Genomic DNA, 54969 nt, shown 5'->3' on the forward strand with positions numbered 1-54969 from the left:
CTCCGTTTCTGCTCGGCTTCGACGAGATCGAGCGTGCGCTCGATAAAGTGTCGAAGGCGGCGTCCGACGGCTATCCTCCTTATAATATTGAGAGAATCGCGCGTTCGGGGCCAGCGCCGGAGATGCTGCGCATTACCTTGGCTGTGGCCGGCTTCGGTCAGGATCAGATCGAGGTGACCCAAGAGGAGAACCAACTTCTCATCCGCGGGCGCCAGCAGGAAGACAAGACGCGCTGTTATCTGCATCGGGGCATCGCCGCGCGGCAGTTTCAGCGAAGCTTTCTGCTTGCCGAGGGTATGGAAGTGCTTGGCGCCGAACTTGCCAACGGGCTGTTGTCAATCGATTTGGCGCGACCGCAGCCCGATAGAGTTGTGAAGAGAATCAATGTGTTAGCGCGAGACTAATCGTTCGCGCGGGTTGGCGGGTCCTGTTTGGACCGCTTGATGAGGAGTAAGAACAATGAACAACCAGACCAATGATCGTCCGGCTTTGACGCCCCAGGAATTCGCCCATCTGGGCGGCGGCGCGTTGGCCTATGTCAAGACGATTCGCTCGGAAGACGCGCAGCGTCTGTTTCCGCAGGCGCCCGCTATTCGCCCCGGCCTGGAGCTTTACGCGCTGCTCGGCGCGGATGGAACGCCGATCATGCTGACCGATTCCAAGGACGCGGCGATCGCCAACGCGTGGGAAAACCAGTTGCAGACGGTGAGCCTGCACTGATCGGCCTCTTGCCCTTCTCCCGAGAATCGGGAGAAGGTGGCCCGACAAAGTCGGGTGGGATGAAGGCGGTCCGTCACGGCGCGGATTTGCCCGATTTGCGCGTTTCCCGAAAATTGCCAGCTCTGGACGTCGATCCGGCTTTCCGCGCCGCCTTCGCCTGTTTCTTGGCGGAGGGCCGGCGCGGCGTCGTTTCGCCGCCCTGACGGGACTTGCCATATGCGCGCCTATCTCGATCTTCTGGATGAAGCGCTCAATACCGGCGCCGCGAAGGGCGACCGGACGGGCACGGGCGTCAAATCCTTGTTTGGTCGGCAAATCCGCTTCGACCTCAACGAAGGCTTTCCGCTTGTCACCACCAAGCGGCTGCATCTCAAATCGATCGTCCACGAACTGATCTGGTTCCTGAAGGGCGACACCAATGTCGCCTATCTCCAGGCCAATGGCGTGCGTATCTGGGACGAATGGGCGGACGAAAAGGGCGAGCTTGGCCCGATCTATGGCCAGCAATGGCGCGCCTGGGAGGGTGCGGACGGCCGCGTTCATGATCAGATCGCCTGGCTCCTTAAAGAGATCAAGCGCAATCCCAATTCGCGCCGCCTCATAGTCTCGGCCTGGAACGTGGGCGACATCGACCGGATGAAGCTGGCGCCCTGCCATTGCCTGTTCCAGTTTTACGTCGCTAATGGTCGGCTTTCCTGCCAGCTCTATCAGCGCTCGGCCGATCTCTTTCTCGGCGTGCCGTTCAATATTGCGAGTTATGCGCTGCTGACCCATCTGATCGCGCAAGAGACCGGCCTCGGCGTCGGCGATTTCGTGCATACGCTCGGCGACGCGCATCTCTATCTCAACCATATCGATCAGGCGCGCGAGCAATTGACGCGAACGCCGAAGGCGCTGCCGCGGCTGAAGCTCAACCCTTCAGCGTCCCTGTTCGATGTGAAATACGAGGACATCGCCTTTGAAGGCTATGATGCGTGGCCGGCGATCAAGGCGCCGATAGCGGTATGAGCCGGGCCGCGATCGCCCTTGTCGCTGCCGTTGCGCGCAATGGCGTGATCGGCGCCGACAATCGATTGATCTGGAAACTCTCGACCGACATGAAGCGGTTCCGCGCGCTCACCTGGGGCAAGCCGTTCGTCACAGGCCGCAAGAATTTCGAGTCCATCGGGCGGCTGTTGCCGGGGCGGGAGACGATCATCGTGACGCGCGACGGCGGCTTTGACCTGCCTGGCGCGCGCGTGGCGCATGATATCGAAGCGGCGTTGTCGCTGGCCGAAGAGATCGCTCGCGAGATGAGCGTGGATGAAATTATCATAGCGGGCGGCGGCGAAATTTATCGCCAGACGATCGATCGCGCCGATCGGCTCTTCATCACCGAAGTCGACCTCGCCCCGCAAGGCGACGTGCATTTCCCCACGATTGATCCGGCGCGTTGGCGCGAAGTCAAACGGGAGCGTGGCGCGCGAGGGGAGCGTGATGAGGCTGAGTTCACGTATGTTGATTATGTGAGACGCGAGCCATAGTGCTGGCAACCGCTGCGACGGCGGGGTCGAGGCGGTCCCGCTCTTCTTCACAGGACTTGCCCACAAAGAGGCTTGTTTCTATGTAGCTTATGGACTACAGATTCGTGTGATCGAAATCCGCGAAACAGCGACGTTCTCTGATTGGATGCGCAAGTTGCGCGACTCTGACCCGCGCTCGGATCGCAGCCCGTGTCCGCAGGCTTGCCTTTGGCAATGCAGGCGACTCAAGGCCAGTGGGTGAAGGCGTGTCGGAATTGCGCATTCATCACGGCCCAGGATACCGAGTCTATTTCGTAAGGCGCGGCGAGATGCTGATCATTCTGCTATGCGGCGGCGACAAGAACTCGCAGGTCCGAGATATCGCCGCGGCGAAGCGGTTGGCGACAGAGTTGAAGGAATGAAGATGGTTGTCCGCACCCGCCCTTTTGATCCCGCAGAATACCTCGATGATGACAAGGCCATCGCCGCCTATATGAGCGAAGCTTTGGCGACAGGCGACGTTTCCTTCATCGCCGATGCGCTGGGCATTGTCGCGCGGGCGAAGGGGATGAGCCAGATCGCCAGCGAAACCAATCTTTCGCGCGAGAGTCTCTATCGCGCATTGAGTTCCGAGGGGAATCCGGAATTCGCCACGGTCATCGGCGTTATGAAAGCGCTGGGGCTGCGGTTGACGGCAAGCCCTATAGGCAACGCGAATCCGTGATCGACTCGACGCCGTCACTGAACACTCCGCTCCTAATGACGATCGGACGATTGTAAGTGGCCCTTATTCTTTCTCAACAAACCTCAGTCCCCCGCACAGCGCCGTCGCATGACGCAGCGCCGCCGCGGTCGCGACGATCATCTGCGGCAGCACGAGCCATTCGAGGGTCCAGGCCGCGCCCGAGCGTTCGTTCTCATGCACCAGCGTCTGGTGCTGCGCGCCGAGCAAAGCGGCGTTGAAACGCGCGAGCGTGACGAGGACTTCCGCGCGCACCGGGTTTGATTTATGCGGCATTGCCGAAGAGCCGCCGCCTTCCGCCAGTTTGACCTCGCCGATTTCGTTCTGGGCCATCAACGCGACATCCGCGCCGATCTTGCCGAGCGAACCTGTAACCAGCGACGACCAGGACGCCAATTCGGCGAGCGCGTCGCGCTCGACATGCCAGCACGGCCCCGCGCCAAGCTGCAACAGCCGCGCCAGCTCGGCGGCGATCGCCTCGCCTTTGCCGTCCAGATCGCCGCGCAGGCCCACGGCCCCGCCAAACTGGACGCGCAGCAGCCGCGGCCGCAATTCGCCGAGGCGCGCAATGTGCCGCTCGAGCGGATCGCGCCAGCCGCGCAGCTTGTCGTCGACATGGATCGGCAGCGCGCGTTGCATGCGCGTGCGGCCCATCAGTTTGATCGCACCCTGACTCGTCTCCAGGGCGCGCAACGACGCGACCAGCAAGAGCAACCGCGCTTCCAGCAGCGCCAGCACGGGCTTCAGCCGCAAGATAAGGCTGGTGTCGATGATGTCCTGGCTGGTCGCGCCGCGATGAACATGGGCTTCATGCGGCGCGCCGACTTTGGCGCGCAGCAGTTTGACCAGCATCGGGGCGACCACCCCATCCTGCGCCGCGCCTTTGGCGAGGCTCGCGACATCCGGCGCGAAGGTGTCGCAGACGGCGGCGATATGCGCAGCGGCTTCCATCGGAATGAGGTCGACCGACGCCTGCGCCTTGGCGAGCGCGCCCTCGAAAGCGAGCATCGCGCGAATATCGGCCTCGACGGAAAAATAGCCCGCGACTTCTTCATCGCCGAGCAGGGCCGAAAGCGCCGGGCTATCGAAAGCTGAAACTGTCATGAGGCCTGACGTTAAATGTCGAAGAAAATCGTCTCTTGCTCGCCCTGCAGGTGAATGTCGAAGATGTAGACTGCCCGGCCTCCCTCTTCGCCACGCGCGGCAATCAAGGTTGCGACACGATCGCGATGTTCGACGCGGGCGAGCACTGGACATTCCGTATTGGCCGCCGCCTCGTCGGAAAAATACATCCGCGTATGCAGCCCGACATTGATGCCGCGCGCGACGATCCAGAAGGTGACGTGCGGCGCCATCAGGCGGCCGTCGACAAAGGGAACCCGGCCAGGCTTGATCGTCTCGAAGCGGTATTCGCCGGTGACGCCGTCAGTCGGCTGGCGTCCCCAGCCCGCGAAGGCCGGATCGGCCTTGCCGCGCTTTTCCTGCGGGCTGTTGTGGAGGCCGGCGGAATCGGCCTGCCAGATTTCGACCAGCGCGTCTTTCAGCGGCGCGCCGCCGCCGTCGATGACATGGCCCTTGATGACGATGCGCTCGCCCTTGGCGTCAGGGCCGACAAGCGTTCTACCGAGGTCGCCGCCGTTGCCGTAGATCTCGATGCCGGAATGATTAGGGGTCGCGCCGATATGGATGTAGGGCCCGGCGGTTTGCGAGGGCGATTCCTTCAGGCGGTTGAGGCTTTGGACCATCAGTTCCCCTCCGTCCGGTTCTCGAACAAAGTGGAGCGGCGCCCGCGCAGCACAATGTCGAACTTATAGGCGAGCGCATCCATATGGATCGAATTTTCGCGGTCGAGCGCGGCGACCAAAGTCTCTATCGCGTTCCTGTCGGGAATTCCCATGACGATCGGGCATTGCCAGATCATCGGATCGCCCTCGAAATACATCTGTGTGATCAACCTTTGTGCGAAGGCGTGGCCAAAGATCGAGAAGTGGATATGGGCGGGGCGCCAATCATTGACGCGGTTGGGCCAGGGATAGGGGCCCGGCTTGATGGTGCGCAGGCAATAGCGTCCTTGATCGTCGGTGATCGTGCGCCCGCAGCCGCCAAAATTGGGATCGAGCGCCGCGACGTAAAGCTCCTTCTTGTGACGGTAACGGCCGCCCGCATTGGCCTGCCAGAATTCGAGCAGCGCGCCGGAAACGCCGTGGCCGTTTTCGTCGAGCACGCGGCCATAGACGATGATGCGCGGGCCGACGGGATCGCCCGTCTTGGCCCAATTGCGGATAAGGTCGTTGTCATATTCGCCGAGCACGCCATGCCCAAAAACGGGGCCCGTCATTTCGGAAATCGTGTTTTCGAGCGAGAGCAAAGCGCGTTGGGGCGAACGCAGCACCGAAGTCTTGTAATGCGGCGTGAAGGGCGGCGGATGCCAGCCGCGGTCGCGCTGATAGAATGAACCTTGATCGGTCATTTTCGCTTCGTCTCCGCCTTGCGAGCGCGCCCGCTATTTCTTCGCTTCCCCTGCCATTTCGGCATAGGTCTTCTTGACGATCTTGAACGCTTGGTTGGCGGCCGGCACGCCGGCATAGACCGCGACATGCAGCAGCGCCTCACGGACATCTTCTGGCGTCGCGCCGGTATTGACGGTAGCGCGGGTATGCATCGCCACTTCCTCGTCATGGCCGAGCGCGGCGAGCAGCGCCAGCGTGACGATGGAGCGCTCGCGCTTGGTCAAATGAGGGCGCGACCAGACCGAGCCCCAGGCGCCTTCGGTGATGAACGTCTGGAACGGCTCGTCGAACGGCGTCATCGCCGCGCTGGCGCGGTCCACATGCGCATCGCCCAGCACGGAACGGCGCGTCGCCATTCCCGCTTCGAAGCGCGCATTCTTTTCAGAATCCTTCACGGCGAAACTTCCTTCAAATGCGCCTCGATCAGGCTGCGCAGGACATCCGGCTTTTCGACGCAAGGAATATGGCCCGAGCCGGCGATGATCTCTAATCTCGCCGCGGGGATGAGGCTGGCCAATTCGCGCACCAGTTCGACAGGCGTCGATCCATCCTGGTCGCCGACGACGCAGAGCGTCCGCGCGCGGATCGCTTTGGCGCCCTGCGTCAAATCCGCATCGCGTATCGCGCCGCAAGCGGCCAGGTAACCCTGTTGCGGCGTTCGCGTGAGCATCATCCGCCAGCCCGCCAAGGCATCGGCGCAATTGAGGTGATAATCCTTAGTGAACCAGCGCTGCATCACGCCGTCGGCGATCGATTCAAGGCCGCCTGCCTCGACCGCGGCGATCCGCGTCGCCCACATTTCCAACGTACCAATGCGATGGCCGGTGTCGCAGAGAACCAGCGACGCCACGAGATCAGGGCGCAAACGATAGAGTTCTTGCGCGATCATGCCGCCGATCGACAGGCCGACGATCGTCGCCTGGCGCACATGCAGGCCGTCGAGCAACGCGGCGAGGTCGGTCGCGAAATCGGCGATTGAGGCCTTGCCGGCATGATGTTCGGACAGGCCATGGCCGCGCTTGTCGTGACGAATGATCCGCGCATCTTGCGCCAGCGGTTTGACCACTTCGTCCCAGATGCGAAAATCCGTGCCCAGCGAATTGATGAAAACAATCGGTCGGGCAGCCTTCGGCCCTTCGTCGGAATAGTGAATCACGCCGCCATTCGCGCGCACAAAGGCCATAGCCGCTCCTCCTGGATCGACGCTAATCTCTAGCGAGACGTCGCGATCCATGACAAATAGCCGCAGAAAGGATCAATATCGAAGGTCGTCGGTGGAGATCAAGCCGTAACTGGCGCGTCGGAACGGGCCGGTCTGCCTGTGCCCAGGCCGTGCGGCCGCAGCGTCTCAACTTTCTTCAGTTTTGGCCAATGCGCAATCTGTAGAAGATGTGATGGCCGATGCGGTCGACGCGCTGGAGGGTGTGCGCCCAATAGGGCATCACGTAATTGGCGTGGTAGTTCACCGCGTCTGCGACCTGAGGATTATAAGCAGCGCCGCTGGCGACATCGTTGGCGATGCGGACCGCGACAGCCCAGGGACCCGGCTCTTCGATGCGCAGGGATTTGCCTTCGCAAGCGAAAGAGAACTGGCAGGCGAAGGGGCGGTTGCGATCCTGATAGACGACGCCGCAGATATTGGCGGGAAAAATACCGCTGCGCACGCGGTTGAGCACCACCTGGGCGACCGCTGCCTGCCCGTCCTCGGGTTCGCTGCGCGCCTCGAAATAGATCGCCTCGGCGAGACATTGCATCTGACGCGTCGAATCTTTGGGATCGATGAGCGAGGCGTAATCGGGCTTTCCGCCAGCGGCAGTCTTGGGGGCCACCGTCGTCTCAGGCGCGCCTTTGGCGGCGACGACGATTCGCACGCCGTCGTTTGGCGTCGGGGTCGAGGAGTTCAGCGCGACGTCGAGCGGCAGGCTTGGCGTCGCGCCGTCGTCAAAGCTTTTGCCGACATCGGTCGCATTCGCCGCGGCTTGCGGGACCGCCGCGGCGCTAACCCCCTCATTGGCGGGGGTCGACGGCGGATCTGCGAGCGCATCGTCAGCCGGAATATCGAAATCGGCGCCTTCGGCGCCGGCGGCTCGTCTTATGCCGGGCGTATTGTGATGGTTGAGGCGGGCGTCAAATCCGGGGCGCAATCCGATAAACGGGTCGCCCTTTTGCGAGCGGTCGATTTCGGGAGGATTGCTCCTGGCTTGCTTGAGATCGGTTTTGGGATCGATTTCGTCATCGATCGCGTCCAGATCCTCCGGAGAGCCGAGCGTCAGTCGCGCTTCACGGCCAAGGTTTTCCGCGGCGGTTCTGTCGAAAAGATCGCCAGGCAGGCGGACGGTTGACGAAAGCAGGGCTTCGCGCACTGGCGAAGGGGGAGCGTCCGAGTGGGCCTGCGATGCGGTGCTCACCCCGAGCGATGGGTCCTGACCGGCCTCCGCCGTTATCGAGACCACCAGCCCCAGCGCAAGGCACCAGGGAGCGATCGCCGTGCATGCCCAGCCTAACCGCGAGCGACCCATACTCAACTCACGCGAGATTTGATTGCCATTGCGCATTCACTGTCGGGCCGTCCTGCGACGCGCCTTTTGTCCAGTCCGACAGCCAACGACCGAAACGCCACGACCAATTCGAACGTTTTTATTTATCGTGGCTTAACGTTGCGCCCGGGTTACCGGAGGAGGGCGCGACATGTCCCGGAATGGTTCAAGCCATCGAGGGGCTAATCCCGGACCGCTAGAAGCTGGGCGGGGTGCAGGCCGACACCACCACGAGCTCCGTGTCGCCGATATTGTGGAAGGAATGGGGTTTGCGGCTGTCGAAGGAATAGGCGTCGCCCGGGCCAAGCTGATAACGCCGGCCATCGACTTCCAGCGCGAGAAGTCCTTTGATGACAAGGCCTGCCTCTTCCCCTTGGTGCGAGAGCATTTTCTTGCCCGATTGCGCCCCCGGCCTGTAGCGCTCGTGGAGCATCTGCAACGCATGACCCTGTAAATTCGCGCCGACCTGGCGATAGGAGATCGCGCCGCCGGCGATTTCGGTGAGTTCTCCGGCGCGAAACATCACACGCTCCCGTTCGTCTTCGGCGGAGGCGAAAAAATCGGCGAGACCGGCCCCCAGGGCCGACAAAATCTGTTTGAGGGCGGAAACCGATGGGCTGACGCGATTAGCCTCGATCATCGAGATCGTCGCATTGGACACGTTGGCGCGCCGTCCGACTTCGCGTTGGGACAGGCCCAGCCGCAGCCGCAGTTGACGAAGCCGCTGGCCAATTTCAGAATCGCGATCGGATGTGTTCATGTGTTAAATATTTAGAACACATTGAACAGACGCGCAATTGGACAAACGGCGCCGTCGCTGGCACTGTTCAGAAAACCGATCATTCCTTTGAATTATTGAAACTGGAGACGATCATGTCCAAAGCCGCGGCGCGGGTCGAAGTTCCCAATGATCTCGAAGCCTTCTGGCTGCCCTTCACGCCCAATCGGGCGTTTAAAAAGGCGCCGCGATTGATCTCTCGCTCGAAGGACATGCATTATTATACGCCCGAAGGGCGTGAGATTCTCGACGCCACGGCGGCGCTGTGGTGCTGCAACGCCGGCCATAATCGCCCCCCGATCGTTGAGGCCATTCAGCGGCAGGCTGCAGAACTCGACTTTTCGCCGACGTTCCAGTTCGCCCATCCCAAGGTTTTCGCGCTCGCCGCCCGCCTGACGGCGATGGCGCCGGGCGATCTCGATCACGCGTTTTTCACCAATTCCGGCTCCGAGGCCTGCGACACCGCGCTGAAGATCGCAATCGCCTACCATAATGTGCTCGGCCAGGGGTCGCGCCAGCGGTTGATCGGTCGCGAGCGCGGCTATCACGGCGTCGGCTTTGGCGGTATTTCGGTTGGCGGTATGGTCAACAACCGCAAATTCTTTGGTTCGCTGCTGGCCGGCGTCGATCATCTGCCCGCCACCTACAATCGCGAGCAGCAGGCTTTCACCAAGGGCGAACCGGAATGGGGCGGGCATCTCGCCGACGATCTCGAAAGGATCGTGGCTCTGCATGACGCATCGACCATCGCTTGTGTGATTGTCGAGCCGATGGCGGGCTCGACGGGCGTTCTGCCGCCGCCCAAGGGCTATTTGCAGAAGCTGCGCGCCATCTGCGACAAATACGGCATTCTTCTCGTTTTCGACGAAGTCATCACCGGCTTTGGACGCCTGGGCGCCGCCTTCGCCGCCGAACGATACGGCGTCATTCCCGATATGATCACATTCGCCAAGGGCGTGACTTCGGGAACGGTGCCGATGGGCGGCGTGCTTGTTCGCAAGCACATCTACGACGCGTTCATGAAGGGGCCCGAGCACGCGATCGAGCTGTTCCATGGCTACACCTATTCGGGCCATCCTCTCGCCTGCGCGGCCGCTCTGGCCTCGCTCGACGTCTACCGCGACGAGAAATTGTTCGAGCGCGCCAAGACGCTTGAGCCCAAATGGTATGATGGGCTGATGAGCCTGAAGGGCCTGCCCAATGTGCTCGACATCCGCTGCCTTGGCCTGACCGGAGCGATCGATCTTGCGCCCTCAAGCGGCGGCGCGGGCGCGCGCGGCTATAAGGCGGTTGAGCATTCGTTTCACGAAGCGGGCATCATGATCCGCATTTCGGGCGATACGATCGAACTGACGCCGCCCTTGATCATCAGCGAGGAGCAGATCGGCGAGATCGTCGATAAGGTCGGGCAGACGATCAAGGCTGTCGCGTAAACGACGCGATCGCGACGCCCGTGCGCGCTCTAAACGTGTTGCGCGCGGCAAGCTGACGGCGTGCGGACGAATGCTCTTCATTCGCCTTGAGATGGCCGGGGCAAGCCCGGCCATGACGATGGATTTGAATTGGACGCCGACGGACGAGATGGGTCTTTATCTTTTTCAGCGGTTCATTCTGTTGCTGGCGACCCTGGCCTTCGCCTCGATCGTCGTCTTCGGCGTGCTTGAGATTCTTCCCGGCAACGCCGCGCAGGTGATGCTCGGGGCGAGCGCGACGCCTGAGACCGTGGCCGCGCTCGCGCATAAACTCGGACTCGATCAGGGCGTCATCGTGCGCTACGCCGCCTGGATCGGCGGCGTCTTGCGCGGCGACTTCGGCCTCTCCTACGCCTATGATTCGCCGATAGGGCCGTTGATCGCGGAGCGGCTGGCGGTCAGCGCGCCATTGGCGCTCCTCGCCATGCTGATCACGACCGCCGTCGCCCTCGCCGCCGGCGTCTTCGCCGCGCAGCGGCGCGGCAAAAGCGGCGATGTCGCGGTGATGGCCGCCAGTCAGATCGGTTTGGCTGTGCCTAATTTCTGGTTCGCCATTCTGCTTGTTCTCGTCTTCGCCGTGCATTGGCGTCTCGCGCCTTCGGGCGGCTTTCCCGGCTGGGAAGCGGGGCTTGGCCGCGCGCTCGGCGCGTTGATCTTGCCCGCGCTCGCTTTAGGTCTGGTGCAGGCGGCGGTCCTCACGCGCGTGACGCGCTCAGCGCTGCTTGACGTGCTGAATGAGGATTTCATCCGCACCGCGCGCGCCAAAGGTCTCTCAAGGCGCGCAACTCTCTGGCGCCACGCTTTGCCCAATGCGTTGACGCCGATCCTGACGATTATGGGGCTGCAATTCGCCAATCTCATCGCGGGCGCGATTGTCGTCGAATATGTCTTCACTTTGCCAGGGCTCGGGCGGCTGGTGTTTCAGTCGATCGCCAATCGCGATCTGCTGGTGGTGGAAGATTGCGTGATGCTGCTGGTGGCCATTGTCATCGGCGTGAATTTCTTCGTCGACATCGCCTGCGCGGCGATCGATCCGCGGTTGCGCAGGCGCGCGGCATGAGCGACGATCGCTTTTTCGCGCGCGCGCGGCGTAATGGCGGGTTTGTGCTGGGCGCCATTCTTGTCGCGGCGCTTATCGCCGCCGCCGCTTTGTCGCTCGTCTGGACGCCCTATCCGCCGGCCGCCATCGACGTGCCGCATAAGCTGCTGGAGCCCTCGTTCGCCCATTGGCTCGGCACCGATTCGCTGGGGCACGATGTCGTTTCGCAACTCCTGGCCGGCGCGCGCATATCGATTCTTGTGGGAATCATCGCGGTTGGCATCGGCCTTGTTTTCGGCGTCGCGCTCGGTCTCGTCGCAGCTTCCGTGGGGGGCGTCGTCGAAGACGTCATCATGAATCTTTGCGATTTCACTTTCGCGTTTCCCGCTCTGTTGCTCGCGATCATGCTCACCGCAGTGCTGGGGGCTGGCGTCGTCAACGCCATCCTGGCGATTGGCGTCGCCAACGTTCCGATCTTCGCCAAAGTGACGCGCGCGCTGGGCAATGGCGTCCTAGCTCGCGACTATGCCATGGCCGCCCGGGCGGCCGGAAAAGGTCCGGTCGCCATCGCGCTCGAACATGTGTTGCCCAATGTCGCCCCCGCTCTGATCGTGCAGGCGACCATCCAATTCGCCATCGCTATTCTCGCCGAGGCGGCTTTGTCTTATCTCGGCCTTGGCGCGCAACCGCCGCAGGCCTCCTGGGGACGCATGTTGAGCGACGCGCAGCAGTTCATGTTTTTGGCGCCGCGCCTCGCGGTTTTTCCCGGCGTCGCCATCGCCATGGCGGTGCTGGGTCTCAATCTTTTAGGCGACGGTCTGCGCGATCTGCTTGATCCACGCCTGCGGGCGAGGCGCTGAAAATGCTGCTCGAAGTCGCCGAACTCAGTGTCGACCTGCCGACTTCCGGCGGCGTGCGGCGCATCGTGCGTTCGGCGTCGTTCGCGCTGGATCACGGCCAGACGCTCGGCATTGTAGGCGAATCCGGCTCGGGCAAGACGATGACGGCGCTGGCGCTGATGGGCCTGCTTCCCGATGGCGCGACGACTTCGGGCGCCATTCTCTTCGAAGGGCGCGATCTTTTGAAGCTGAACGAAGCGCAGATGCGGGATTTACGCGGCGACCGCGTCGCGATGATCTTTCAGGAACCGATGACGGCGCTTAATCCGCTCCATTCGATTGGGCGGCAGATCGCCGAGCCGTTGATCCTGCATCGCGGCCTGTCGAACGCCGCGGCGCATGCGGAGGCGGTGAGGCTTCTGGAGCGTGTGGGTCTGCCCGATCCCGTCCGGCGCGCGCGCGCCTATCCGCATCAACTCTCAGGCGGCCAGCGTCAGAGGGCGATGATCGCGATGGCGCTTGGCTGCGCGCCGCGGCTGATTATCGCGGACGAGCCGACCACGGCGCTTGACGTCACCGTGCAGGCGCAGATTCTCGATCTCATCGCCGATCTTGGCGCGCAATCCGATATGGCGTTGATTCTGGTCAGCCACGATCTGGCGGTCATCGCTCAGAATTGCGAGCGCGTCCTGGTGATGTACGGCGGCATGGCGATGGAAAGCGGTCGCACGGACGATGTTCTTGCGCGGCCGGCCCATCCCTATACCAAAGCGTTGCTGCAGGCGCGCCCTCGCGTCGGCGCGCGGCGCGGCGAACGGCTGCAGGCGATCGCCGGCGCTGCGCCGTCGGCCGGCGCCATGCCGAAGGGTTGTCCCTTCGCGGGGCGATGTCCGCTGACCATCGCGGCCTGCGGCGAGGCGCTTCCGGCTCCGGTCATGCTGGGGGGCGACCATATGGCGCGCTGCATCAGGATCGACGCTGCGGAACGCGCGGCATGAGCGAACAACAGGGTGGCGCGCCGCTCCTTGAGATTGCCGACCTCGTCAAGACCTACCGCTTGCCGCGTGAGCGCCTGTTCGGACCAAGGCCGCAATTGCGCGCGGTCGATGGCGTCAGCTTCCGGGTGACCGCGGGGCGATCTTTCGGCATTGTCGGCGAATCCGGTTCTGGAAAATCGACGCTCGCCCGCGCGGCGATCGCGTTGGAATGGCCGACCTCAGGGCAAGCGCGCCTGATGGGTTCGGCGATGAATCTGGCGCCGCGCGCGGCGTTGCGCAAAATGCGCGCGCATATGCAGATGATCTTCCAGGATCCCTATGGCTCGCTCGACCCGCGCCAGACGGTTGCGCGCATTGTCGGCGAGCCGCTTGCCTGTCTCGATGGAATCTCACGCGCCGACGGAGCCGCCCGCATCGCCGAGGCGTTGCAAGCCGTGGGGTTGAGCGCGACCGACGCGCGCAAATATCCGCATGAATTCTCGGGCGGCCAGCGTCAGCGCGTCGCCATCGCGCGCGCGCTGATTACGCGGCCGAGGCTCGTCGTCGCCGATGAGCCCGTGTCCGCGCTCGATGTTTCCATTCAGGCGCAGGTGCTTAACCTGATGACCGATTTGCAGCAGCAATTCGGAATCACCTATCTGCTCATCAGTCATGATCTGGCCGTCGTCGAACACATCTGCGACGAGATCGCTGTGATGTATCGCGGCCGCTTTGTCGAAACAGGGCCGAGCGAAATTTTGCTTGCATCGCCGGCGCACCCTTATACCCGCGCGCTTATCGACGCCGCGCCGAAACTTCAGACGGCGCGGCGCCGCGCGCCCGCGCCGGCGTCCGATTCGCCGGGCCCAAAAACGGGCTGCGCCTATGCCTCGCGCTGCGCCTTCGCCCAATCAAAGTGCCGCGAGGAAGCGCCCGCGCTGCGCCCGCTCGTCGACGGACGCCATGTGGCATGTCATTTTCCGTTGTGAATCAATGGCTTGCTACTCCTTAGCGGGCGGTCTGCAAATAATTCCGCTTCTCCCTCTTGCGGCGTCACGTTGACTACCCGATGTAAATGAGCGTTACATTGCTTTCGCTTCAGGGCGAGGCGTGTTCATTTTACGGAGGCTCTTCATGAGCACGATACAGGGTGCTGTTGGCGGTTCGGGCGGGGCGCAGGACTTTGGTCCGCGCGATTGGGCGGGCGCGTCATGGCGCGGCCGCGGTTGCGGGGCAAGTCGCTGGTCGCTGTTCGAAATCGTCGCGATGGTTCTTGGCTTCATTGTGTTTTGGCCGATCGGATTGGCGATCCTCGGCTTCAAACTGTGGCAGCGCAAAGCCGGTTATTCCGGCGATCTGCAAACCGTCGCCCAGGAAAAATGGCGCGAGGCGCGCAGCGCGATGTCGAGCGGCCCGTGGCAGGGTCGACGTGGTGGTTTCCAAGGCTTCCATTCGTCTTCGACAGGCAATTCCGCGTTTGACGATTGGAAATCGGCGGAGATCGCCAGGCTTGAGGAAGAGCGTCGCAAGCTGCAGGAAGCGCATCGCGAATTCGCAGCTTTCGTCGACAATATCAGGCGGTCGAAGGATCGTGAGGAGTTCGAGCGCTTTATGAACGAGCGTCGCAATCGCCCGGCTGACGGCGCGCCCGGCCAGGGGCCGTCCGCTTAACGCTCGCTCGGTCAACTTTATTTTCCGCACATACGCAACGACCGCAGCGCTCCTCTTGGGCGCTGCGGTTTTTTTTTTGCAAAAGACTGGCGCTACGCGGAATGCGGCCCCGATCCGGCCGGCGAAGTTGGCGTTCGCACAGAATGAAATTCAGCGTCGAATTCTGATTGGCGAAAATCTTTCGCATCGCGCGGCGATTGTCCCGATCTGCCACGCGCCGCGCTTGACGCGCCGCGCTTCTTCGGGTTGCTATAGCTCTGTAAATTCAAGCCGCCGCCGAGCGGCAAGGAGCTGAAATGCATCATACTCTTCGCGTCATCGTCGCCGCGAGCGCTGCTATGCTCGCCTTTGGCGCGCTCGCTGCGCCCAAGGATAGCGTAACGATCGGGATGGTTCTCGAGCCGCCGGGTCTGGATCCAACGGCGGGTGCGGCGGCGGCGATCGGAGAGATCACGCATTACAATATTTTTGAAGGGCTCACGAAGATCAATAGCGATTTCACGGTGACGCCGCTGCTCGCGGAAAGCTGGAGCCTTTCGCCGGATTCGAAGACGCTGACGTTCAAGCTGCGCAAGGATGTTCATTTCCAGGATGGCGAGACCTTCACTTCGAAGGATGTGAAATTCTCGTTCGAACGGGCCGCCGCGGCAGATTCCACCAACAAGGAAAAGGCGTTCTTTGCTTCGATCGAAGCGATTGACGCTTCCGATCCCGCGACTGTGTCGCTGAAGTTCAAACAGCCCAGCTTTGACGCTTTGTATCACTTGGGCATGAATACCGCGGTGATCGTTGATCCTAAGAACGTCGCCGCCAATGCGACCAATCCTGTCGGCACCGGGCCTTACAAGCTTGCCAACTGGTCGAAGGGCTCCTCGATCACGCTGGAGAAATGGGACGGATACCGCGACGCTGCGAAGATCGCGATCAAGAAGGCGACATTCCGCATCATCAGCGATCCCTCTGCGGGCGTTGCGGCGTTGCTTGCCGGAGACGTCGACGCCTTTCCGCGCTTTCAGGGCGTGGACAGCCTTGCGCAATTTCAGAGCGATCCGCGCTTCCAGGTGATGGTCGGCGGCACCGAGGGCAAGACAATCCTTTCGATCAACAATAAGAAGAAACCCCTCGATGATGTGCGGGTTCGTCGCGCCATTGCCTATGCGATCGACCGTAAGGCGATCATTGACGGCGCGATGAGTGGTCTTGGGACGCCAATCGGCAGCCATTTGACGCCGAACGATCCTGGCTATGTCGATCTGACCGGCGAATATCCGCATGACCCAGCCAAGGCCAAGGCTCTGTTGAAAGAGGCGAGCGTCACGACGCCGCTCCAGCTTTCACTCATCCTTCCTCCACCCGCCTATGCGCGCAAGGGCGGCGAGATCATCGCGGCGCAACTGGCGGAAGTCGGCATCGAGGCGAAAATTGAAAATGTCGAATGGGCGCAATGGCTATCTGGCGTCTACAAGGAAAAGAATTTCGACCTGACGATCATCAGTCATGTCGAGCCGCTCGACATCGGCATCTACGCCAATCCCGACTATTATTTTCAATATGACAATAAGGATTTTCGCGACATCATCGCCAAGCTCAACGCCGCGCCGGACCTTGAGACCTACAAGAAGAATATGGCCGACGCTGAACGCAAACTGGCCGACGACAGCGTCAACGCGTTCCTGTTTCAACTGCCGAACCCAACTGTCGCTGATGCGAAGTTGAACGGCTTGTGGAAAGACGCGCCTATCTTCGCCAATGACCTTTCCGCGATGTCCTGGAAATAATCGCCTCGCTATGCCTCGCTATGCCTTGCTGAGACTGGCGAAGCGGTGATGCTCGCGCTTCCTCCCGAACTCTCGGGACAGGCGCGGGCGCGAGCCTTTGCCGTCTTGAATTTGTGATCGCGGCGAGGCCTGGCTTCGCGCAGACTTTGGAAATCATGAAACCACATCAGCTTTCCGCCACGGCGCTTTTGGCCGCCTATCGCGCTCGTGAGTTGTCACCGCTTGAAGCCATGAAAGATGTCCTCGATCGCGTCTCGGCATTCGAGCCGCATATCAGGGCGACCTATCTTCTGAACGCCGAACGCGCGCTGGAAGAGGCGCGGGCGTCGGAGGATCGTTGGATGCGCGCCGCCCCGGTTGGCGCGCTCGACGGCGTGCCGACCACGGTCAAGGACAATATCGCCACCAAGGGCGAGGCGGTCCCGCTCGGGACCGCGGCGAGCGACCTGGTTCTTGCAGCCGAGGATGCTCCGCCAGCGGCCAGATTGCGTGAAGCCGGCGCGATCATCTTCGCCAAGACGACCATGCCTGATTACGGCATGTTGTCGTCCGGCCTGTCGAGCTTCCATGCGCTGGCGCGCAATCCGTGGGATTTGAGTCGCAATCCGGGTGGTTCGTCGGCGGGCGCCGCCGCGGCCGCCGCTGCTGGATATGGACCGCTGCATGTGGGCACCGACATCGGCGGGTCGGTCCGATTGCCCGCCGGCTGGTGCGGCATTTTCGCGCTCAAGCCCAGCGGAGGCCGCATACCGATTGATCCGCCTTATATCGGGCGCGTCGCGGGGCCGATGACCCGCACCGTCGATGACGCGGCGCTGCTCATGGCGGCTCTCGCTCGCCCTGACGCGCGCGATTTCATGAGCCTGCCGCCGCAAGAACTGGATTGGCGCGTCCGGCCGGCGCCCTTGCGAGGCTTGCGGATCGGGCTTTTGCTGGAGGCCGGCTGCGGCGTTCCGCCGACGCCGGAAGTGCGCCGCGCCATCGAGGCTGCGGCGCGCGATTTTGCTCTCGCCGGCGCGATCGTCGAACCTTTGACGCCGTTCCTGAGCCAGGAGATGCTCGACGGACTCGATCGCTTCTGGCGCATGCGCTTGCTGATCGACATTCGTGCGCTGCCGCAGGCCAAGCGAGAGAAAATTCTGCCCTTCATCCGCGCTTGGGCGGAATCGGCCTCTGCGTTTTCGTCAGAGCAAGTGTTTCACGGGTTTAGCCAGGTCATGGCGATGCGAAAGGCGGCCGTGAGCGCGACGGCGCCGTTTGATTTTGTCCTGTCGCCGACGGCGCCGATGACCGCCTATGCCGCTGAACTGCCCTCACCGAGCAACGATCCGCTCAATCCCTTCCCACATATCGGGTTTACCGTCGCCTTCAATATGTCTGAACAGCCGGCGGCTTCGATCAATTGCGGTTATTCGGCCGAAGGCTTGCCGATCGGATTGCAGATCATCGGCCGTCGGTTCGACGATATTGGGGTTTTGTCGGTGTCGCGCGCTTTCGAAGAGATGCGCCGCGCGCAGGCTCACGCATGGCCCGAGCCTCCTGCGCTCTAAGACTTGGCGTCGTTGCGCGAGATGGCGACGACGGCGAACAAATGGGGCGCGTACGCTTCCGGCTCTTAAAATCTAAAGCGCGGCAGCACGGAGCTCCGGGGATCGCCGCGTTAGTTTCCGGGTGAGGAAGGCGCGAACCGGCAGATCATAGACAAGGTCCAAAATCCAGGCGCTGGCGAGCGCGATGAGAATCCAGCCGATCAAATTAGGCCAGAAAGCCAATCTGGGATCCCAGTGGTTCAGCCGACAAAGGACCCAGAGCGCATCGAAGATCGGTTCGTGCGTGATGTAGAGCGCATAGGAGATTGCGCCGAACCAGGCCGCCAGCCGTTGAGCGATCCCATTGAGACGAACCTGTGCGCCGACCCACACGATTCCTGGAAAGAGAATTAGCGCGCTGAACAGGCCGATCGCCTTTCCGTCATCCCGCCAGGCGAAGGCGGCGACCATGACGAATGCTAGGAGCGCAGCGATGGACGAGGGCAGGGTTGGCCGCCGATTGGCCCCAAAAATGCGAAACGCCAAAATGCCGGCGAAGAACGACCAAAACACGCGAACCCATCCGCCCAAATAGGTAGGCCAACTATGGCCCAAATTAAGCGTGCCGTAGAAGCCAGCGATCGCGATTAATCCCAAGGCGGAAACTGCGACAATCGTCGCCAAACGCAGTGTCGTCAAATGCACGTTGGCGAACGCATAAATCGCGTTGACGCCAATCTCAAGCGACAATGACCAGGCGGGAATATTTAGTGGAAACACCCGGGAGCCGAAAACCGAGAGGGCTGGCGGGGTCGGCAGAAATAGAAGCCCGAGAAAATAAGACGTCGTGATCCGTGTCCCTTCCGAAGGTGGTTGACCTAGCAACAGGGCAGCGATGATGACGACGATCGGCAATGTCGTGCCAAGCCAATAAAGCGGATAAAGACGAATCAGACGCCGCTGCATGAATTCCGGGACGGTTTGACCGGCCTGAAGTCGGGCTTCATAGGCGTGAGCAATGACAAATCCGCTTAGAATAAAGAAGAAGTCGACAGCCAAATAAGCGTTAGGGAGTAATTCCCAGCCCAGATTGTCGCTGTAGTGGTAAATGACGACCGAAATCGCGGCGATTCCGCGTAAGCCGTCGAGTGCGGAATAAGCGTGGTCCTTACCCAATGTCGCCATCCCGACGGACGCTGGCGACAGCGCCAGGCGGAATCATCCATTCGGCGCGAGTCCCATCGCGCGATCGCTGTCCGCCCGAGGTCTCGGCGACGTGACGGACCATGGCAAGAAAGTCGCTGGTTGGTGCTGACACGGGGACACGTCCACGACGGTTGGCGACAGTAAGACGCTCGCCCCTTATGTTTCTCGCAGCTTTCGATTAACAACACCTTGCCTGCTTGGCTTGCCTCTGTAGGCAGCGAAGGACGATCTCGGACGGAATCCGTCTTTCGTTCTTAACGGCGATTCCCTCCGGTGCTTCTCATTCCCCGCGTGACGACGCATCGAGCCCCAAGATATAATCGAGCGCGATCTTGCCGGGTCCGAAGGTCATGATCGCCAGCGCCATAGCGGCCCATGGCAGATGGAAATTGGCCCAGCCGTCGGGAACCGTGAGCTGAATGATCGCCGTCATCGCGAGCAGGCCAAACGCCGCATAGCGCGCGCCAAGGCCGAAAACCAACATGACGGGAAAAGTGACTTCAGCGACGCCTGACAATGTCGCCATGAGTTCGGGCGCGGGATAGGGGAGTTCGGCGCCAAAAATGTGCAGCTTGAACTCCTCGGCGAACAATGTTTTCGCCCCGAACGAAAGATTCAAAAAGCCGTCCCACTTGGTCAGGCCCGAGAACCAGAAGGGCACGGCAAGCGCAAATCTCAGTGCGAGCATCGTCAGGGATAGCGGGATGATTCCGAAGATGGCTTCTGTAAACCGCGCAACGGCGCCCGGCGCGCCGCTTTGGGCGGCGACGTTCTGGTTGATACTCATAGCTTTCTCCTTAGATTTGAAACCGCGAGATCGCCCCCGCCTCGATTAGGCCGATCAGATGGCTACCGGGGTCGAAACCCTCAAAATTCATGGCCAAATGGGCTTCGCCGAGCGTCGCGCCGTTTTGCAGCGCGTGGGCGAAGGAATAGCCGCCGAAGGGAAGAATGCGCACCCCGACATCCGCGTCTGGCCGCGAGACGAGAATCTCCTCGCCGCGCCAATCGTCAGGCGGTTTGGCGTCGCCCTCGCCCTGGTGCCCGGCCCAGATCGAGGCCGCCGGATGGCTTGAGCGGAGCAGCCTGGCGGCGGGATGGAACGCGAACCTCAAATCGCCAAGTTTTGCGGGGTCGACGGCCGCCAGCGCCGCCACGGCCAAGGGCTCGGCTTCCGCGGAATGATAGGCCTCAACCCAGGCGTTCTCCAGACGGGCGACATCGGCGAGATAAGGAAGGTCGCGCGCCGGTTCGAACTCTGCGATGAAGCCGGGAAAATTGGCGGCGTAGTGCAGAATCACCGCCGAACGCGGTTTGTTGTGCGCAACGAACGCCCGCGACATCGCGCGAAAGAACGCATCGCCGACCAGGCGCCGCGTCACGGGATAGCGGGCCTCGACGGCGGCGATCAGCGACATCGCGACATTGTTGCGGTAGACCGCGAAACGACGCGCATCTGGCCTGTTCTCGCGCCCGACCGTCTGAGCGGGCGGCGCGCGCGTCGGGTCCGCCAATGCGCGCGCAAAGGCCTCGATCGTCTGGCTAAACGGCATGGCGGCGGGCGCCTTCGTTCATTGTCGAGAGGGCTTGAGCCATTGCCGCCTCGGCGCGGCGCGCCTCGCCCAGCAAAACTGGCCATTCCGGCACGTCATTGTCCCACTCGACCAACGTGGGGATTGGTCCACGCCGCGCAATCATTTCGCGATAGAGATCCCAGACACGATCGCGCACCGGAGAATCATGCGCGTCGATCAACACGAGATGGCCGGAATCATCTCGGGCCTCTGCAAAGCCTGCAAGATGGATTTCGCCCACACGCTGGAGCGGAAACGCGTCGAGATAAGCAAGCGCATCGAAGCCGTGATTGATTGCGGAAACCAAGACATTGCCGACGTCGAGCAGAAGGCCGCAGCCTGTGCGCCTGGCGATCTCCCGGATAAAGTCGGTTTCGGAGATCGTGCTCTCTTTAAAGACCACATAAGTCGAAGGATTCTCGAGCAGCATGGGGCGACCCAATGCCGTCTGCACCTGGTCCACATGCTCGCAGACAGTCGCGAGCGTCTCCTGCGTATAGGGAAGCGGCAGAAGGTCGTTCAGGTAGCCTTCGTCATGGCTCGACCAGGCGAGATGCTCCGAAAAGAGACCCGGCTGATAGCGCCTCGCGAGCGCGGCGAGGCGAGCAAGATGCTCGCGATCGAGCGGCTTTGGCGACCCGATCGAGAGCCCGACGCCATGCAACGAAAGTGGATAAAGCGCGCGAATCGCCTCAAGCCGGCGATGCGGCGGCCCGCCCGCGCCCATATAATTCTCGGCATGGATCTCAAAAAAACCCAATGCCGGCCGGTCGCGGAGGATTTCGTCGATATGTTCCGGCTTTAAGCCGACCCCGCTGCGATTGGGAAGCGCCGCGGCGACGCGTGGGGAGGGGAGGTGGGCGTCGGACATGGATGAATTCCTCGGAGGGTTCGTCGATCCTCACGAGATGACTTCGCGGTCTTCGTCGCCCATGTTACACCCCGGCTAAGAATATGTTCACCCTGCCGACCGCACATGAAGTCAAAAATGCTCCCTCGAATATGTAACATTTGTTTCAGTCGTGCGAATGACGAATGAGCGCTGCTGTGGGCGACGGCCAAATCGATGAAAAATGGGCCGGGATGATGCGCGCCGCCATAGCGGGCGACGAGGCGATCTACCGTCGGTTGCTTGAAGAAATTGCGCGCTCGGTTCGGACGATGGCGCGCGGCGCTTTCTCCCGGGCGCGCGTTGGCGATGCGGATGTCGAGGATGTCGTGCAGGAGACGTTGCTGGCGATTCACCTCAAGCGCAACACCTGGGATGGCGGCCTTCGGCTTGCCCCCTGGGTTGGCGCGATTGCGCGCCATAAAATCATCGACGCCATGCGCCGCCGCGGCGCGCGCCGATTTCAGCCGATCGAGGATTTCGAGATGACGCTCGCCGCTCCCGAGGTCGAAGATCCGCACACGCGCAGCGATGCCGAACGTCTTATAGCGCAACTTGCGCCGCGTCAGCGCGACATTGTCCGCTCAATCTCGCTTGAAGGGCAGTCGATCGCGGCAACGGCCACGCGCTTGTCGATGACCGAGGGTGCGGTTCGCGTCGCCCTGCATCGATCCCTGAAACTGCTGGCCTCTGCATGGAGGAACGCTTCGCAATGAAGACTTCCCAGCTTATCGATGCCCTTGCGGCGGACCCTTCGCGCCCGGGGCTAAACTTGGGCGCCCGATTTTCCTTAGCGCTGGGCGCCGGCGCTCTGGTTAGCGCCTGTCTCTTCGCGATGATCGTTGGGCCGCGTTCGGACATCGCCCATGCGGCGCATACGCTACGGTTCGACCTAAAATTCGTCGATACATTGGCGCTCGCTTTGCCCTCGGCGCTTCTGGCTTGGCGGCTGCTGCGTCCCGACGCGCGTCCGGGGGCCCTCGCCTTAACTTTGCTTGCGCCCTTTCTGCTACTTGGCGCCGCTGTCGTCGTAGAATTGACGCTGGTCCCTGCGGATTTGTGGGGAACGAAGCTGATCGGGTCCAATGCCATGCATTGCCTGACGATCATCCCGCTTCTGTCGATCGCGCCGCTGGCCGCTTTGCTGTTTGTCATGCGCGAGGGGGCGCCGCGCAATCCTGGGATTGCGGGGGCGCTGGCGGGCGCCGCCGCCGCGGGAATCGCAGCGACCCTTTATGCCTCGAATTGCCCGGACGATTCGCCGCTGTTCGTGGCGAGCTGGTATCCGCTCGCGACCCTGATCGTCGCAGCCGTCGGCGCTTTCGCGGGCGATCGGCTCTTGCGCTGGTAGGCGGTTCGGCGCCGCTTAGACGATCCGAACGTTATTTCACAAGAGGCTTCAAAATCGCGTTCAATTCGTCGAGGCTAAGAGCGCCGCCATAGATTTTGCCGTCGATGATGAAAGTCGGCGTGCCCGAGACCTTGAATTTGTCATCCGCCGTCTTGACGATTTGAGCGAATGCATCCGCTTTGGCCTGATCCTTGAGGCAGGCATTCGCTTTATCGTGGCTCATGCCGGTCGGCCGCAAGGCGGCGATCAGGCCGTCCAGCGGATTGCCTCCAAAAGCCCAGGAATCCTGCGAGGCGAATAGAAGCTCGATTGTCGCAAAGGCTTTGTCATCGCCAACGCAACGCGCCAGCATGAAAGCGCCAACGTCGAGATTATTGCGCGAATATTCCCTGAAAATGAACCGCACTTTGCCGGTGTCGACATAGCTCTTCTTGAATTCGGGCCAGATGTCGCGGTCAAAATGCGCGCAATGAGGGCATGTCGCCGAGCCATATTCGATCACCGGCACGCCCGCCGGGTCGCCAATTGATAATTCCGGCAGCGGGCCCGGCTCCAGCGCCTTGGCCATATCGACCGTCGAATCGGGTTTGGGCGCCGTTTGCGCGCGAGCCGCGCTCCATAGGGCGAGTCCGGGCAGTAAGGCCGTCGCGCGCATTAGGTGGCGACGCGACAGGGACGAAGAAATCAACAAAGGCGAAGACAGCAAGGTCACGATCCGTGCGCTCCCAGCGCGTCAAACTGCATGATTGGCCTGAAAAGACATTGGCCTTTTTCGCTGGAAGCGGCAAGGCGAAGGGACGGATGGAAATTTGCCGGCGAATCGGATTGACACCGCGCCTTTTGCGGCCCAGATTCCGCCTCGCTCGAGGGGAGCCCCGATTGGGGGGCTGAGATGGCGGTCAGCCGGACCCTTTGAACCTGATCCGGGTCATGCCGGCGAAGGGACGAGGTTTGGGCCAAAGCGGTTTATTTCTCCGGCCCGACTTCCTCCATAGCGCCGCGATTCGACGGCCCGCGCTACCGGAGGATGGTCATGAACCAACACGCCAAATCGAAGAAATTCCAGCCTGTTCCGCAAAGCGTGACGACGGGGCCCATCGCGGGATCGCATAAAGTTTACGCCGCGCCGAGGTCGCATCCCGACATGCGCGTGCCGCTGCGCGAGATTACATTGAGCGATCCGCTGGAGCCGCCGGTTCGCGTCTATGATCCCTCAGGCCCCTATACCGAATCTGATGCGCGCATCGATCTGGCCGCCGGTCTTCCAGCGGTTCGCGAGACCTGGATCGCCGCGCGCGGCTTCGACGTTGTCAAAGGGCGCGCAGTCAAGCCCGAGGACAATGGCAATGTCTCGACCGATCGGTTGGCGCCGCATTGCCCCGCCACGCGGACCTTACGCGCGGGTCGCCCCGGCCAGATGGTCACGCAATATGAATTCGCCAGGGCGGGTATCATCACGCCGGAAATGGTCTATGTCGCGCATCGCGAAAATGTGGCGCGCGAAAGCGCGGTCGATCATGCGGCGGCCACTCTCGCCGACGGCGACAGCTTTGGCGCCGCCATTCCGGAGTTTGTGACGTCGGAATTTGTGCGTGACGAAGTGGCGCGAGGCCGCGCGATCATTCCCGCCAACATCAACCATCTCGAACTGGAGCCGATGGCGATCGGCCGCAATTTCCTCGTCAAGGTCAACGCCAATATTGGGAATTCCGCCGTCAGTTCCGGGGTGGCCGAGGAAGTCGAAAAACTGGTCTGGTCGATCCGCTGGGGCGCCGATACGGTGATGGACCTCTCGACGGGGCGTAATATCCACAATATTCGTTCGTGGATTTTGCGCAATTCGCCGGTGCCGATCGGCGCCGTGCCGATCTATCAGGCGCTTGAAAAAGTCGACGGCGATCCGCTGAAGCTCGATTGGGAGGTGTTCAAGGATACGCTGATCGAACAGGCGGAGCAGGGCGTCGATTATTTCACCATTCACGCCGGCGTGCGCCTTGCGCATGTGCCGCTGACCGCCAGGCGCGTCACCGGCATCGTCTCGCGTGGCGGGTCGATCATGGCGCGCTGGTGCCTAGCGGGCCATCGCGAAAGCTTCCTCTACGAACGCTTCGACGAAATTTGCGACATCATGCGCAAATACGATGTTTCGTTCTCGCTCGGCGACGGGCTGCGCCCCGGCTCGATCGCCGACGCCAATGATGCGGCGCAATTTGCCGAACTCGAGACGCTCGGCGAACTGACCAAAGTCGCCTGGAATAAGGGTTGCCAGGTTATGATCGAGGGGCCCGGCCATGTGCCGATGCATAAGATCAAGGTCAATATGACCAAGCAACTCGCCGAATGCGGCGAGGCGCCTTTTTATACGCTGGGGCCGCTGACAACCGACATCGCGCCAGGCTACGACCATATCACCTCGGGCATCGGCGCCGCGATGATCGGCTGGTTCGGCACAGCGATGCTCTGCTATGTCACGCCGAAGGAGCATCTCGGCCTGCCGGATCGCGACGATGTGAAGACAGGCGTCATCACCTATCGCATCGCCGCCCATGCCGCCGATCTCGCCAAGGGCCATCCGGCGGCGCAATTGCGCGACGACGCGCTGTCGCGCGCCCGTTTCGATTTTCGGTGGGAGGATCAGTTCAACCTGTCGCTCGATCCCGACACGGCGCGCAAATATCACGATGAGACGCTTCCGAAGGATTCGCACAAGGTCGCGCATTTTTGCTCGATGTGCGGACCAAAATTCTGCTCGATGCAGATCACCAGGGATTTGCGCAAAGAGGCTGAAGCGCTGGCCGGCATGCAAGAGAAGTCGAAAGAGTTTATCGAACAGGGCGGCGCGCTCTACGTGCCTGCCGCGGAATAAAGCGATGCGCGTCACCGTCGTCGGCGCTGGCGTCGTCGGCCTTACTGCGGCGCTCGAACTCTCCGAGCGCGGCGCGGAGGTTGAGATCGTCGAGCGCGCCGCGCATCTTGGCGAGGCTGCGTGCTCCTGGTGCGCGGGCGGCATGCTGGCGCCGTGGTGCGAAGGAGAAAGCGCGCCGGCCGAAGTTGTCGATCTCGGTGCGCAGGCGCTGGATTGGTGGGCGCGGCGCGTTCCCGGCGTTGCGAGTAACGGCACGCTCGTCGTCGCGGCGCCGCGCGATGTCGGCGAAATCGAGCGCTTCGCTGCGCGTACGCTGAATCATGAACGCGTCGACGAGACGCGCATTGGCGCGCTGGAGCCCGACTTGGCCGGGCGCTTCCGCAAGGGGTTATTTTTCGCACGAGAAGGGCATCTCGATCCGCGCATGGCGCTTGGCGCGCTCAGGGATCGTCTCGCCGAGCGAGGCGTCGCGATAAGCTTCGGGGTCGACGGCGCCGCGCCTTCGTTGTTTGCCGGCGCCGTGCTTGATTGTCGAGGATTCGCTGCGCGCGATGCGCTCGAAGAGCTTCGCGGCGTACGGGGCGAAATGCTGATCTTGCGCACCAAGGAAATTTCCTTGGCTCGGCCGATCCGCTTTTTGCATCCGCGCATTCCCCTCTACGTTGTACCGCGCGCCGATGGTCTGTTCATGGTGGGAGCGACGATGATCGAGAGCGCCGAGCGCGGCTCCGTCACCGCGCGTTCGGCGATCGAATTGCTGAGCGCCGCTTATGCGTTGCACCCGGCCTTTGGCGAAGCGGAGATTGTCGAGATGCGCGCCGACGTGCGTCCCGCCTTTCCCGACAATTTGCCGCGCATCGTTCGGCGCGGCGCAACGAACTATCTTAATGGATTTTACCGTCACGGCTTTCTTCTTTCGCCGGCCTTTGCGCAAAAGGCGGCCGCGACGATTCTGCGGGATGTCAGGGATACAAATGAAAATCATCGTCAACGGCGCCGAGCTTGAGCTTGGCGCTACGACGCTCGCCGAGGCGCTTGAAGCGCTCGACTATCGCGACGCCGTCGTTGCGACCGCTTTGAACGGTCATTTCGTCGCGGCGCGGGCGCGCGCGCTGACGCGGCTTTCCGAGGGCGACAAGATCGAGATCGTCGCGCCAAGGCAAGGAGGCTGAACTATGGAGCTTTATGGCGTCGAGATCGCCTCGCGTCTATTGCTGGGGACCGCGCAATATCCGTCGCCAGCGATCCTTGCCGACGCCGTGCGTGCGGCTAGGGTCGATATTGTCACGGTTTCGTTGCGCCGCGAATCAGGCCGCTTGCGCGAAGGCCAGGATTTTTGGTCGCTCATCCGCACGCTTGGCATTCGCGTGCTGCCCAATACCGCCGGCTGCCACTCGGTCAAAGAAGCGGTGACGACGGCGCAAATGGCGCGTGAGATATTCGCCACCAACTGGATCAAGCTTGAAGTGATCGGCGAGGCCGACACGTTGCAGCCGGATGTTTTCGGCCTTGCCGAAGCCGCGAGGATCTTGAGCGACGACGGCTTCGCCGTTTTCCCCTACATGACCGAAGACCTCATCGTCGCCGAGCGGCTGATCGAGGCGGGATGCAGGGTTTTGATGCCGTGGGGGGCGCCGATCGGCTCGGGCAAGGGCCTGAACAACCCCTTCGGCTTGCAGGCTTTGCGCGCCCATTTCCCCGATATTCCGCTTGTCGTCGACGCTGGCATCGGCCTGCCCTCGCACGCCGCCGCCGCGATGGAGCTGGGCTATGATGCGGTGTTGTTGAATACCGCCGTCGCCAAGGCGGGCGACCCCGTCGCGATGGCGCAGGCTTTCGCGGGGGCCGTCGAGGCGGGGCGCGCCGCCTACCTTGCCGGTCCGATGGAGGCGCGCGATATGGCGGCGCCTTCGACGCCGGTACTCGGCAGGCCGGTTCTCGCACGATGACGGCGCGCAGTTTGAGCGATCTCGACCCTTTTTATCCGATCGTCGACAGCGCCGCATGGGTCGAGCGGCTGGTTACGGTCGGCGCAAGACTGATCCAATTGCGCGTCAAGGACCGTGCGGACGCGGATGTGCGGGTGCAAACGCACGCGGCGCTGGCGTATTGCGCACGCCACAGCGCGCAACTCATCGTCAATGATTACTGGGAAATCGCCATCGATGAAGGCGCCGATTTCATTCATCTCGGCCAGGGCGATCTCGATGGCGCCGATATGAAGCGCATTCGCGCGCTGGGCTTGCGCGTTGGAATCAGCACGCACGATCACGTTGAGCTCGATCGCGCTTTGTCGTTCGATCCAGATTATGTGGCGTTGGGGCCGATCTATCCCACCATTCTTAAGGCTATGCCCTTTGCGCCGCAGGGGTTGGCGCGCATCGGCGAATGGAAACGGCTTGTCGGCAAGCGGCCGTTGGTCGCCATTGGCGGCATCAGTCTGGAGCGGGCGCCCTTATGCCTAGCCGCGGGGGCCGATAGCGCGGCTGTCGTGACCGACATCACGCTGAACGCGGATCCCGACGGGCGCGCCAAGGCGTGGCTGGCGGCGACGCGGAGAGCGGCTTGAAGCGCAAGACGCCTGTCGCCCTGACGATCGCCGGTTCCGATTCCGGCGCTGGCGCAGGCATTCAGGCAGATCTGAAGACTTTCGCCGCGCTCGGCGTCTATGGGACCAGCGCATTGACGGCTGTGACGGCGCAGAACACGCTCGGCGTGCGTGCCGTCTTCACCCTTCCCGCCACGATTGTTGCAGCGCAAATCGACGCGGTCTCAAGAGATTTCGACGTCGCCGCGGTCAAGATCGGCATGCTTTCCAGTCTGGAAATTGTCGAGGCCGTGGCGGCGGCGCTTGCTGGCTTTTCACCCCGCTTTGTCGTGTTCGATCCTGTGATGATCGCCTCTTCCGGTGATCCGCTGATTGCGCCCGCTGCGGTAGCGGCGATGAAATCGTACCTCTTCTCACACGTCGATTGTCTCACGCCCAATCTGTCGGAAGCCGCGGCGTTTCTTGGCGAGGCGCCCGCGCGCGACGAGGAGGAGGTGACCCGACAAGGGCGCGCCCTGCTCGAACTCGGCCCCCGCGCCGTTCTGATGAAGGGCGGGCATCTCGAATCGCCAGAAGCGGTCGATATTCTTATCACGGAGACGCGCGCGCGCCGCTACGCGGGACCGCGCGTCGCTTCGCGCAACCTGCACGGAACAGGATGCACGCTTTCGGCGGCGATATCGGCCTATGTCGTTAGGGGCCGCGAGCTTGAAGAGGCCGTGACGAGCGCCAAGGCCTTTGTTGAAAAAGCCATCATCGCTGGGCGCAATATCGAATTGGGCGAAGGGCCGGGGCCGTTGATGCACTTGCCGCTGAAGACTTAGGCGGACGTCGGAAAGCGCTCGATATGCACTTCGCCGCGACGGCCAAAATATTGCACATGCCGGCCGGCGATCCATACGAAATAGCCGACGCAACCGGCTGCCATGGTGCGTTGCATGAATTCCGGATATTTGACCGCGCCGCTTTGCGCCCCCCGAACAGCTTCGCTGACGTCGTCCGCATTGAAAGCTTCGGCGACGGACATTTCCGGCGACGTGAATTTGACCGCATAGGTTTCGCCCGACGGCAGATAATAAATGTTCTCGCAGCGACGGTAATCCGCCAGATATGTCTCGACGCCCACTTGCATCAGCTTGCCGACAACTTCGCCGAAGCTGATTGTTCCCTGATGCGAGCGTTTGACGCATTCTTCAATGACGGTTCTGGCTTCTGCGCTCATGCTCATTGGACTTTCCTTTCTGTGTCGCTCAGTCAATCGGGACGGCTTTCAGTTGATGAAGGCGGACGACCTCTTTCATTGCGCTAACGAGTTGGTCACGCACGGGTTTCGACAGATGGCCGAAGAACTCTTCGTCGTTCTGGTCCGCCAACCGGGCGAGGGCCGGGACAAGCGTCTGGCCGGCAATTGTCAGTTCGATCACGTGGTTGCGGCGGTCGGCCTCGGTGATCGAGCGGATGAGCAGCTCCTTGCGCTCCAGGCGGGCGACCAGTTTCGATATTGCCCCCTTCGTCATTCCTATCTTCTGTCCAAGTTCGGTCGGCGATGTGGGCCCCAGCCGGTGCATCTCGCGCATGACGACCCATTCCGAAACGGTGACGTCGGCGGCTTCCATTTTTCTCTGGAAGGCTTGCGCAACATGATTGGACACAAATCGCAGCCAGTAACCGAGATGAGATTCGAGCTCGCTTACGGATTTCCCGCTTGAAGCGTGGGATCCGCGGCGGTTTGGGTGATCGGGTCGGGCGTTCATGAGAGTTCCTGCTGGCGTTCCGATTGAGACATGGATCGCGCACGTTTCGACCTATAGTTTCCTAGGAAACTTTTGTCAAGAGCTTATTGCCTAAAAATGAACCCCGTTGGGGGTCTCGAGCGAGCCCAACGCCAATTCCCGCGTTTGCATCGTCATCGACGACTCCCATCGCAAACGCGCCAGCAGATTCCTCGAACATCATCGTGGAAACCTGACGCTCCACCGATGCTTTGCCGCTTTGCTTTTGCTAGGGTCGCCGCCATGATCAGCGAAGCGGACGTGAGAGAGCCGGAAGAAAGCCAAGTCAATGGTCCCGCCGCGTCCTACGCCAAGGAGCCTGCACGCCTCACGCCCATGATGGCGCAATATCTGGCGATCAAGGCCGCCAATCCCGATTGCCTGCTTTTCTATCGAATGGGCGATTTTTACGAATTGTTCTTCCGGGACGCTGAAATTGCGAGCCGGGCGCTGGGCATTGTGTTGACCAAGCGAGGCAAGCACGAAGGCGAAGATATCCGCATGTGCGGCGTGCCGGTCGAGCGCGCCGACGATTATCTGCAAAGGCTGATAGGCCAGGGTCATCGCGTCGCGGTTTGCGAACAGCTTGAGGATCCGGCCGAGGCGAAAAAACGCGGCGCCAAATCCGTCGTTCGCCGCGATGTCGTGCGTCTGGTGACGCCTGGAACGATCACCGAGGATCGGCTACTGGAGCCCGGCCGCGCCAATATTCTCGTGGCGGTTCAGCGCGTGAAGACAGGCGAGACGCGCGCGCTGTTCGGCCTTGCGGCGCTGGATATTTCGACCGGCGCCTTCTCGTTGAGCGAGACCGATGAAGTAGGTCTGGCCGTCGAAATCGCCCGTATCGAACCGAGCGAAATATTGGCGCCGCAGGCCCTGTTCGACGATCCCGCGATCGCTCGCCTTTTTTCCGAAACGCGCGCCGCCGTTACGCCCATCGGGCGCGACATGACCGACGGCGTTCTCGCGGAACGACGCATTTGCGATTTCTACGGGGTTGAGACGCTCGATGGGTTCGGCGCCTTTACGCGCGCGGAAATTGGCGCGGCGGCGATCGCGCTCGGCTATATCCAGCGCACCCAGATCGACGCGCGCCCGGCTCTGTCGCCGCCCTCGCGCCGTGTTCGCGGCTCCAGTCTTGAAATCGACGCCTCGACGCGAGCCAATCTCGAATTGACGCGCACGCTTTCGGGCGAACGGGCGGGATCGCTGCTTGCGGCGATCGACCTGACCCTGACCTCCGCCGGCGCTCGTCAACTCGCCGAAAGATTGGCGAGCCCGTTGACGCGGCAAGCCGACATCGTTCAGCGCCTCGATTCGGTCGCCTATTTCGTGGGGGAGGGGCGCCTGCGCGCCGATTTGCGCGCGATTTTGAGCGCGGCCCCCGACTTCATCCGCGCGCTGTCGCGCCTGAGTCTCGATCGTGGCGGCCCGCGCGATTTGGCGGCGATGCGCGATGGACTGAATGTCGCTGGGCTGGTGGGGCGCAAACTGGCCGAGCAGTCGACCCCAAGCGCCGGTCTGGCCGAGGCCTGCGCTCAGCTTGTTCAGGCCGATGGCGCGCTAGAGGGCGAGCTTGCGGCGACGCTGAACGACGAATTGCCGTTGAACAAACGTGATGGCGGCTTCGTGCGCCCTGGCGCTTTGGCGCCGCTTGATGAGGCGCGTGCGCTTCGGGACGAGAGCCGGCGCGTCATCGCCGAACTGCAAGGCAAATATTGCGAGCTTGCCGAAACGCGGCAGCTCAAGATCAAGCACAACAATTTCTTGGGATTCTATATCGAAACACAGCAGGCGCAGGGCGAGCGGCTGTTGCGCCCACCCCATTCCGCGACGTTCATCCATCGGCAGACCATGGCGGGTGCCATGCGCTTTTCGACGAACGAACTCGCCGAACTTGAGGCGAAAATCGCCTCGGCCGCCGATCGCGCCCTCGCGCTGGAGCTTGCCGCGTTCGACAGGTTGCGGCTGGCGTGCCTTGCTCAAATGGAGGCGATCCGGGGGCTGGGCCTGGCGCTTGCGGAGATCGACGTCGCCTGCGCACTCGCCGAACTCGCGGTCAGCCGCGACTGGACACGTCCGATCGTTGATGATTCGCTGCGCTTTATCATCGAAGGAGGGCGCCATCCTGTGGTCGAGGCGGCGCTTCACGCGCGCGGCGAGCCTTTTGTGGCCAACGATGCCGATCTTTCCGGCGAGATCGCCGATGGCGGGCGCATCGCGCTGATCACCGGCCCCAATATGGCGGGCAAGTCGACCTATTTGCGGCAAAACGCGCTGATCGCGACGCTGGCGCAAATGGGCTCTTTCGTGCCGGCGCGGCGCGCCCATATCGGCATTGTCGATCGGCTTTTTTCGCGCGTTGGGGCGGCCGACGATCTGGCGCGCGGCCGTTCGACCTTCATGGTCGAAATGGTCGAGACGGCGGCGATCCTCAACCAGGCCAGCGTTCGTTCGCTCGTCATCCTCGATGAAATAGGGCGGGGCACCGCCACTTTCGACGGCTTATCGATCGCCTTCGCGACCATTGAGCACCTTAATGCGGTCAATCGTTCGCGAACGCTGTTCGCCACGCATTTTCACGAATTGACCCGATTGTCCAAAACACTGCCGCGCTTGTTCAATCTCACCATGCGCGTGACCGAGTGGAACAATAATCTCGTGTTTTTGCATGAAGTGACGCCGGGCTCGGCCGATCGCTCCTACGGCATCCAGGTCGCCAAATTGGCTGGCCTGCCGCCGAGCGTAATCGATCGGGCGCGCGTGATCCTGGCGGAGCTTGAAGCGACCAATCGTTCCGGCGCTGCCTTGCGCAGCATCGACGAATTGCCGCTGTTCGCGGTCGCGCCGAAGCCGGCGCCGCCCAGGAATGACAGGGATGAATTGCGGGAGAAGCTCGCCGCGATCGATCCGGACGATCTTTCGCCGAGGGACGCCCAGGCGGCGCTCTACGCCCTCAAGAAACTGGCGACGGAGAAATAAGCGATGATGGCGCAAAAGATTTATCTCGCGACGGCGGCGGCAGCTTTTCTTTATGTCATCTCGCCCGGGCCGGCTTTTCTCGCGCTATTCACGCTGGCGGCGTCAAAAGGGCGCAAGGCGGGCGCGTGGTTCATCAGCGGCCATCTGGTCGGCGACGTCTCCTGGGGGGCGCTTGCTTTCGCGGCGATCATCGGTGTCAACCGGATCGGACCCGTGCTGTTTGAATTGCTTGGCGCCGCCTGCGGATTCTATCTGATCTATCTCGGCGTCAAAGCGGTGGTGACGAAAAAAGACGCCCCACCGCAAACCATCGGCGCTCGCCGCCCGCTGATCGCCGGCATGGTGTTCGGGTTGACCAACCCCAAAGCCTATCCCGTCGCGGTGGCGATGTTCACGGCGATCGCCGCGCCATTCGCGGGCCAACTGACCTTCGCCGACGCGCCGCAATTGATGCTGGCCGCTTTCGTCGGGTTCCTGATGGCGGATATGACGCTGATATTCGCCGCCGGCCTACCGGGAGTGCGGCGCTTCTTCCTGCGCCACGGTGTCGCCGTGACGCGCGTCGTGGGCGTATTATTCATTGCCTTTGGCGCAAAGTCGGTCTTCGACGCGGCGAGTGGCGCGCTACGGCGGGCGGGGTGAGCCGCTGACTTGCCGCTTGATCGCCCGCGTCTGAAAGTCGCTCAAATCGAGCCTGGCGGAATAAAGGCGCAATAGAGAAAGATGCTGTCAAAGACGTTCGACGAGGCGCCGCCGAGCCGATCATTGTCGGTCGCTGAGCGATAGCATAAATGCGCGCGATGAGAATCGTCGCTCGGCGGATCGCCAGGTATAGGCAAGAACGTGATGCGATCTTCGGGGATTGCGATCCATTGACGCTCGCGCGTCAGGAACTCGAACTGGCCGCCGTGTTCACGAAAAGATGTCGCGGCGCAATCATCGCCGCCGCAGCAGAGCTGGCCGTTCCTGCCGTGCACGTCGGTATAAATATCATGGGCGCTGACTGCGGAGAACGACGCGGCGACGACGGCGCCGCCAAGGGCTGCGTGCAAAAGAACATTCATCATGTCAACCGCTCCTGTTGGCGGCCGATCAATCGAGACATTCGTCGATGGCGATCAGGCCGCATGCCGATCACCCCCCTTAAACTTGTGATTTCCTCCCAAACGTTCCATCCGCCCTGGCCGCTTGACAGTCGGCGCGGCTCGATGATCGTTGTACGCGCAATGGCTAAATATACGCGCATGCCGCTCACACAACTCGCTGCTATTCATGCGGCAGCGAGGAAGCCGGCTCTGGGCGTGTCCTCCGGCCGCGACGAAAGCGCTAATAGCGTCGTGGCGGCTATCCGGCGAATCAATGCAAGAGGCGTGCCGAATCCCTCCATGCAATCGCTTGCGGCGCTCTTCGTCAAGATGGCCTGTGGATAGTCCGAACTCCGGCGGCTTGCGCCGAGTCGAACAGGTCGAGGATGACCGATAAAATCCTCGGCCGCGGTTCCATTTGCCCTCGCCAGCCCCTCATCTTATCCTCTTTCCCAGGAGGACTCACCTTTGAACATCGCAGCCGAGACGCTCGCCGCCACCCATCTGCGCCGCCGCGCTGACCATCTTTCACCAGCGGCGGTTGAAGCACTGAACGCCGCCTTGGCCGCGCGTTTTGGCAATCGCCTCGTCACCTCGGAGGCGGTGCGCGTCCAGCACGGCCATACGCTGACCTGGGTCGCCAATGCGCCGCCCGACGCCGTGATTTTCGCAGAGAACACACAGGACGTCGTCGACGCCGTGCGCATTTGCGCCGAGCACGATGCGCCGATTATCCCCTTTGGGGCCGGCACTTCGCTAGAGGGGCATGTCAACGCGCTCCACGGCGGCGTGTCGATCGACATGTCGCGCATGGATCGCCTTCTCGCCGTTCACGCTGAAGACCTTGATTGCGTCGTCGAGCCGGGCCTGCATCGCATCGCGTTGAACGAACAGTTACGCGATACGGGCTTGTTCTTCCCGATCGACCCTGGCGCCGACGCTTCGATCGGCGGGATGACGGCGACGCGCGCCTCCGGTACGAATGCTGTGCGCTATGGCACGATGAAAGATAATGTCCTCTCGCTGGTCGCCGTGACCGCGGATGGCTCTATCGTGCGCACGGCGAGCCGGGCGAAAAAATCCTCGGCTGGCTATGATTTGACTCGCCTGTTCGTGGGCTCCGAGGGGACATTGGGAATCATTACCGAAATCACCTTGCGGCTGCACGGCATCCCCGAGGCGATATCGGCCGGTCATTGCCCATTCAAGGACGTTCGCTCCGCCTGCGACGCCGTCATCGCGACGATCCAGTCAGGCCTACCGGTCGCGCGCATTGAATTGCTCGACGCAATGCAGGTGAAGGCTTGCAACAATTATTCCAAACTTTCACTTCCCGAAACGCCGATGCTGTTTGTTGAATTTCACGGCACATCGGCAGGCGTCGCCGAACAGTCGCAACGTTTCGGCGATATCGCCGCTGAGTTTGGCGGCGGCCCTTTCGTGTGGGCGACGCGGCCCGAAGAACGCAGCCGCCTTTGGCAGGCGCGTCATGACGTCTATTGGGCGTCATTCACCCTGCGGCCGGGCGCGCGGCTTTTTGCGACCGACGTCTGCGTGCCGATCTCGCGGCTCGCCGATTGCGTTGAAGCGACGCAACGGGATATTGCCGAGACAGGTTTGGTGGCGCCGATTGTCGGACATGTCGGCGACGGCAATTTCCATGTGAGTCCCCTTGTCGACATGGATGATCCCGCCGATGTCGCACGTGCGGAGGCGTTTTCATCGCGCTTGGTGCGCCGGGCGCTGGCGATGGACGGAACCTGCACCGGGGAGCATGGCGTCGGCCAAAAGAAAATCCCCTATGTCGAAGAGGAATATCCTGCCGCGACGCTTGATCTGATGCGGCGCATCAAACAAGCCTTCGATCCTGCCAATCTCCTCAACCCAGGCAAAATACTGCGGCAATAGGCCTATTGGGCGGGCCGGGACGGCGTCGATTTCCCGCGCGGTCTTGCATCGTCACTTTCGCGCCATGAATTGGGATATTGTTCCTCCCTCCAATCCGGCCTCACACCAGGAACTGACGGTCAATCTTGCGCACCGGCCTTACCGTTATCGCTCTTCTCCTGATTTCGGCGCTGACCGCGGCGTTGATCGGGCCCTATTACGTCGATTGGAGCAAGCAGCGCGTTGCGGTCGAGGCGCAATTGTCCCGCATCCTGAGCGAGCGCGTTCAGGTGAAGGGCGCGATCGATCTCAAGCTTCTTCCCAGCCCCTACGTCACTTTGAATCAAGTCGAAGTCACGGATCCTAAAACTGGCGGCGTCCTGTTTTCTTGCGACGAGATGGAACTGGCGCTCGGTCTGACGTCTCTTGTGCGAGGCCAATTCCGGTTCACGCGGGCTTCCTTTGAACGTCCAATCCTCGATCTCGTTCAGGGTCCGGACGGAGGAATCGCACTGCCAAAACTAGATATGGCGTCACGCTCCGATTCGATCGCTTTCGACAAGGTCGTCGTTCGCAACGCCAGCGTGAGAATAATGCGAGCCGATGGCCTCGCGGAATTCACCGTTGCCGGAATTAGTCTTGATGCGGAGGCCGGTTCCTTGCTTGGACCTTTCAAAGGCTCGGGCGAAGCTCCCGGTCCCGGCGGCGCAAAACTCGCGTTCAATTTTGCGACGGGCGCCGTTGAAGGCGACAATTTGCGATTCAAGGCGGCAATCGACGCCAGAGGCGGGTTGCCGCGAAGCGAGTTCGACGGCGCCCTGGCTTTGACCGACGCGACGGCGACAGCGGGCGTGGCGGTCGTCGGTTATTCCGGCGCTGCAACCTTTTCGGGACTGATCAAGGGGGCCGACGCGCCGACGCCCTGGCGTGCTTCTGGCGCCCTGAAAGCCGACCTGCGCAGGGCCTCGCTAGACAATCTTGATGTCCGGCTTGGGCAGGAGGATCGTGCGCTCGCGGCAAATGGTTCGGCGCAGATGGAGTTTGGCGCGCCGCCCCGTGCGAGCATTGTCCTTGCGGCCAAACAGCTCAATTTCGATACGTTGCTGCGAGGGGAAGGCGAGGACTCCGCGTCGCCAGCAAAAGCTTATGGCGCGTTGAGCGCCGCTTTGGCAGGGCTTGGGATCGAGAGCGCTCCGCCTGTCGCCCTGTCCGTCGAACTTGAAACGCCGGCGGCGATACTCGGCGGCGATACGATTGCCGACGTTACGTTCTCCGTAAATGTTGATCCAAGCGCGCCGACCGGCGTGAAGCTTGAGGCGAGCCCGCCAGGACGCAGCCATATCCTGGCGTCAGGGGTTGTCGATGCCGGTCCTGCTCCAGGCTTCAAAGGCCGGATGGACGCCAGGATCGGCGACATTCAACGCCTGCGCGACTGGCTCACGCTTGGCGCCCCCGATTTGAGCGCGCGCCTCGCCGCTGTTAGCGAGGTATTGCCTTATCGGTCAGCCTCGGCGATCGGCGATGTGGATTTGTCGGCGACAGGTTTTGTCGCGCGAAATTTGAGTCTTGCGCTTGAGCGTTCGACCTTCACCGGAACCTTGGCTTTGACGCGCGCCGTCGGTGTCGAGCGTGGGCGCATGTTTATGGATATGCAAACGGATTCGCTTGACATCGATGCGCTTCCTAACGTCAGCGCGAGTACGAATTTTCTCAGCGATATCGATCTTTCCCTGGCCCTCGACGCGCATGCGATTCGCATCGCCCGATTGGGAGAAGCGCGGGTCGAAGGAGGATCGCTGACGCTCAAACTAACCAAACAGGGCGACGATGTTCGGCTGGATCATTTGTCGATTGCTGATCTTGGCGGAGCGTCGGTGGAGGCGAACGGCGCCAGCGATGGGAAAGGTCGCTGGCTTAGCGCCAAAATCGACGCCGCGCGATTGCGCGATTTCGCACTGCTGATCCGCCGCGTGGCGCCGGGGCCGATCAGCGACATGCTCGTCGATCGTTCAGGAGCGCTTTCGCCCGCAAAACTGACTTTCAACGCGCAATCGTCGGCGCCGAGCAAGGGCGTGGCTGACGCGACGGATACGCTGACGATGCAGGGTACGGCGGGGGTGACGCGCGTTGACGCCAAATTCGACCGCGCCGCTGGGGACGCCAATACGCTGAGCGCGACTGTATCGCTCGATGCGCCTGACGCTGCTCCATTGCTGCGACAGATCGGATTGCCGGCCTTGTCGCTTGCAGGGCAAGGGCGCGGACATATCGGCGCCTCGGCGCACGGCCGTTGGAGCGACGGCCTGGAGGGGGACATATCCGCTTCGTTCGCTGGCGCTGATCTCGCCTGGCGGGGGCGGCTGTCGTACAAAGCATCGGATGTTGACGGCGCACTGGTTAGGGGTTTGGCCAGCGTCAAGGCGGCTAACTCGATGCCGCTCCTGGCGGTGCTTGGCATAGCGTCGCCGGATTCGACTGTCGCCATTCCGACCGATCTTTTGGCTGATATCGCCTGGCGCGACAAACGACTCAGTTTTTCACAACTGCAGGGCACAATCGGGCATACGCGTTTTTCTGGAGATTTGACCTATTGGCCAGCGTCGGTGCAGCCAGGCCCCACGATTCCAGCGGATCCGGATGTAGCGCTCGCTCAGGCGGTAGCTGGTGAAAATTCCGCCGCGCCCGCAGCGCAACTCACGGGTGCTTTGCAGGCGGACCGATTGTCGCTCTCCGCCTTGATTGGCTTGGCGCTTGGCGCGCCACAGTCGGCCAAGGCCGGAGCGTTCTGGTCGGACGCTAAGTTTTCCGCGGGACTCGTCAATCCGCCATCCGCCGATATCGCTCTCAAAGTCGCCGCGCTTGACGTCACTGATAGCCTTCTCGCCCACGACGCCGGCATGCAGCTAAAACTTGGGCGGGGCCTAGTCAGCCTCGATGATTTGTCGATGAATGTGGCCGGAGGCGCCCTCGCCGGACGGGCGACAATTCGACGAGACGGGCCGAATGCGTCGGTGTCCGGGCAAGTCTCAACCGAGCCTATCGCCCTCGATCGGCCGAACTTCGCGGGTCAGGTGTCGGGCTCGATGGACTTCGCTAGTACAGGACAAAGCGCCAGCGCGTTGGTTGCTGGGCTCGCCGGAGCCGGCCAAATAAAGCTGCAAGGCGCGCGAATACCGCATCTCGATCAGAGCGCGATTGGTCGGATTGTCGAAAAAGCGCAATCGTCCGACTATGCGATCGATCCACCTAATATTAATCGCGCTTTCGAACTGGAGTTCAACAAGCAAGCCTTGCGCGTTGGCGACGCCAATGCGTCTTTATCCCTTACAGCGGGAATAATCCGCTTTGGTCCATTTGAAGTGAGGGATTCCAGGGACGAGGCGGCGCTGCAGGCGAATTTTGATCTTCGATCGTTCATCCTGGAGATTTACGCCGCATTCGCTGAATTGCAAACGCCGAAATACTGGAGTGGGGCGCCACCAGCGATCAATGTTGTGTTGAGAGGGCCGATCGATGCCTTGGTTCGCGAGGTCGATTCCGGCCTCTTCGTGGCCGGCCTCGCGGCTCAGTCCATCGCGCGGGAGACCAACAGAATCGCGGCTCTGGAATCGGACATACGTGAGCGCGCCTTCTTCAATCGACGGCTGAAAGCCAGCCAATCCATGCGCCGGCGCGAGTTGGAATTGGAGGCCTATTCGATTGAGCAAGCGCGGCTCAAGTCGGAAGACAATCGTGCGCGCGTGGAGGCCGAAACTGTAAAAGCCGATGAGGAAAGGCGCAGGGCGGCTGCTGCTGAGCAGCTATCAACGCCTGCGCCGGCGCCAAATAATCCCACGCAATCGTCGACGAATCCCATGCCGCCCCTGCCGCGGCCGCCCAGCGCGCTGCAGCAATCTGATCCGACCGCATCTGGGCTCTATTGAATCACGCTTTCGAACACGAAGACGCGGATCGCCGATGATAGATTCGCGGGTCCACGATTGGCGTCGATCTCGGCGACGAGCGCATTGATCGATTGAGCGCGCCTTTTGGCTAAAGCCTTGAGTTCACGCCAGAACGTTTCTTCCAGCGAAATGCTCGTGCGGTGCCCGGCAATCACGAGGGATCGCTTGACCACGCCGGCATCCGGACGGATCGATCCGCCGCCAATAGATTCAGGCGAGTCACTCGGCATCGCCCGGGTCCGGCCGCCGATGAGCTTCGAGACGCCTGTCCGCCAGGACGCGTTCGGTTTGGGCTTTGCTTCTCACACTTTTCGAGACGCCAAATGCGACGCGGTTGGCCGCCGCTTTGATTTCAGCTTCGGCGCCTAACTGACGCTTACGAATTCTGCGGAGATTGACGATCTCGCCCATGCTCGCGCCCGTCCGTCATTACTTCTTGCGAAACGCGTCGATCGAAACAACCTTGGCCGCTTCTGACTTTTCGGTCGTTTTGGCGGCGGCGGGACTTGGCGACGAGTCCGAAGGTTTGGCGGGCGCGAGCGCTTTTGCCATCGGCGTCGGACTCAGGTTGCGTTTGGAAGGCGGTCCCGCCTCGCTCTCGCCTTTGCCCGCCGAATTTGGGATTGTCTCAGGAGTTGGGGCCCCAGCCTCCGCAACTTCGGGCACCATGAATTTGAAACCGAATGTCGGCACCGAGGGATCGCTGAAACCCGTTATCGCGGCAAATGGAATAGCAAGCCGTTCGGGCTTTCGCGAAAAAGACAAACTGACTTCAAAACCTTCGCCATTGACCGATAGATCCCAAAACTCGTGCTGGAGAATGATCGTCATCTCATCGGGGTATTTCTGGCGCATGGCCGCGGGAATAGTCACTCCCGGCGCGCGCGTCTTGAAAGAAATATAGAAATGATGATCGCCGGGCAGGCCGTTGCGGGCCGCATCGCCGAGCACCTTGCGAACCACTGAGCGCAAGGCCTCTTGAACCAGAAGATCGTATCGAATGTGATCGGTAGGCATTGTAAAACTGCGCTCGCGCTTCTCCTTCAAGAATTAGCGGAGTGAGGCGGCCAATGCAATTGCGGGCTTGGAGAGTCGAAGACCTCAGAAAAGTGGAGGCTTCTGTTGCCAGGCGCCTCCGGACCCCGCCTAAAGGTGCGAACCCTCAGGACTTGATTTCCAGTACCAGCACCGCATTACGCGGCGAGGGCCACCGGGGCATAGTTGTCATTAGCAACTATAGGTTTGACCCGATAACGGCGGTATCATGCCGGGCAAAAGATCACCCTTTACATCCCTCGTCGAACCTATTTCGCCCCCGCCAAAGCCCGCTTTCCGCAGCGGGTTTTGGTGGAGGCGCCGGGTACCGCCCCCGGGTCCGAAAGACTTATTCCGATGCCCATTTATCGCCATAGCCGTCTTGCGACGGCAGAGCCAACATAGGCGCTGCATCCCTCGTTGGGAAGGGCCAATTGGGAATTGTCTTAAGGTTTTGGGCTGCTTAGCCCGCGCCGGCCTTAACGAGCTTATAAACGATAGCGTCGACCAGCGCCTGGAACGATGCGTCGATGATGTTGCCAGAGACGCCGACGGTCGACCAGCGCGCGCCCGACGAATCGCCAAATTCGATCAAAACACGGGTGACCGCGTCGGTGCCTCCCTGAAAGACCCTCACGCGATAGTCGAGCAATTCGAGATCTTCGATATGGCGCTGATAGGCGCCGAGATCCTTGCGCAGGGCAAGATCGAGCGCATTGACAGGACCATTGCCTTCGGCGGCGGAAATTAGCGTTTCTCCGTGAATTTTGATCTTCACCACGGCCTGGGAGGCGGAGACGAGCGCGCCGCTGGCGTTGAACTTGCGCTCGACATTGACGCTAAAGCCCTCGACCTCAAAGAAAGCCGGCGTCTCGCCAAGCGCGCGCCGCGCGAGCAATTCGAAAGAAGCGTCGGCGCCTTCATAGGCATAGCCTTCCGCCTCCTTGGCTTTCACTTGGTCGAGCAGGAAGGACAGCCTGGGGTCGTTGGCGCGCACTTCGACGCCAAGACGCGTGAGCTGGGCGACGAGATTGGATTTACCCGCCTGGTCCGAAACCAGAATGGCGCGTGTGTTGCCGACGCTTTCGGGCGGCACATGCTCATAAGTGCGGGGGTCTTTGGCCAGTGCGGACGCGTGAATACCGGCCTTCGTCGCAAAAGCCGAGGCGCCGACATAGGGCGCGTGGCGATCGGGCGCCCGATTGAGCAGCTCGTCGAACGTATGCGATATTTTCGAAATGTCGCTTAGCGCCTCAGGCGTGACGCCGGTCTCGAAGCGCGCGTTCAATTCGGGCTTCAGGAGTAGCGTTGGGATCAGCGATATCAGGTTCGCATTGCCGCAGCGCTCGCCGAGCCCATTCAAGGCGCCTTGAATCTGACGGACGCCCGCGCGCACAGCCGCCAATGAATTGGCGACGGCGTTTTCGGTGTCGTTGTGAGCATGAATCCCCAGATGGTCGCCAGGAATGACGCGGATGACTTCGCCCACGATACGCTCGACTTCATCAGGCAGCGTGCCGCCATTGGTGTCGCACAGCACCACCCACCGTGCGCCGGCCTCGTATGCCGTGCGGGCGCAGCTCAAGGCGTACTGGGGATTGGCCTTGTAGCCGTCGAAAAAATGTTCGCAATCGAGCATCGCCTCGCGGCCCGCTTTGACCGCCGCCCTCACACTGAGTTCGATGCTCTCCAGATTCTCGTCAAGCGTACAACCCAATGCGACATGAACATGATAGTCCCAGGATTTGGCGACGAAGACGATCGCGTCGGCGTCGGCGGCAAGCAGAGCCGCGACGCCTGGATCATTCTCCGCCGATCGTCCCGGGCGTTTGGTCATGCCAAAAGCCGCAAAGCGCGCATTGGTTGTGGGCTTGCGCTCAAAGAATTTTGTGTCAACTGGATTGGCGCCGGGATAGCCGCCTTCGACATAGTCGACACCCAGGCGATCCAGCAGAGCGGCAATCTGGCGCTTGTCTTCGAGAGAAAAATCAACGCCCGTCGTCTGCGCGCCATCGCGCAGGGTCGTGTCGAAAAGGTAAAGGCGTTCGCGCGTCATTGGATTGAACCGCTAGTGAAGCTTGGATGTCGGGGGGCGGGCGGGGTCAGCCGCGACCAATGGCTTGAGCATCGTCGTGTTGGCGAGCCATTCGTCGTCCAGCTGGATCAAATTGCGCCGCTGCGCGACAAAGCCCTGGTTTTCGAAGCTTGCTTTGGCGGTGTCGCTGACTTCGCTGGTCAGTTGCTTGGCGCCGCGCCCCTTCGCGAGCCGCGTCAAGGCGTCGATCAGAAGGGCGCCGACGCCGCGCCGCGCGAATTCGGGATCGACGTAGAGCATGTCGATGACATCAGCGCCTTTCAGGCTGCCAAAACCGATCGGCTCGCCCGAGATCGTCGCAACCAGAGTGAGGGATTTTGCGAGGCGCGCGCCAAAGGCCGCGACATCATCCGCCGTCGCAGCCCAGGCTCTGCGCTGTTCGTCGCCGTAATCGTCGCTCGTCAACGCCTCGATGCTGGCGCGAAAAATCGCTGCGCAGCGGGCGGCATCGGAAGGCAGATACGGGCGCAGGGCGGGAGTCGTGCTCATCGCTTGAACTCCCATGTCGTGCCGTCCTTGGATTCTTTAAGGACGACGCCGAGATCGGCGAGCTGATCGCGAATCTTGTCGGCTTCGGCGAAGTTCTTTGCCGCACGAGCGGCTTGTCGACTTGCGATCAACTCGTCGACGCGCTTCTGAGTCGACGAATCTTCAAAATGCGTTCCGTCCGCTTTCTCGGTGGCGACAGCTTTATCCGATGCCCTGATGCCGTCCATGACGCTCTCATAGAGCCTCCGAGTTAGGCTGGTCGGATTGCAGCTGAAGCCCAGAAAGGTCAGGGAAGCGCTAAGAGCTGCTCTGTCTCCCGTTTTTGCAAGCTCATGCACCCTGACGAGAGCGCCGTGCGTATTGAGATCGTCAAACAGCGCTTCCAGGATCCCCCGGTCGATCGTTCCGTGGGAAGATGCTTCGGTGGCGATGAGACCGTACCATTCACGGAGGTCTTTGAGCGCTCGCTCTAGCTCTTTCACGGTCCAGTCGATCGGCTGGCGATAGTGCGTGCGCAGCATTGCGAGCCGCAACACATCGCCCGGCCACGTGCTGTCTCCGAACTTCCCGGTCTCCAAAAGGTCGCGAATGGTGACGAAATTGCCGAGGCTTTTCGACATCTTCTCGCCTTCGACCTGCAGGAAGCCGTTATGCATCCAGACATTGGCCATACGCGTCGTATTGAAGGCGCAGCAGGACTGAGCGATCTCATTTTCGTGGTGAGGGAATACGAGATCGATGCCGCCGCCGTGGATATCAAAAATATTCTTGGTCGGATCGTCGCAGGCCAGCCCGCCGCCAAACGGCGTGAGCAGCTTGGCCATGGACATGGCGGAGCACTCGATATGCCAGCCCGGCCGTCCAAGAGGGACGATGCCGCAGGGGCTCGGCCAGCCGGGTTCATTCGGCTTCGACGGCTTCCACAGCACGAAATCCATCGGATCGCGCTTGTAGGGCGCGACATCGACGCGCGCGCCGGCGATCATCTCGTCGAGTGAGCGTCGCGCCAGCGACCCGTAGCGAGGCGCGCCGGGATAATTGTCCATCGCGACGGGGGAAAACAGCACATTGTCTTCGGCGACATAAGCGAGGCCGCGCGCCACGAGCCGCTCGATGATCGCGACCATTTCGACAATGTGGTTGGTCGCACGAGGCTCTTGATCCGGCGGCAAGCAGCCTAGCGCGGCGACATCTTCATGGAATTGCCGCTCCGTCGCTTCCGTGACCTTACCGATCGCGTCATTCAGCGGAAGGTCGGGAAAGTCGCGTGCGGCGCGAGCGTTGATCTTGTCGTCGACGTCCGTGATGTTGCGGGCATAGACGACATGGTCAGCCCCGTATCGATGCCGCAGCAGTCGATAGAGAACGTCGAACACGATGACCGGGCGCGCATTGCCGATATGGGCGTAATCATAGACCGTCGGACCGCAGACATAGAGGCGCACGTTTCCGGGGTCGATGGGTTCGAAAACCTCTTTCGACCGGGTCAGCGTATTGTAGAGCTTCAGTGGTCTCGACATTTCATCTTCACCAGCCGCGCGAATGCGGATTCAGACCGGCTGGATCGTCGCTTTTCATGACTTCAATTGGAAAAGACGCGCGCCAGCCAGCAATAGTGCTAGCTGCAAATAATAATGATCCGGCAAAGGCGGAATTGGCGCGTCATGCCGCCACCTTTCCCGCGGGCCGCGGCGGAAGTCAAGCCGAAATGGTCTTGAAGGGGCGCGACCTGCCCGTTAACCCCGCATTCATAGCGTGGCTTCAGGATTGCCGATGGAGGCGGTTCCGCTTCGTCGAGATCATGAAATCCAGAGTCTGACATGCGTCGTTTCAAGCTGTGGCCGGCAATTCTCCCGTTTTTTATCGCCTTGGCGCTCTGCGCCGGCTCGGTGGGTCAGGGGCAGGCCGCCGAAGGAAACACCTTCATCATAGCCGCCGCGGAAGGCTACGGCGTCGAGGATTGCCTGGCGGAGGGTGGGGAATGCGGACACGTCGTCGCTGACGCCTGGTGCGAGGCGCATGGCCACGGGGCCGCGATTTCGTTCGGGCTCGCTGAGGACGTCACCAACGCCATTCCGGCCAGCGCGGCCAGCAAATCAGGCGCCCCCTACATCGTTCGGTGCGGCGAATAAGGCCAACCCAATCGGTCAGCGCAGGAAATCGCCGCACTTCTGGATATCACCGCTTGCGACGCCCCAAGGTTGAATTGGAACGCTCGAGGTCGAATTCTTCGGTGATCCGTCGACCAATTTGTCAGTATAGACCATATAAATCAATATGTTGCGCTTGGCGTCGCACCCCCGTACGATCTGCATCTTCTTGAAAAACAGCGACCGGCGCTCGCGGAAGACCACATCGCCCTGCTCGAACTTCTCCTTGATCTTGATGGGACCGTATTGCCGGCACGCCAAGGAAATGTCCGAGGTCTGTTCCGCCAATCCAAAGGCGCCCGCAAGGCCGCCTTTCTCAGGCGCGGTGTAATGACAGGCGACGCCGTCGATTGCCGGATCGTCGACGCCGTAGACCGCAAGCTTGTCGTTCGGGGTCAACAATTTGAATGTCGTGGATTTCCGGAAGATGAGATCGGGCTCATCGGACTCTGCCCTCGCGGGGACCGCGACCATTAGCGACGCAACAAATCCGAGACAAACAAAGACGGTTCCATATCTCATCGCGCCGCTCCAACCCCTCACAGGCGCGACAAGATTCACGCCAGACTCGCCAACAAATCGCGTCCCTACATAGGGAACTTGACTGACGGCGCAATACCGCTCGGTGGCGGACCTGGCGGGTGTCTCCATAGCGGTGCGACCGAATAGCCGCCGCGCCGGTTGATAGCCTGCCCATCCTCGCCTAAGAAGCCGCACTAGAGAGTGCTGAGGCGCCATGGGGTCCGGGCCGCATGAATGTTTTGATTATTGGCTCGGGTGGAAGAGAGCATGCCCTGGCCATCGCTCTTGCCAAATCACGCTCATTGACGCGGCTGTTCATCACCCCCGGCAATCCGGGGACAGCGACCGTTGCGGAAGCTATTGTGCTTGATGTCGCCGACCACAGCGCAGTGGTGAGCCTGTGTCAGTTATTGTCCATCGGCCTCGTCGTCGTCGGCCCAGAAGCGCCGCTGGTGGCCGGAATCGCCGACGATCTTTCCGCTGCCGGGATCGCCTGTTTCGGCCCGGGCCGCGCCGCGGCGCAGCTTGAGGGGTCGAAGGGCTTCACCAAGGATTTTTGTCGCGATTTTGGCATTCCAACCGCCGCCTATGGTCGTTTCGACAGGATGGATGCGGCGCTATCTTTCGTGCGCGCGAAAGGCGCCCCGATCGTCGTGAAAGCCGATGGTTTGGCGGCGGGCAAAGGCGTGGTCGTCGCCACCACGCTGGCGGAAGCCGAAGCGGCCGTCCGTTCGATGTTTGATGGCGGTTTTGGCGCCGCCGGCGCTGAAGTCGTCATTGAGGAATTTCTTGAAGGCGAGGAAGTGTCTTTCTTTGCGCTCAGCGATGGCGAGCGGGCGGTCGCCTTTTCCTCCGCCCAGGACCACAAGCGCGTGGGAGATGGAGACACGGGCCCTAACACCGGCGGCATGGGCGCCTATTCGCCGGCGGCGATCATGACGCAAGACATGAGCGCACGCGTCATGCGCGAAATTATCGCGCCGACAATCGCCGGCATGCGCAAGCGCGGCATGCCTTTTCGTGGCGTCCTGTTCGCAGGGCTGATGATCGGCGCGGATGGGCCAAAGCTGATCGAATATAATGTTCGCTTTGGCGATCCAGAGGCGGAGGTCGTGCTGACGCGGCTGGAGAGTGACCTTCTCGACCTGTTGTTTGGGTGCGCGCGAGGGTGCCTACCGGAAGGGACGCCGCAATTCTCAAACGAAGCGGCGCTGACCGTCGTGCTCGCTGCGCGCGGCTATCCCGGCGCTGTGATCAAGGGCTCTGAAATTCGGGGAATCGAAGTGGCCGCCAGGCTTCCTGGTGTAACGGTTCATTATGCAGGCGCTCGTCGGGATGGCGTACGCCTTCTCGCCGATGGCGGCCGCGTCCTCGCTGTCACTGCCACGGGCAAGAGCGTCGCACAGGCGCAGTCGCGCGCTTATGCCGCAGTCGATGCGATCGACTGGCCAGGGGGGGTCTGCCGTCGCGATATTGGCTGGCGGGCCGTGGCGCGCGAACGTGCGCATAGCCTTCCGAGGGTTTGAGTGGAGCCAGCGCGCCAAAACGCAGACGAATCCTCTTCGCCTTCTATCGCCATAGCGCTCGGCGGAGGCGGGGCGCGCGGTATTGCGCATATCGCGATACTCGAAGCTCTCGACGAATTGGGCGTGAAGCCGCGGGCGATGTCAGGCACGTCGATCGGCGCGATCCTCGGCGCCGCTTACGCTGCGGGAATCGAAGCCAAACACTTGCGCGCTCATACGCTCGCCATAATGCGCAAGCGTTCGGAGGTAATGGGGAAACTGCTGAAAGCGCGCGTCGGCCGCTTCACCGATATCGTCCTGCGTGGATTCGCTAATCCTGTTCTGCTCGACGCCGAGCTTTTCCTCGATCTGTTCTGGCCCGATGCAATGCCGGAGCGCTTTGAGGATCTGGCGATCCCGCTTCAGGTCGTCACGACGGACTTCTATGATCGTTGCGAGGCGGTCTTTTCGACAGGCCTTCTGTCGCCAGCGGTCGCCGGATCGATGGCCATTCCGGGTCTGATCAAGCCCGTGGAAATGGACGGGCGTGTGCTTATTGACGGCGGCGCCGTCAATCCTTTGCCCTATGACCTTCTCTTTGAGGCGGCTGATATCGTCATCGCGATTGACGTCACTTTCGGAGGTCCGCGCCAACGACGAAATCCTGCCCCCTTTGAGGCAATGTTTGGCGCGGCGCAGATCATGCAGGGCGCCATAACGTCGGAAAAATTAAAACTACGCGCGCCCGATATTTTAATGAGGCCGATGGTCGAGCAATTCCGCGTGCTTGATTTCTTCCGGGCGGCCCAGATATTGCGTGCGGCGGAATCGGCCAAGGAAGACATCAAGCGAAAGCTCGCCGCCCTGCTTGACCCCTGACGAGCTATATGAACTTCGCGCCCGGCGAGATCTGCGCGCCGCGCTGAAATTCTTGGCCGGACATCGCAGCTCTGCCAGCGCGCTGCGCCTCAAGAATTCGTATCGCGCCGCCGCCGCCGCAGGCGACCGTCGGCGCCTCGTCGATCACCGTCCCCGCGGGGCCGGCGCCCTCGACCGCGGCTGCACGAAGAAACTTCACACGTTCCGCGCCCCGGCCGAGATCGATCTCGGAATAGGCGCCGGGGCTTGGAGAGAGCCCGCGGATATGATCGCGTATAGCTGCCGCACTCCAACGCCAGTCGATGCGCGTCTCGCTCTTGTCAATCTTGCGCGCGTAGGTCGCCCCGTCGGCGCTCTGGTTGTGAAAGGCAAGGCTTCCCTCAGCCAGTGCCGGCAAAGCGCGGGCCATCAGCGCCGCGCCACTATGGGCGAGCGCCTGTGCGATTTCGCCGGCCGTAGCGCCCCGATCGATGGCGATACGCTCTTCGAGGGCGACGGGACCCGTGTCCAGCCCTTCTTCCATACGCATCACGCTTACGCCGGTCTCGACGTCGCCGGCCATGATGGCGCGCTGAATGGGCGCTGCGCCGCGCCACCGCGGCAGCAGGGAGGCATGCAAATTCAGACAGCCGAACGCGGGCGCGGCGAGGACGGCGCCGGGAAGGATCAGGCCATAAGCGACCACCACCGCGACATCGGCGCCACGCGCCCGGAATCCATCTTGCGCCTGTGGATCTTTCAAGGTCGCGGGGGTCAGCACGGGTATCGAGAAGCGCTCGGCGACTTCGTGGACCGGCGTCTTCGTCGGCGCCAAGCCGCGGCGGCCCGCGGGCTTTGGCGCGCGGGTATAGACGGCGACGACATTGTGCCCCTGCCGGATGATCTCGAGAAGCGTCGGCGTCGCGAAATCGGGGGTGCCCATGAAGACGATGCGCATGATGAAAGGGCGATAGCATCGGCCCGGTCGAGCGTCAAAACACGCGTGCTTGCGACCGCTATGGCGTTTTGCCATGAACTGGGTTCAAGTTCGCTTTCCGAATCCCTCACCCCAGCGGCTCGATGATCGATCCGAACAATCCCTCCTTCTCGCCAGACGGAAATCACCGGTTCATTCTGCGCGTTTACTATGAGGACACCGATTTCTCGGGGCGCGTCTACCATGCGTCCTATCTGCGCTTCCTCGAGCGCGGACGAACGGAATGGCTGCGCAGCCAAGGGTTTGAACAGCGCGAACTTGCAGCGGGCGCCGCCATTGTTTTTGCCGTGCGCCGCCTTGAGATCGACTATCTCAGGCCGGCTTTGATGGATGAGTTGCTGACGATTGAAACAAGGATTGACGCGGTTGGCGGCGCCTCGATCGATTTCGCGCAAGCGGTTTTTCGCGGCGATGAGAAACTCGTCAAAGCCTTTGTCTGCGTCGCGGCGCTGTCTAGCGGTCGTCCTGTGCGCCTCCCCAGAGACATGAGAGAGCGGTTTTCCGCGCCGAGGTGACGGCGACGAGAGAAGTGTGCGCACTCACATCCCACGCTTCTCCAGCGCACGATCAAATCGCGCAGCGAGCGCTTCGATCCGCTCGCCGATGTGATCTTCGACGTCTCTCAGATCTCCTCTGCTCGGCAGGCCGCCTAGCGTTTCCCGTAACCGATAGTGGTCGTGATTCATCTGCGCCAAGGTTTCAGTCAGCCTGATAAAAGATGCGCTGTTAGCTTCTTTGTCAGCTTCGAAATCCGCACGCTGGCGGTCGATCGAGAGCGACATGCGTTCCAGACGGGTCATCAGACGCCAGATAAAGGCGACGACGCTCACGGTTAATGTTGCGAGTCCGGTAAAAGCCCATTCGACGAATCCCCAAGGGGGCTTGCTCACATCAGGCAGATCCATGCGACGTCTCCGGATTGTCTCAACGTTCCGTTTTCCTGCGTATGGAATCATTGGCGACTGGCGCGACGCTCGCAACGCTCCGCAGTTCGGCCTGAACCGAACTGATCGCCTGCAATGTCTCGGCGATAAGTCCGATATCCCCGGCGACGCCGGAACCTGCGGCCGCGGCGGCGCATATGCGGTCGGCCGCGTGCGTCATAACGACAAGCCAACGCGCGCTGCCGGCGCGATCGGCGAGCGCATCGAGGAGCGGATCGGTGGCCTTGCAAAGCCTGCCGAGATCAACGGCAACGCCATCGATGTCCGTTATGACGACGCCCGCGCCGGCTATCCAGGGCGCGAGATGAGCGCCGGCGAGAAAGGTGGCGAACGCCGCCGGCAAGACGATGAACGGAGCGGCCATGGTCACCCGCCTGCCGGAAGGGAGGCCGCCGCCGTCGGCGCGCTCACGCCGCCCGCTGTCGCCGCTTTGATGGCCGCCACCGCGCCGATAATCTGGACCGAGGCGGCGACCGGGTCCGCCGTGGCGGGGTTTTGACAGAGCGGCGAACCGGCTAGAGCCGCGGCGCCATTCGCTGTCTTGGCGATCGTTGACGCCGCGCCGCCGCCGGCCAGTCCGGACGCGGAATAGGCGCTCGCCAGTGTGGCGATCTGTCCGACAATCTGGCAGGCGCTGGGCAAGTCGGCGATGGCGAGTTGCGCGCCCGCGTCGATTTTGGCGGCGACGGCGACGAGCCTGGAATTGCCGGTGGAGCCGATGACGTTCTGGACCGCTGCGCAGCCGTCGAGCGCGAGCGCGCCGAGAGCCGCGGATGCGAAAAGAAGAGTTTTCATGGGATATCCTCTCAAAAAAAAGCCGGCGGCCTTTTCGGGCGCCGGCGCGGATGGTTTGGCTCTTTCGCCAGAATTATCTGGCGAGGTATTGGTTGTAGGCTTCGGTCAGTAGCTGCGCGGCGAGCTGGGCGGCCGGAGCGTAAATTCCAAGTTGCGACCAGTCGTAATGTCCGAGCGTGGCGACGATCGCCGTCGCCGCCGCGGTGGCGAGGCCGACGCCAAGGTGTCGCCAGAAATCTTTTGTCATCGCATTCCTCATTGATGCGCCCTCCGGAGCTTGCGGGAATCCACGCGCGCGCCGGCGGACGCGAAAGCGCCCGCGCGCGAAGATCAAGGGTTCAGGGATTATTCGAAATCGCCGACCGACCAGACCGCGCCAAAGACGAGGCTGATGACGAGCCAGAGATGACCGCCGAAAAGCCAGGCAATGCCGCCGAAGGCCGCCGAAACAACGAAGGCTTTGGCGGCGCGCAAGGCGTTAGGCGTGCGCTGACGCCGGCGGCGCCGCTGCGGGATCGTGCTGGCCCCATTCGGGCAGGAAGCCACGCGCGAAGGCCTCTTGCACGCGCTTGACGAAGCCGGCCCAGACGGCGCCGTCCGTTGTCGGATCGCTGTGGCCGCCGCCTGCCGCGCCAAGATCATAATGGCTGCAGAATCCCGAGCCCTCGCCATGCCGCGCCCAGACAGCTGAGATTTGATATTTGTGCAGCAGCCATGCGACGATATTGGCGGCGGCGCTCCACTCGGCCTCGCCATAGCCGGCCTTGGCGAAGCCCGCCATTTCGAGCCCTATCGAGCGCGAATTATAATCGCAGGCGTGCCAGGCCTTTTTGGCGAAAGGGACCATCTGCGTCGCCTGCGAGCCGTCCTCCTTGAGGACGATATGGGCGCTGACTTGGGAGTGCCGGTTGGCGAACCAACTGACGGCGCTCTCCGCCCCGCCTTCCGTATCGTGAATCACGATAAGGTCGATGCGGCTTCCCGCGCGTTCGGAAAAATTAGGCGACGGAATTTGCCTCAAAGGCGGGAGGAAAGGGGGAGACCAGTTGGGCATGCGGGTTTCTCCTTCGGTTTGGGTGGTTCTTAGTTTTGCGCCCCGGCGTGCTTGTTTTCGCCGGCGCCGACTGGGCGCAGCGTCGAGATTGAACTGACGGGGAGAGGCTGCGGCTGGTCCGCCCCTGAAAAATGGTCCCCCCTAAGGTACGGCTTTAGAGCCGATGGAGGACATTGGAACGACCAGGAAGCGACGCACAGCGGACAAGATTGTCGCGAAGCTTCGATAGGTCGACGTGCTGGCATCGCAGTATTGGTCGCTTGCGGAGGCGGTGCGAATGATAGGCGTGACGGAAGTCGCCTATTGCCGGGGGCCGACCGAATATGGTGGACTAAAGGTGCAGGCTGGACCACCTAGACATGATTTTTACACTGGCGTGCCGCTCTCGACGTTCGGCCTTCTCCAAGGAGGGCGCTACTTTATCCTCCCGTCGCTCGCGAGTAGATGTCTGCAATGAAGCTATTGCACGGCCTAATCAAACGGAAGGGCGACCGCTTGGAAAAAAAACGCAGAACGCTTAGTGCCATAGGCACCGTGTCGCTGGTCCTCTCTATGCTCGATCAGTTTCCGTCGTTGCGAAATGTCTGTTCCGAATGCAGTCCGAGAGTCCCGACAAATCTTATGCAAGAGGAATGAAATCAATATGCGGTTAGGAATGACGCTGATTGTCCGTGACGAGGCGGACCTCGTTGCGGAAAACATCAAATTTCACGCGCGGATGGGAGTTGATGCCTTTGCGATTTATGATAACGGCTCCAAGGACGAAACACTGGAGCTTCTGCAAGGCCTCCGCACAACCTACGATCTTGCATTATTTGACGATCCCGGTCCGTTCGACAAAGAGCGGCGGTCGATGGTCCTGGCGCGGCATTTGCGCGAGCGCCAAGGTGCGGACTGGCTTATCTCCAACGACGCCGATGAGTTTTGGCTGCCGAAAAGCGGCAACTTGAAGTCCCTGATGGGTTCCGAAACTTCAGTTCTAGTTGCGCGTCGTTATAACTTCCTGCCGCGGACAATCGACGTTGCCGCATGCGATTACAAATTCCATCACAACATCATGCTGGTTGAAAAACCTTATGGCCCGCAGCCACCCGCGCCGGATCCCAGCGATCCGTTGCTATACCCGATAATGCTCCGTGCCATTCCAGGAAAAGTCGCGTGCGCCCTGGAAGGGTTGGAACATATCCATAAGGGAAACCACAGCGTGGACCACGCGAAAGGCCCGGCGCTGGGCACGGACGACGCCATTGTTTTCCATTATCACATTCGCAGTTATGAATATTTCGAATCAAAGATCCGCAATCACGGCGAAAACCTTGATGGCGTCACCGGCGGAACGTCCTGGCATCTTCGCCGCTGGCACGCAATCTATCTTGCAGGAAATTTGCGGAAAGAATACGAATCGCTGCTGCTAGATGAGCAACAAACGCAATCCTTATTAGCGGATGGCGTGATCCGAGAAGAACGAGTTCTCGCCAATTTCTTCGCTGCCGCTGAACCATCGGCGTGACGCGCAACAATAAAATGGCGAAAGCGCTTTCTAACAAAAAAAACAAGCCCGATGAAAGAAAGAGCAGCTTCGCAGTTGCTCTGGCCCCTCTTCGGGCTAAGGCCAACACTTTTGTGAAAGCATTCGCTGATTGCGTGCATGCGGGTGGCCTGGAAGTATACGACTATACGTATGAGACAGAATTGCCGAAAAACATAAATTGCATCATTTTTCATTGGCCGAATGAGTTTTTTGTTGGCCAATCCGAGCAAAGAAATCAAGAGCTAAGGCACCTCCTGTCAATATGGCAAGAAGCACAGAAGCAGTATGGCTTACGTCTAATATGGGTGGCGCACAACGTGCACCCTCATGACCGTAATGATTTTTGTCTTGAACTGAGAACAGACTTTATAAACGCCCTTGATGGCATTATTTATTTGTCCGCGCGTTCGCGTGATATCATCCATGAAGCCTATGCTCCGGATGTAACGCGTGAGTTGGTCACCGTGCATGGTCACTACCGCGATAATAGTTCAACGCGGCCTCAACCTCTGCCGCCGATCGATGCGGTGGTACGGCTTTGCTATTTCGGGCGCATCCGCCCTTACAAGAATCTCGACACACTTATTGATTGCATGAGTACGCTGACAAGGTCACAAGCATTACTGAGCATTACAGGCTTCAGGCTCGATCAGGCCTACGCCTCCCGACTTGAGGATTTGGCGCAGGGGCGTTCTGATATCCAGCTAGATTTGCGCTCTCACTTCGTGCCAGAGGAGGATCTGGAGGCGGTTATCGACCAAAGTCATGGGATCATCTTACCGTATCGCGATATACT

Annotated in this window: 60 protein-coding genes, 1 other RNA gene, 1 pseudogene and 1 riboswitch (2 of these 63 cut by a window edge); of the genes and pseudogenes, 33 read left to right on the forward strand and 29 right to left on the reverse strand. The window is 61.5% G+C overall.

Annotation, left to right across the window (positions count from 1 at the left end):
- The 6 genes and pseudogenes from GSQ90_RS14105 to GSQ90_RS14130 all read left to right on the forward strand — a co-directional run.
- Window positions 1-404, forward strand: partial view of an Hsp20 family protein gene (locus GSQ90_RS14105; RefSeq protein ID WP_158815459.1) — the 3' portion only. The gene continues 25 nt to the left of window position 1, outside the view; only the last 404 of its 429 coding nucleotides appear in the window; its start codon lies beyond the left edge, outside the window; its stop codon occupies window positions 402-404.
- A gap of 55 nt (window positions 405-459) precedes the next feature.
- The gene (locus tag GSQ90_RS14110) at window positions 460-720 is read left to right on the forward strand and encodes a DUF1150 domain-containing protein (RefSeq protein ID WP_158815460.1); all 261 of its coding nucleotides are present in this window, start codon (window positions 460-462) and stop codon (window positions 718-720) included.
- Window positions 721-936: 216 nt separating this feature from the next.
- Window positions 937-1728, forward strand: coding sequence for a thymidylate synthase (locus GSQ90_RS14115; protein WP_158815461.1), 792 nt, complete (start codon window positions 937-939; stop codon window positions 1726-1728).
- Window positions 1725-2243: a dihydrofolate reductase gene (locus GSQ90_RS14120; protein WP_158815462.1), complete on the forward strand. Its 519-nt coding sequence runs from the start codon at window positions 1725-1727 to the stop codon at window positions 2241-2243. Before GSQ90_RS14115 ends, GSQ90_RS14120 begins: the two co-directional genes overlap by 4 nt.
- 106 nt (window positions 2244-2349) lie before the next feature.
- Window positions 2350-2644 (forward strand): annotated as a pseudogene (locus GSQ90_RS14125) (type II toxin-antitoxin system RelE/ParE family toxin).
- A gap of 2 nt (window positions 2645-2646) precedes the next feature.
- Window positions 2647-2946 (forward strand): addiction module antidote protein, encoded by a 300-nt coding sequence (locus GSQ90_RS14130; RefSeq protein ID WP_158815541.1) that lies wholly within the window; start codon window positions 2647-2649, stop codon window positions 2944-2946.
- Window positions 2947-3009: 63 nt separating this feature from the next.
- Here GSQ90_RS14130 and GSQ90_RS14135 read toward each other — a convergent pair whose 3' ends face one another.
- The 7 genes from GSQ90_RS14135 to GSQ90_RS14165 form a co-directional block, all read right to left on the reverse strand.
- Window positions 3010-4068, reverse strand: a complete 1059-nt coding sequence (locus GSQ90_RS14135; protein ID WP_158815463.1) for a 3-carboxy-cis,cis-muconate cycloisomerase — start codon at window positions 4066-4068, stop codon at window positions 3010-3012.
- A gap of 11 nt (window positions 4069-4079) precedes the next feature.
- Entirely contained in the window at window positions 4080-4709 is a 630-nt protein-coding gene (pcaG, locus tag GSQ90_RS14140) for a protocatechuate 3,4-dioxygenase subunit alpha (RefSeq protein ID WP_158815464.1), read from the reverse strand.
- Window positions 4709-5434 (reverse strand): protocatechuate 3,4-dioxygenase subunit beta, encoded by a 726-nt coding sequence (gene pcaH, locus GSQ90_RS14145; protein WP_158815465.1) that lies wholly within the window; start codon window positions 5432-5434, stop codon window positions 4709-4711. The genes pcaG and pcaH overlap by 1 nt, the downstream gene beginning before the upstream one ends.
- Window positions 5435-5467: 33 nt before the next feature.
- Entirely contained in the window at window positions 5468-5830 is a 363-nt protein-coding gene (gene pcaC, locus GSQ90_RS14150; RefSeq protein WP_246731606.1) for a 4-carboxymuconolactone decarboxylase, read from the reverse strand.
- A 35-nt stretch (window positions 5831-5865) separates the two neighbouring features.
- Window positions 5866-6657: a 3-oxoadipate enol-lactonase gene (gene pcaD, locus GSQ90_RS14155; RefSeq protein WP_158815467.1), complete on the reverse strand. Its 792-nt coding sequence runs from the start codon at window positions 6655-6657 to the stop codon at window positions 5866-5868.
- Between the two features lie 175 nt (window positions 6658-6832).
- A complete protein-coding gene (locus GSQ90_RS14160) occupies window positions 6833-7993 on the reverse strand; it encodes a cell wall hydrolase (RefSeq protein ID WP_158815468.1) in 1161 nt (386 codons plus the stop codon).
- Between the two features lie 214 nt (window positions 7994-8207).
- Entirely contained in the window at window positions 8208-8771 is a 564-nt protein-coding gene (locus GSQ90_RS14165) for a cupin domain-containing protein (RefSeq protein WP_158815469.1), read from the reverse strand.
- 113 nt (window positions 8772-8884) lie between these two features.
- On the opposite strand from GSQ90_RS14165, the gene GSQ90_RS14170 reads away from it, so the two are divergent.
- The 8 genes from GSQ90_RS14170 (at window position 8885) to GSQ90_RS14205 (ending at window position 18115) form a co-directional block, all read left to right on the forward strand.
- Entirely contained in the window at window positions 8885-10222 is a 1338-nt protein-coding gene (locus tag GSQ90_RS14170) for an aspartate aminotransferase family protein (protein ID WP_158815470.1), read from the forward strand.
- A 148-nt stretch (window positions 10223-10370) separates the two neighbouring features.
- The gene (locus tag GSQ90_RS14175; protein WP_158815542.1) at window positions 10371-11321 is read left to right on the forward strand and encodes an ABC transporter permease; all 951 of its coding nucleotides are present in this window, start codon (window positions 10371-10373) and stop codon (window positions 11319-11321) included.
- Window positions 11318-12160 carry an ABC transporter permease gene (locus GSQ90_RS14180; RefSeq protein WP_158815471.1) on the forward strand — a complete coding sequence of 281 codons (843 nt, stop codon included), beginning with the start codon at window positions 11318-11320 and terminating at the stop codon, window positions 12158-12160. Before GSQ90_RS14175 ends, GSQ90_RS14180 begins: the two co-directional genes overlap by 4 nt.
- 2 nt (window positions 12161-12162) lie before the next feature.
- Window positions 12163-13137 carry an ABC transporter ATP-binding protein gene (locus GSQ90_RS14185; RefSeq protein WP_158815472.1) on the forward strand — a complete coding sequence of 325 codons (975 nt, stop codon included), beginning with the start codon at window positions 12163-12165 and terminating at the stop codon, window positions 13135-13137.
- Entirely contained in the window at window positions 13134-14105 is a 972-nt protein-coding gene (locus GSQ90_RS14190) for an ABC transporter ATP-binding protein (protein ID WP_158815473.1), read from the forward strand. Before GSQ90_RS14185 ends, GSQ90_RS14190 begins: the two co-directional genes overlap by 4 nt.
- A gap of 145 nt (window positions 14106-14250) precedes the next feature.
- Window positions 14251-14787, forward strand: coding sequence for a DUF2852 domain-containing protein (locus GSQ90_RS14195; protein ID WP_158815474.1), 537 nt, complete (start codon window positions 14251-14253; stop codon window positions 14785-14787).
- 296 nt (window positions 14788-15083) lie between these two features.
- Window positions 15084-16565, forward strand: a complete 1482-nt coding sequence (locus tag GSQ90_RS14200) for an ABC transporter substrate-binding protein (protein ID WP_158815475.1) — start codon at window positions 15084-15086, stop codon at window positions 16563-16565.
- 155 nt (window positions 16566-16720) lie between these two features.
- Complete coding sequence (locus GSQ90_RS14205) at window positions 16721-18115, forward strand: amidase (protein WP_210254899.1); 1395 nt, start codon at window positions 16721-16723, stop codon at window positions 18113-18115.
- Window positions 18116-18187: 72 nt separating this feature from the next.
- Here GSQ90_RS14205 and GSQ90_RS14210 read toward each other — a convergent pair whose 3' ends face one another.
- From GSQ90_RS14210 to GSQ90_RS14225, 4 genes are all read right to left on the reverse strand, one after another.
- Window positions 18188-19270: an acyltransferase gene (locus GSQ90_RS14210; RefSeq protein WP_158815476.1), complete on the reverse strand. Its 1083-nt coding sequence runs from the start codon at window positions 19268-19270 to the stop codon at window positions 18188-18190.
- Window positions 19271-19580: 310 nt separating this feature from the next.
- Window positions 19581-20087, reverse strand: a complete 507-nt coding sequence (locus tag GSQ90_RS14215) for a DoxX family protein (RefSeq protein ID WP_158815477.1) — start codon at window positions 20085-20087, stop codon at window positions 19581-19583.
- A gap of 10 nt (window positions 20088-20097) precedes the next feature.
- Window positions 20098-20853 carry a DUF2063 domain-containing protein gene (locus GSQ90_RS14220; protein WP_158815478.1) on the reverse strand — a complete coding sequence of 252 codons (756 nt, stop codon included), beginning with the start codon at window positions 20851-20853 and terminating at the stop codon, window positions 20098-20100.
- The gene (locus tag GSQ90_RS14225; protein WP_158815479.1) at window positions 20843-21745 is read right to left on the reverse strand and encodes a DUF692 domain-containing protein; all 903 of its coding nucleotides are present in this window, start codon (window positions 21743-21745) and stop codon (window positions 20843-20845) included. Before GSQ90_RS14225 ends, GSQ90_RS14220 begins: the two co-directional genes overlap by 11 nt.
- Window positions 21746-21909: 164 nt before the next feature.
- Here GSQ90_RS14225 and GSQ90_RS14230 point away from each other — a divergent pair, with 164 nt between their 5' ends.
- A complete protein-coding gene (locus GSQ90_RS14230; protein ID WP_158815480.1) occupies window positions 21910-22479 on the forward strand; it encodes a sigma-70 family RNA polymerase sigma factor in 570 nt (189 codons plus the stop codon).
- Window positions 22476-23114 (forward strand): NrsF family protein, encoded by a 639-nt coding sequence (locus tag GSQ90_RS14235; protein WP_158815481.1) that lies wholly within the window; start codon window positions 22476-22478, stop codon window positions 23112-23114. Before GSQ90_RS14230 ends, GSQ90_RS14235 begins: the two co-directional genes overlap by 4 nt.
- Window positions 23115-23145: 31 nt before the next feature.
- On the opposite strand, the gene GSQ90_RS14240 is transcribed toward GSQ90_RS14235, so the two are convergent.
- Window positions 23146-23826 (reverse strand): DsbA family protein, encoded by a 681-nt coding sequence (locus GSQ90_RS14240; protein WP_158815482.1) that lies wholly within the window; start codon window positions 23824-23826, stop codon window positions 23146-23148.
- Window positions 23827-23970: 144 nt separating this feature from the next.
- Window positions 23971-24076, forward strand: a riboswitch (TPP riboswitch).
- A 71-nt stretch (window positions 24077-24147) separates the two neighbouring features.
- Here GSQ90_RS14240 and thiC point away from each other — a divergent pair.
- From thiC to thiD, 6 genes are read left to right on the forward strand one after another with little or no spacing between them, the layout of a single operon-like run.
- Entirely contained in the window at window positions 24148-25980 is a 1833-nt protein-coding gene (gene thiC / locus GSQ90_RS14245; protein WP_158815483.1) for a phosphomethylpyrimidine synthase ThiC, read from the forward strand.
- A 4-nt stretch (window positions 25981-25984) separates the two neighbouring features.
- Window positions 25985-26986: an FAD-dependent oxidoreductase gene (locus GSQ90_RS14250; protein ID WP_158815484.1), complete on the forward strand. Its 1002-nt coding sequence runs from the start codon at window positions 25985-25987 to the stop codon at window positions 26984-26986.
- Complete coding sequence (gene thiS, locus GSQ90_RS14255) at window positions 26955-27152, forward strand: sulfur carrier protein ThiS (RefSeq protein WP_158815485.1); 198 nt, start codon at window positions 26955-26957, stop codon at window positions 27150-27152. The genes GSQ90_RS14250 and thiS overlap by 32 nt, the downstream gene beginning before the upstream one ends.
- A 3-nt stretch (window positions 27153-27155) precedes the next feature.
- A complete protein-coding gene (locus GSQ90_RS14260; protein WP_158815486.1) occupies window positions 27156-27929 on the forward strand; it encodes a thiazole synthase in 774 nt (257 codons plus the stop codon).
- An 11-nt stretch (window positions 27930-27940) separates the two neighbouring features.
- Window positions 27941-28549, forward strand: coding sequence for a thiamine phosphate synthase (locus GSQ90_RS14265; protein ID WP_158815487.1), 609 nt, complete (start codon window positions 27941-27943; stop codon window positions 28547-28549).
- Window positions 28546-29352 carry a bifunctional hydroxymethylpyrimidine kinase/phosphomethylpyrimidine kinase gene (gene thiD, locus GSQ90_RS14270; RefSeq protein WP_158815488.1) on the forward strand — a complete coding sequence of 269 codons (807 nt, stop codon included), beginning with the start codon at window positions 28546-28548 and terminating at the stop codon, window positions 29350-29352. Before GSQ90_RS14265 ends, thiD begins: the two co-directional genes overlap by 4 nt.
- Here thiD and GSQ90_RS14275 read toward each other — a convergent pair.
- Window positions 29349-29756 carry a DUF1398 family protein gene (locus GSQ90_RS14275; RefSeq protein ID WP_210254900.1) on the reverse strand — a complete coding sequence of 136 codons (408 nt, stop codon included), beginning with the start codon at window positions 29754-29756 and terminating at the stop codon, window positions 29349-29351. The two genes, thiD and GSQ90_RS14275, sit on opposite strands and share 4 nt — an antisense overlap.
- A 22-nt stretch (window positions 29757-29778) precedes the next feature.
- Window positions 29779-30282 (reverse strand): MarR family winged helix-turn-helix transcriptional regulator, encoded by a 504-nt coding sequence (locus tag GSQ90_RS14280; protein WP_158815489.1) that lies wholly within the window; start codon window positions 30280-30282, stop codon window positions 29779-29781.
- Window positions 30283-30543: 261 nt separating this feature from the next.
- Between GSQ90_RS14280 and mutS the strand changes: the two genes are divergently transcribed.
- The 5 genes from mutS to GSQ90_RS14305 all read left to right on the forward strand — a co-directional run bounded on the left by mutS (window position 30544) and on the right by GSQ90_RS14305 (window position 40177).
- Window positions 30544-33282: a DNA mismatch repair protein MutS gene (mutS, locus tag GSQ90_RS14285; protein ID WP_371418370.1), complete on the forward strand. Its 2739-nt coding sequence runs from the start codon at window positions 30544-30546 to the stop codon at window positions 33280-33282.
- Window positions 33283-33285: 3 nt separating this feature from the next.
- Window positions 33286-33924, forward strand: a complete 639-nt coding sequence (locus GSQ90_RS14290; protein ID WP_246731600.1) for a LysE family translocator — start codon at window positions 33286-33288, stop codon at window positions 33922-33924.
- 149 nt (window positions 33925-34073) lie between these two features.
- A complete protein-coding gene (locus tag GSQ90_RS14295) occupies window positions 34074-34712 on the forward strand; it encodes a hypothetical protein (RefSeq protein WP_158815490.1) in 639 nt (212 codons plus the stop codon).
- A gap of 159 nt (window positions 34713-34871) precedes the next feature.
- Window positions 34872-36275 (forward strand): FAD-binding oxidoreductase, encoded by a 1404-nt coding sequence (locus GSQ90_RS14300; protein ID WP_158815547.1) that lies wholly within the window; start codon window positions 34872-34874, stop codon window positions 36273-36275.
- Window positions 36276-36400: 125 nt separating this feature from the next.
- Window positions 36401-40177 (forward strand): AsmA-like C-terminal region-containing protein, encoded by a 3777-nt coding sequence (locus GSQ90_RS14305; protein WP_158815491.1) that lies wholly within the window; start codon window positions 36401-36403, stop codon window positions 40175-40177.
- Here GSQ90_RS14305 and GSQ90_RS14310 read toward each other — a convergent pair.
- From GSQ90_RS14310 to cysS, 7 genes are all read right to left on the reverse strand, one after another.
- On the reverse strand, window positions 40171-40371 hold the full coding sequence (locus GSQ90_RS14310; RefSeq protein WP_371418371.1) for a ribbon-helix-helix domain-containing protein: 201 nt from the start codon (window positions 40369-40371) through the stop codon (window positions 40171-40173). The genes GSQ90_RS14305 and GSQ90_RS14310 overlap by 7 nt on opposite strands.
- A gap of 46 nt (window positions 40372-40417) precedes the next feature.
- Window positions 40418-40609, reverse strand: coding sequence for a DUF4169 family protein (locus GSQ90_RS14315; protein WP_158815493.1), 192 nt, complete (start codon window positions 40607-40609; stop codon window positions 40418-40420).
- A gap of 18 nt (window positions 40610-40627) precedes the next feature.
- Complete coding sequence (locus GSQ90_RS14320; protein ID WP_158815494.1) at window positions 40628-41215, reverse strand: SspB family protein; 588 nt, start codon at window positions 41213-41215, stop codon at window positions 40628-40630.
- Window positions 41216-41306: 91 nt separating this feature from the next.
- Window positions 41307-41664: a transfer-messenger RNA gene (ssrA, locus tag GSQ90_RS14325) on the reverse strand.
- A 32-nt stretch (window positions 41665-41696) separates the two neighbouring features.
- The gene (gene cimA, locus GSQ90_RS14330; RefSeq protein ID WP_158815495.1) at window positions 41697-43289 is read right to left on the reverse strand and encodes a citramalate synthase; all 1593 of its coding nucleotides are present in this window, start codon (window positions 43287-43289) and stop codon (window positions 41697-41699) included.
- Window positions 43290-43301: 12 nt separating this feature from the next.
- Window positions 43302-43817, reverse strand: coding sequence for a GNAT family N-acetyltransferase (locus GSQ90_RS14335; RefSeq protein ID WP_371418372.1), 516 nt, complete (start codon window positions 43815-43817; stop codon window positions 43302-43304).
- The gene (gene cysS, locus GSQ90_RS14340; RefSeq protein WP_158815497.1) at window positions 43814-45337 is read right to left on the reverse strand and encodes a cysteine--tRNA ligase; all 1524 of its coding nucleotides are present in this window, start codon (window positions 45335-45337) and stop codon (window positions 43814-43816) included. The genes GSQ90_RS14335 and cysS overlap by 4 nt, the downstream gene beginning before the upstream one ends.
- A 300-nt stretch (window positions 45338-45637) precedes the next feature.
- Here cysS and GSQ90_RS14345 point away from each other — a divergent pair, with 300 nt between their 5' ends.
- Window positions 45638-45949 (forward strand): hypothetical protein, encoded by a 312-nt coding sequence (locus GSQ90_RS14345; protein WP_158815498.1) that lies wholly within the window; start codon window positions 45638-45640, stop codon window positions 45947-45949.
- A 15-nt stretch (window positions 45950-45964) separates the two neighbouring features.
- Here the strand turns inward: GSQ90_RS14345 and GSQ90_RS14350 are convergent, their stop codons facing one another.
- A complete protein-coding gene (locus GSQ90_RS14350; RefSeq protein WP_246731608.1) occupies window positions 45965-46441 on the reverse strand; it encodes a CreA family protein in 477 nt (158 codons plus the stop codon).
- A 278-nt stretch (window positions 46442-46719) separates the two neighbouring features.
- Between GSQ90_RS14350 and purD the strand changes: the two genes are divergently transcribed.
- Complete coding sequence (gene purD, locus GSQ90_RS14355) at window positions 46720-48015, forward strand: phosphoribosylamine--glycine ligase (protein ID WP_158815500.1); 1296 nt, start codon at window positions 46720-46722, stop codon at window positions 48013-48015.
- Window positions 48016-48873 carry a patatin-like phospholipase family protein gene (locus GSQ90_RS14360; protein ID WP_158815501.1) on the forward strand — a complete coding sequence of 286 codons (858 nt, stop codon included), beginning with the start codon at window positions 48016-48018 and terminating at the stop codon, window positions 48871-48873.
- A 4-nt stretch (window positions 48874-48877) separates the two neighbouring features.
- Here GSQ90_RS14360 and fmt read toward each other — a convergent pair whose 3' ends face one another.
- Window positions 48878-49810: a methionyl-tRNA formyltransferase gene (fmt, locus tag GSQ90_RS14365; protein ID WP_158815502.1), complete on the reverse strand. Its 933-nt coding sequence runs from the start codon at window positions 49808-49810 to the stop codon at window positions 48878-48880.
- A 122-nt stretch (window positions 49811-49932) separates the two neighbouring features.
- Between fmt and ybgC the strand changes: the two genes are divergently transcribed.
- A complete protein-coding gene (gene ybgC / locus GSQ90_RS14370; RefSeq protein WP_158815503.1) occupies window positions 49933-50364 on the forward strand; it encodes a tol-pal system-associated acyl-CoA thioesterase in 432 nt (143 codons plus the stop codon).
- Between the two features lie 24 nt (window positions 50365-50388).
- On the opposite strand, the gene GSQ90_RS14375 is transcribed toward ybgC, so the two are convergent.
- The 6 genes from GSQ90_RS14375 to GSQ90_RS14395 all read right to left on the reverse strand — a co-directional run bounded on the left by GSQ90_RS14375 (window position 50389) and on the right by GSQ90_RS14395 (window position 52642).
- The gene (locus tag GSQ90_RS14375; protein ID WP_158815504.1) at window positions 50389-50754 is read right to left on the reverse strand and encodes a hypothetical protein; all 366 of its coding nucleotides are present in this window, start codon (window positions 50752-50754) and stop codon (window positions 50389-50391) included.
- A gap of 19 nt (window positions 50755-50773) precedes the next feature.
- Window positions 50774-51157 (reverse strand): hypothetical protein, encoded by a 384-nt coding sequence (locus GSQ90_RS14380; protein ID WP_158815505.1) that lies wholly within the window; start codon window positions 51155-51157, stop codon window positions 50774-50776.
- Between the two features lie 2 nt (window positions 51158-51159).
- The gene (locus tag GSQ90_RS14385) at window positions 51160-51588 is read right to left on the reverse strand and encodes a hypothetical protein (protein WP_158815506.1); all 429 of its coding nucleotides are present in this window, start codon (window positions 51586-51588) and stop codon (window positions 51160-51162) included.
- A 73-nt stretch (window positions 51589-51661) separates the two neighbouring features.
- Window positions 51662-51835, reverse strand: coding sequence for a hypothetical protein (locus tag GSQ90_RS14390; RefSeq protein ID WP_158815507.1), 174 nt, complete (start codon window positions 51833-51835; stop codon window positions 51662-51664).
- 98 nt (window positions 51836-51933) lie between these two features.
- Window positions 51934-52062: a hypothetical protein gene (locus tag GSQ90_RS32685; RefSeq protein WP_256366605.1), complete on the reverse strand. Its 129-nt coding sequence runs from the start codon at window positions 52060-52062 to the stop codon at window positions 51934-51936.
- A 4-nt stretch (window positions 52063-52066) separates the two neighbouring features.
- Entirely contained in the window at window positions 52067-52642 is a 576-nt protein-coding gene (locus GSQ90_RS14395) for an N-acetylmuramoyl-L-alanine amidase (protein ID WP_158815508.1), read from the reverse strand.
- Window positions 52643-53297: 655 nt separating this feature from the next.
- Here GSQ90_RS14395 and GSQ90_RS14400 point away from each other — a divergent pair.
- Window positions 53298-54152 carry a glycosyltransferase family 2 protein gene (locus tag GSQ90_RS14400; protein ID WP_158815509.1) on the forward strand — a complete coding sequence of 285 codons (855 nt, stop codon included), beginning with the start codon at window positions 53298-53300 and terminating at the stop codon, window positions 54150-54152.
- Window positions 54149-54969: the 5' portion of a hypothetical protein gene (locus tag GSQ90_RS14405; RefSeq protein ID WP_158815510.1), read on the forward strand. It continues 268 nt past the right edge of the window; only the first 821 of its 1089 coding nucleotides appear in the window; its start codon is at window positions 54149-54151; its stop codon lies off the right edge, out of view. The genes GSQ90_RS14400 and GSQ90_RS14405 overlap by 4 nt, the downstream gene beginning before the upstream one ends.

It is taken from the genome of Methylocapsa sp. S129, from assembly GCF_009765995.1.
In the GTDB taxonomy this organism is placed as follows: Bacteria; Pseudomonadota; Alphaproteobacteria; order Rhizobiales; family Beijerinckiaceae; genus Roseiarcus.

Bases quoted from the DNA above. Each gene is read 5' to 3' on its own strand.
- GSQ90_RS14110 (WP_158815460.1), top strand. From the start codon at position 460: ATGAACAACCAGACCAATGATCGTCCGGCTTTGACGCCCCAGGAATTC.
- GSQ90_RS14115 (WP_158815461.1), top strand. From the start codon at position 937: ATGCGCGCCTATCTCGATCTTCTGGATGAAGCGCTCAATACCGGCGCC.
- GSQ90_RS14120 (WP_158815462.1), top strand. From the start codon at position 1,725: ATGAGCCGGGCCGCGATCGCCCTTGTCGCTGCCGTTGCGCGCAATGGC.
- GSQ90_RS14130 (WP_158815541.1), top strand. From the start codon at position 2,647: ATGGTTGTCCGCACCCGCCCTTTTGATCCCGCAGAATACCTCGATGAT.
- GSQ90_RS14135 (WP_158815463.1), bottom strand. From the start codon at position 4,068: ATGACAGTTTCAGCTTTCGATAGCCCGGCGCTTTCGGCCCTGCTCGGC.
- pcaG (WP_158815464.1), bottom strand. From the start codon at position 4,709: ATGGTCCAAAGCCTCAACCGCCTGAAGGAATCGCCCTCGCAAACCGCC.
- pcaH (WP_158815465.1), bottom strand. From the start codon at position 5,434: ATGACCGATCAAGGTTCATTCTATCAGCGCGACCGCGGCTGGCATCCG.
- pcaC (WP_246731606.1), bottom strand. From the start codon at position 5,830: ATGGCGACGCGCCGTTCCGTGCTGGGCGATGCGCATGTGGACCGCGCC.
- pcaD (WP_158815467.1), bottom strand. From the start codon at position 6,657: ATGGCCTTTGTGCGCGCGAATGGCGGCGTGATTCACTATTCCGACGAA.
- GSQ90_RS14160 (WP_158815468.1), bottom strand. From the start codon at position 7,993: ATGGGTCGCTCGCGGTTAGGCTGGGCATGCACGGCGATCGCTCCCTGG.
- GSQ90_RS14165 (WP_158815469.1), bottom strand. From the start codon at position 8,771: ATGAACACATCCGATCGCGATTCTGAAATTGGCCAGCGGCTTCGTCAA.
- GSQ90_RS14170 (WP_158815470.1), top strand. From the start codon at position 8,885: ATGTCCAAAGCCGCGGCGCGGGTCGAAGTTCCCAATGATCTCGAAGCC.
- GSQ90_RS14175 (WP_158815542.1), top strand. From the start codon at position 10,371: ATGGGTCTTTATCTTTTTCAGCGGTTCATTCTGTTGCTGGCGACCCTG.
- GSQ90_RS14180 (WP_158815471.1), top strand. From the start codon at position 11,318: ATGAGCGACGATCGCTTTTTCGCGCGCGCGCGGCGTAATGGCGGGTTT.
- GSQ90_RS14185 (WP_158815472.1), top strand. From the start codon at position 12,163: ATGCTGCTCGAAGTCGCCGAACTCAGTGTCGACCTGCCGACTTCCGGC.
- GSQ90_RS14190 (WP_158815473.1), top strand. From the start codon at position 13,134: ATGAGCGAACAACAGGGTGGCGCGCCGCTCCTTGAGATTGCCGACCTC.
- GSQ90_RS14195 (WP_158815474.1), top strand. From the start codon at position 14,251: ATGAGCACGATACAGGGTGCTGTTGGCGGTTCGGGCGGGGCGCAGGAC.
- GSQ90_RS14200 (WP_158815475.1), top strand. From the start codon at position 15,084: ATGCATCATACTCTTCGCGTCATCGTCGCCGCGAGCGCTGCTATGCTC.
- GSQ90_RS14205 (WP_210254899.1), top strand. From the start codon at position 16,721: ATGAAACCACATCAGCTTTCCGCCACGGCGCTTTTGGCCGCCTATCGC.
- GSQ90_RS14215 (WP_158815477.1), bottom strand. From the start codon at position 20,087: ATGAGTATCAACCAGAACGTCGCCGCCCAAAGCGGCGCGCCGGGCGCC.
- GSQ90_RS14220 (WP_158815478.1), bottom strand. From the start codon at position 20,853: ATGCCGTTTAGCCAGACGATCGAGGCCTTTGCGCGCGCATTGGCGGAC.
- GSQ90_RS14225 (WP_158815479.1), bottom strand. From the start codon at position 21,745: ATGTCCGACGCCCACCTCCCCTCCCCACGCGTCGCCGCGGCGCTTCCC.
- GSQ90_RS14230 (WP_158815480.1), top strand. From the start codon at position 21,910: ATGAGCGCTGCTGTGGGCGACGGCCAAATCGATGAAAAATGGGCCGGG.
- GSQ90_RS14235 (WP_158815481.1), top strand. From the start codon at position 22,476: ATGAAGACTTCCCAGCTTATCGATGCCCTTGCGGCGGACCCTTCGCGC.
- thiC (WP_158815483.1), top strand. From the start codon at position 24,148: ATGAACCAACACGCCAAATCGAAGAAATTCCAGCCTGTTCCGCAAAGC.
- GSQ90_RS14250 (WP_158815484.1), top strand. From the start codon at position 25,985: ATGCGCGTCACCGTCGTCGGCGCTGGCGTCGTCGGCCTTACTGCGGCG.
- thiS (WP_158815485.1), top strand. From the start codon at position 26,955: ATGAAAATCATCGTCAACGGCGCCGAGCTTGAGCTTGGCGCTACGACG.
- GSQ90_RS14260 (WP_158815486.1), top strand. From the start codon at position 27,156: ATGGAGCTTTATGGCGTCGAGATCGCCTCGCGTCTATTGCTGGGGACC.
- GSQ90_RS14275 (WP_210254900.1), bottom strand. From the start codon at position 29,756: ATGAGCATGAGCGCAGAAGCCAGAACCGTCATTGAAGAATGCGTCAAA.
- GSQ90_RS14280 (WP_158815489.1), bottom strand. From the start codon at position 30,282: ATGAACGCCCGACCCGATCACCCAAACCGCCGCGGATCCCACGCTTCA.
- mutS (WP_371418370.1), top strand. From the start codon at position 30,544: ATGATCAGCGAAGCGGACGTGAGAGAGCCGGAAGAAAGCCAAGTCAAT.
- GSQ90_RS14290 (WP_246731600.1), top strand. From the start codon at position 33,286: ATGATGGCGCAAAAGATTTATCTCGCGACGGCGGCGGCAGCTTTTCTT.
- GSQ90_RS14295 (WP_158815490.1), top strand. From the start codon at position 34,074: ATGCGCGCGATGAGAATCGTCGCTCGGCGGATCGCCAGGTATAGGCAA.
- GSQ90_RS14315 (WP_158815493.1), bottom strand. From the start codon at position 40,609: ATGGGCGAGATCGTCAATCTCCGCAGAATTCGTAAGCGTCAGTTAGGC.
- GSQ90_RS14320 (WP_158815494.1), bottom strand. From the start codon at position 41,215: ATGCCTACCGATCACATTCGATACGATCTTCTGGTTCAAGAGGCCTTG.
- cimA (WP_158815495.1), bottom strand. From the start codon at position 43,289: ATGACGCGCGAACGCCTTTACCTTTTCGACACGACCCTGCGCGATGGC.
- GSQ90_RS14335 (WP_371418372.1), bottom strand. From the start codon at position 43,817: ATGAGCACGACTCCCGCCCTGCGCCCGTATCTGCCTTCCGATGCCGCC.
- cysS (WP_158815497.1), bottom strand. From the start codon at position 45,337: ATGTCGAGACCACTGAAGCTCTACAATACGCTGACCCGGTCGAAAGAG.
- GSQ90_RS14345 (WP_158815498.1), top strand. From the start codon at position 45,638: ATGCGTCGTTTCAAGCTGTGGCCGGCAATTCTCCCGTTTTTTATCGCC.
- GSQ90_RS14350 (WP_246731608.1), bottom strand. From the start codon at position 46,441: ATGGTCGCGGTCCCCGCGAGGGCAGAGTCCGATGAGCCCGATCTCATC.
- purD (WP_158815500.1), top strand. From the start codon at position 46,720: ATGAATGTTTTGATTATTGGCTCGGGTGGAAGAGAGCATGCCCTGGCC.
- fmt (WP_158815502.1), bottom strand. From the start codon at position 49,810: ATGCGCATCGTCTTCATGGGCACCCCCGATTTCGCGACGCCGACGCTT.
- ybgC (WP_158815503.1), top strand. From the start codon at position 49,933: ATGATCGATCCGAACAATCCCTCCTTCTCGCCAGACGGAAATCACCGG.
- GSQ90_RS14375 (WP_158815504.1), bottom strand. From the start codon at position 50,754: ATGGATCTGCCTGATGTGAGCAAGCCCCCTTGGGGATTCGTCGAATGG.
- GSQ90_RS14380 (WP_158815505.1), bottom strand. From the start codon at position 51,157: ATGGCCGCTCCGTTCATCGTCTTGCCGGCGGCGTTCGCCACCTTTCTC.
- GSQ90_RS14385 (WP_158815506.1), bottom strand. From the start codon at position 51,588: ATGAAAACTCTTCTTTTCGCATCCGCGGCTCTCGGCGCGCTCGCGCTC.
- GSQ90_RS14390 (WP_158815507.1), bottom strand. From the start codon at position 51,835: ATGACAAAAGATTTCTGGCGACACCTTGGCGTCGGCCTCGCCACCGCG.
- GSQ90_RS14395 (WP_158815508.1), bottom strand. From the start codon at position 52,642: ATGCCCAACTGGTCTCCCCCTTTCCTCCCGCCTTTGAGGCAAATTCCG.
- GSQ90_RS14400 (WP_158815509.1), top strand. From the start codon at position 53,298: ATGACGCTGATTGTCCGTGACGAGGCGGACCTCGTTGCGGAAAACATC.